The sequence below is a fragment of the Psychrobacter sp. JCM 18903 genome (assembly GCF_000586475.1).
Taxonomy (GTDB): domain Bacteria; phylum Pseudomonadota; class Gammaproteobacteria; order Pseudomonadales; family Moraxellaceae; genus Psychrobacter.
Map to the genome: position 1 here is coordinate 230,687 of NZ_BAWJ01000001.1, position 57,671 is coordinate 288,357.

38 protein-coding genes and 13 pseudogenes (1 of these 51 cut by a window edge) are annotated in these 57,671 nt (G+C 43.8%); 22 read left to right on the plus strand and 29 right to left on the minus strand.

Annotation, left to right across the window (positions count from 1 at the left end; genetic code table 11):
- Window positions 1–297 precede the first annotated feature (297 nt).
- The 4 genes from TT12_RS15065 to TT12_RS01045 are packed head-to-tail and all read right to left on the minus strand — an operon-like array spanning window position 298 to window position 2,595.
- Window positions 298–588: a hypothetical protein gene (locus tag TT12_RS15065; protein WP_207803942.1), complete on the minus strand. Its 291-nt coding sequence runs from the start codon at window positions 586–588 to the stop codon at window positions 298–300.
- 37 nt (window positions 589–625) lie between these two features.
- Complete coding sequence (locus TT12_RS15070; RefSeq protein WP_207803943.1) at window positions 626–871, minus strand: SMI1/KNR4 family protein; 246 nt, start codon at window positions 869–871, stop codon at window positions 626–628.
- A 26-nt stretch (window positions 872–897) separates the two neighbouring features.
- Window positions 898–1,344 carry a hypothetical protein gene (locus TT12_RS01040; protein WP_045451399.1) on the minus strand — a complete coding sequence of 149 codons (447 nt, stop codon included), beginning with the start codon at window positions 1,342–1,344 and terminating at the stop codon, window positions 898–900.
- A gap of 18 nt (window positions 1,345–1,362) precedes the next feature.
- Window positions 1,363–2,595, minus strand: coding sequence for an RtcB family protein (locus tag TT12_RS01045; RefSeq protein ID WP_045451402.1), 1,233 nt, complete (start codon window positions 2,593–2,595; stop codon window positions 1,363–1,365).
- Between the two features lie 254 nt (window positions 2,596–2,849).
- Between TT12_RS01045 and rtcR the strand changes: the two genes are divergently transcribed.
- Window positions 2,850–4,580 (plus strand): RNA repair transcriptional activator RtcR, encoded by a 1,731-nt coding sequence (gene rtcR, locus TT12_RS01050; RefSeq protein ID WP_045451404.1) that lies wholly within the window; start codon window positions 2,850–2,852, stop codon window positions 4,578–4,580.
- Between the two features lie 72 nt (window positions 4,581–4,652).
- Here rtcR and TT12_RS01055 read toward each other — a convergent pair whose 3' ends face one another.
- Window positions 4,653–5,216, minus strand: coding sequence for an IclR family transcriptional regulator (locus TT12_RS01055; RefSeq protein ID WP_243443200.1), 564 nt, complete (start codon window positions 5,214–5,216; stop codon window positions 4,653–4,655).
- Window positions 5,192–5,479, minus strand: a complete 288-nt coding sequence (locus tag TT12_RS15990; RefSeq protein WP_243443201.1) for a helix-turn-helix domain-containing protein — start codon at window positions 5,477–5,479, stop codon at window positions 5,192–5,194. Before TT12_RS15990 ends, TT12_RS01055 begins: the two co-directional genes overlap by 25 nt.
- Window positions 5,480–5,684: 205 nt before the next feature.
- On the opposite strand from TT12_RS15990, the pseudogene TT12_RS01060 reads away from it, so the two are divergent.
- The 3 genes and pseudogenes from TT12_RS01060 (at window position 5,685) to TT12_RS01070 (ending at window position 9,382) form a co-directional block, all read left to right on the plus strand.
- A pseudogene (locus TT12_RS01060) lies at window positions 5,685–6,838 on the plus strand (acyl-CoA dehydrogenase).
- Window positions 6,839–7,015: 177 nt separating this feature from the next.
- Window positions 7,016–8,215, plus strand: coding sequence for a CaiB/BaiF CoA transferase family protein (locus tag TT12_RS01065; protein ID WP_201604966.1), 1,200 nt, complete (start codon window positions 7,016–7,018; stop codon window positions 8,213–8,215).
- Between the two features lie 117 nt (window positions 8,216–8,332).
- Window positions 8,333–9,382: a histone deacetylase family protein gene (locus TT12_RS01070; protein ID WP_045451406.1), complete on the plus strand. Its 1,050-nt coding sequence runs from the start codon at window positions 8,333–8,335 to the stop codon at window positions 9,380–9,382.
- Window positions 9,383–9,444: 62 nt separating this feature from the next.
- On the opposite strand, the gene TT12_RS15995 is transcribed toward TT12_RS01070, so the two are convergent.
- Both TT12_RS15995 and TT12_RS16000 read right to left on the minus strand, forming a co-directional pair.
- Window positions 9,445–9,780 (minus strand): IclR family transcriptional regulator domain-containing protein, encoded by a 336-nt coding sequence (locus TT12_RS15995; RefSeq protein WP_243443202.1) that lies wholly within the window; start codon window positions 9,778–9,780, stop codon window positions 9,445–9,447.
- Complete coding sequence (locus tag TT12_RS16000) at window positions 9,750–10,208, minus strand: helix-turn-helix domain-containing protein (protein ID WP_045451410.1); 459 nt, start codon at window positions 10,206–10,208, stop codon at window positions 9,750–9,752. The genes TT12_RS15995 and TT12_RS16000 overlap by 31 nt, the downstream gene beginning before the upstream one ends.
- A gap of 262 nt (window positions 10,209–10,470) precedes the next feature.
- Between TT12_RS16000 and TT12_RS01085 the strand changes: the two are divergent.
- From TT12_RS01085 to TT12_RS01095, 3 genes and pseudogenes are all read left to right on the plus strand, one after another.
- Window positions 10,471–11,943 (plus strand): annotated as a pseudogene (locus TT12_RS01085) (NAD-dependent succinate-semialdehyde dehydrogenase).
- Between the two features lie 182 nt (window positions 11,944–12,125).
- Window positions 12,126–13,387: pseudogene (gabT, locus tag TT12_RS01090) on the plus strand (4-aminobutyrate--2-oxoglutarate transaminase).
- 310 nt (window positions 13,388–13,697) lie between these two features.
- Window positions 13,698–15,140 carry an APC family permease gene (locus tag TT12_RS01095; RefSeq protein ID WP_045445480.1) on the plus strand — a complete coding sequence of 481 codons (1,443 nt, stop codon included), beginning with the start codon at window positions 13,698–13,700 and terminating at the stop codon, window positions 15,138–15,140.
- A gap of 97 nt (window positions 15,141–15,237) precedes the next feature.
- On the opposite strand, the gene TT12_RS01100 is transcribed toward TT12_RS01095, so the two are convergent.
- From TT12_RS01100 to TT12_RS16010, 7 genes and pseudogenes are all read right to left on the minus strand, one after another.
- Window positions 15,238–16,611: an NAD-dependent succinate-semialdehyde dehydrogenase gene (locus tag TT12_RS01100; protein WP_045451412.1), complete on the minus strand. Its 1,374-nt coding sequence runs from the start codon at window positions 16,609–16,611 to the stop codon at window positions 15,238–15,240.
- Window positions 16,612–16,659: 48 nt separating this feature from the next.
- Window positions 16,660–17,795 (minus strand): annotated as a pseudogene (aguA, locus tag TT12_RS01105) (agmatine deiminase).
- 52 nt (window positions 17,796–17,847) lie between these two features.
- On the minus strand, window positions 17,848–18,717 hold the full coding sequence (aguB, locus tag TT12_RS01110; protein ID WP_045451413.1) for an N-carbamoylputrescine amidase: 870 nt from the start codon (window positions 18,715–18,717) through the stop codon (window positions 17,848–17,850).
- 94 nt (window positions 18,718–18,811) lie between these two features.
- A complete protein-coding gene (locus TT12_RS01115; RefSeq protein ID WP_045451414.1) occupies window positions 18,812–20,329 on the minus strand; it encodes a Na+/H+ antiporter NhaC family protein in 1,518 nt (505 codons plus the stop codon).
- Between the two features lie 203 nt (window positions 20,330–20,532).
- Window positions 20,533–21,918: pseudogene (locus TT12_RS01120) on the minus strand (NAD(P)/FAD-dependent oxidoreductase).
- Window positions 21,911–22,798 carry a glutamine synthetase family protein gene (locus tag TT12_RS16005; protein ID WP_306304312.1) on the minus strand — a complete coding sequence of 296 codons (888 nt, stop codon included), beginning with the start codon at window positions 22,796–22,798 and terminating at the stop codon, window positions 21,911–21,913. Before TT12_RS16005 ends, TT12_RS01120 begins: the two are co-directional and overlap by 8 nt.
- Window positions 22,777–23,253 carry a type I glutamate--ammonia ligase gene (locus TT12_RS16010; RefSeq protein WP_243443203.1) on the minus strand — a complete coding sequence of 159 codons (477 nt, stop codon included), beginning with the start codon at window positions 23,251–23,253 and terminating at the stop codon, window positions 22,777–22,779. Before TT12_RS16010 ends, TT12_RS16005 begins: the two co-directional genes overlap by 22 nt.
- Before the next feature lie 479 nt (window positions 23,254–23,732).
- Here TT12_RS16010 and TT12_RS01130 point away from each other — a divergent pair, with 479 nt between their 5' ends.
- Together TT12_RS01130 and TT12_RS01135 are read left to right on the plus strand one after the other, a co-directional pair.
- Window positions 23,733–24,473 carry a gamma-glutamyl-gamma-aminobutyrate hydrolase family protein gene (locus TT12_RS01130; RefSeq protein WP_045451415.1) on the plus strand — a complete coding sequence of 247 codons (741 nt, stop codon included), beginning with the start codon at window positions 23,733–23,735 and terminating at the stop codon, window positions 24,471–24,473.
- Window positions 24,448–25,206 carry a cupin domain-containing protein gene (locus TT12_RS01135; RefSeq protein WP_201604961.1) on the plus strand — a complete coding sequence of 253 codons (759 nt, stop codon included), beginning with the start codon at window positions 24,448–24,450 and terminating at the stop codon, window positions 25,204–25,206. The genes TT12_RS01130 and TT12_RS01135 overlap by 26 nt, the downstream gene beginning before the upstream one ends.
- Before the next feature lie 164 nt (window positions 25,207–25,370).
- On the opposite strand, the pseudogene TT12_RS01140 reads toward TT12_RS01135, so the two are convergent.
- The 8 genes and pseudogenes from TT12_RS01140 to carA form a co-directional block, all read right to left on the minus strand.
- Window positions 25,371–26,719: pseudogene (locus TT12_RS01140) on the minus strand (glycosyltransferase).
- Window positions 26,720–26,867: 148 nt separating this feature from the next.
- Window positions 26,868–27,739: pseudogene (locus TT12_RS01145) on the minus strand (TIGR03915 family putative DNA repair protein).
- Window positions 27,740–27,796: 57 nt separating this feature from the next.
- A pseudogene (locus TT12_RS01150) lies at window positions 27,797–29,063 on the minus strand (putative DNA modification/repair radical SAM protein).
- A 106-nt stretch (window positions 29,064–29,169) separates the two neighbouring features.
- A complete protein-coding gene (locus tag TT12_RS01155; protein WP_207803944.1) occupies window positions 29,170–29,661 on the minus strand; it encodes a hypothetical protein in 492 nt (163 codons plus the stop codon).
- Between the two features lie 318 nt (window positions 29,662–29,979).
- Complete coding sequence (locus TT12_RS01160) at window positions 29,980–30,948, minus strand: hypothetical protein (protein ID WP_227678857.1); 969 nt, start codon at window positions 30,946–30,948, stop codon at window positions 29,980–29,982.
- A gap of 470 nt (window positions 30,949–31,418) precedes the next feature.
- The gene (greA, locus tag TT12_RS01165; RefSeq protein WP_045445504.1) at window positions 31,419–31,895 is read right to left on the minus strand and encodes a transcription elongation factor GreA; all 477 of its coding nucleotides are present in this window, start codon (window positions 31,893–31,895) and stop codon (window positions 31,419–31,421) included.
- 395 nt (window positions 31,896–32,290) lie between these two features.
- A pseudogene (carB, locus tag TT12_RS01170) lies at window positions 32,291–35,539 on the minus strand (carbamoyl-phosphate synthase large subunit).
- Between the two features lie 206 nt (window positions 35,540–35,745).
- Window positions 35,746–36,978, minus strand: coding sequence for a glutamine-hydrolyzing carbamoyl-phosphate synthase small subunit (gene carA / locus TT12_RS01175; RefSeq protein ID WP_045451419.1), 1,233 nt, complete (start codon window positions 36,976–36,978; stop codon window positions 35,746–35,748).
- A gap of 437 nt (window positions 36,979–37,415) precedes the next feature.
- Between carA and TT12_RS01180 the strand changes: the two genes are divergently transcribed.
- Window positions 37,416–37,952, plus strand: a complete 537-nt coding sequence (locus TT12_RS01180; RefSeq protein WP_045451421.1) for a gamma carbonic anhydrase family protein — start codon at window positions 37,416–37,418, stop codon at window positions 37,950–37,952.
- 89 nt (window positions 37,953–38,041) lie between these two features.
- Here TT12_RS01180 and TT12_RS15080 read toward each other — a convergent pair whose 3' ends face one another.
- Complete coding sequence (locus tag TT12_RS15080) at window positions 38,042–38,263, minus strand: hypothetical protein (protein ID WP_207803945.1); 222 nt, start codon at window positions 38,261–38,263, stop codon at window positions 38,042–38,044.
- Between the two features lie 470 nt (window positions 38,264–38,733).
- Between TT12_RS15080 and TT12_RS01190 the strand changes: the two genes are divergently transcribed.
- The 3 genes and pseudogenes from TT12_RS01190 to ppnP all read left to right on the plus strand — a co-directional run bounded on the left by TT12_RS01190 (window position 38,734) and on the right by ppnP (window position 41,139).
- The gene (locus tag TT12_RS01190; protein WP_045451425.1) at window positions 38,734–39,435 is read left to right on the plus strand and encodes an HAD family hydrolase; all 702 of its coding nucleotides are present in this window, start codon (window positions 38,734–38,736) and stop codon (window positions 39,433–39,435) included.
- A 116-nt stretch (window positions 39,436–39,551) separates the two neighbouring features.
- Window positions 39,552–40,646, plus strand: a pseudogene (gene prfB / locus TT12_RS01195) (peptide chain release factor 2).
- A 208-nt stretch (window positions 40,647–40,854) separates the two neighbouring features.
- Window positions 40,855–41,139 (plus strand): pyrimidine/purine nucleoside phosphorylase, encoded by a 285-nt coding sequence (gene ppnP, locus TT12_RS01200; protein WP_045451427.1) that lies wholly within the window; start codon window positions 40,855–40,857, stop codon window positions 41,137–41,139.
- 149 nt (window positions 41,140–41,288) lie between these two features.
- Here ppnP and TT12_RS01205 read toward each other — a convergent pair whose 3' ends face one another.
- The gene (locus tag TT12_RS01205) at window positions 41,289–41,690 is read right to left on the minus strand and encodes a GNAT family N-acetyltransferase (protein WP_227678856.1); all 402 of its coding nucleotides are present in this window, start codon (window positions 41,688–41,690) and stop codon (window positions 41,289–41,291) included.
- A 181-nt stretch (window positions 41,691–41,871) separates the two neighbouring features.
- On the opposite strand from TT12_RS01205, the gene TT12_RS16015 reads away from it, so the two are divergent.
- The 9 genes and pseudogenes from TT12_RS16015 (at window position 41,872) to TT12_RS01245 (ending at window position 54,926) form a co-directional block, all read left to right on the plus strand.
- Entirely contained in the window at window positions 41,872–42,147 is a 276-nt protein-coding gene (locus TT12_RS16015; RefSeq protein WP_243443204.1) for a DNA topoisomerase IB-related protein, read from the plus strand.
- A 90-nt stretch (window positions 42,148–42,237) separates the two neighbouring features.
- A complete protein-coding gene (locus TT12_RS01210; protein WP_243443205.1) occupies window positions 42,238–43,017 on the plus strand; it encodes a DNA topoisomerase IB in 780 nt (259 codons plus the stop codon).
- A gap of 214 nt (window positions 43,018–43,231) precedes the next feature.
- A complete protein-coding gene (locus TT12_RS01215; protein ID WP_045451430.1) occupies window positions 43,232–44,956 on the plus strand; it encodes an AMP-binding protein in 1,725 nt (574 codons plus the stop codon).
- A gap of 89 nt (window positions 44,957–45,045) precedes the next feature.
- On the plus strand, window positions 45,046–45,837 hold the full coding sequence (locus TT12_RS01220; RefSeq protein WP_045451433.1) for an SDR family NAD(P)-dependent oxidoreductase: 792 nt from the start codon (window positions 45,046–45,048) through the stop codon (window positions 45,835–45,837).
- Window positions 45,838–46,152: 315 nt separating this feature from the next.
- Window positions 46,153–46,743 carry a L,D-transpeptidase family protein gene (locus TT12_RS01225; protein ID WP_045451436.1) on the plus strand — a complete coding sequence of 197 codons (591 nt, stop codon included), beginning with the start codon at window positions 46,153–46,155 and terminating at the stop codon, window positions 46,741–46,743.
- A gap of 436 nt (window positions 46,744–47,179) precedes the next feature.
- Window positions 47,180–49,777, plus strand: coding sequence for an ATP-dependent chaperone ClpB (gene clpB, locus TT12_RS01230; RefSeq protein WP_045451439.1), 2,598 nt, complete (start codon window positions 47,180–47,182; stop codon window positions 49,775–49,777).
- Between the two features lie 189 nt (window positions 49,778–49,966).
- Window positions 49,967–51,218, plus strand: a pseudogene (locus tag TT12_RS19225) (PQQ-dependent sugar dehydrogenase).
- Window positions 51,219–51,386: 168 nt separating this feature from the next.
- Window positions 51,387–53,035: pseudogene (locus tag TT12_RS01240) on the plus strand (BCCT family transporter).
- Window positions 53,036–53,271: 236 nt separating this feature from the next.
- Window positions 53,272–54,926: pseudogene (locus TT12_RS01245) on the plus strand (BCCT family transporter).
- Between the two features lie 136 nt (window positions 54,927–55,062).
- Here TT12_RS01245 and TT12_RS01250 read toward each other — a convergent pair.
- From TT12_RS01250 to TT12_RS01265, 4 genes are all read right to left on the minus strand, one after another.
- Window positions 55,063–55,395, minus strand: a complete 333-nt coding sequence (locus TT12_RS01250) for a hypothetical protein (protein ID WP_045451442.1) — start codon at window positions 55,393–55,395, stop codon at window positions 55,063–55,065.
- Between the two features lie 319 nt (window positions 55,396–55,714).
- Window positions 55,715–56,086 (minus strand): DUF3144 domain-containing protein, encoded by a 372-nt coding sequence (locus TT12_RS01255; RefSeq protein WP_198330843.1) that lies wholly within the window; start codon window positions 56,084–56,086, stop codon window positions 55,715–55,717.
- A 72-nt stretch (window positions 56,087–56,158) separates the two neighbouring features.
- Window positions 56,159–57,325, minus strand: coding sequence for a methionine adenosyltransferase (metK, locus tag TT12_RS01260; protein ID WP_045451444.1), 1,167 nt, complete (start codon window positions 57,323–57,325; stop codon window positions 56,159–56,161).
- A gap of 162 nt (window positions 57,326–57,487) precedes the next feature.
- On the minus strand, window positions 57,488–57,671 hold the 3' portion of the coding sequence (locus TT12_RS01265) for a DJ-1/PfpI family protein (RefSeq protein ID WP_045451447.1). 413 nt of this gene lie beyond the right edge of the window; the window shows 184 of its 597 coding nt (coding positions 414–597); its start codon lies off the right edge, out of view; the stop codon is at window positions 57,488–57,490.

Consider the following 57,671-nt stretch of genomic DNA (forward strand, 5'->3'; position numbering starts at 1 on the left):
TCGATCAAGCTGATAGGCCGTTTTCATCGTTATCACTACCAGTTACGGCGCCTAACATATCGTTCATATTTAACATGGGTATTTCCTCATATAAAAGTCATTATCAAGTTTTTCAATGTGAAAGTGCTTATAAATCTGCGCTGTGGTCACATGCCACGCACATCTTAGTCTACCGTATCTATATTCGTTTAGGGGTATTAAAGTCGCTCATGCAAATGATTTGCGCCAAATTTTTTGCATGTCGCTACGCATAAATAGGGCTTCTGCGAGTTTCATTTTGGTTCTCTCTTATTATAATCAGGATTCAATATCGCCCCAAAAATCAATATGATTTGGCGCATCGATTATTGGAAATTTATCTGACAATTCAAAACGAAATTCATGAGCAAAATAGTGTGCTAAATCGTATCCATAGTAAATGATGTCTGTCTGATAAATAGAAAAAACAGGGTTACCAGTTTTATGTGGTTCACTAGGAATGTATCGGTGCGAGTAAATGGGTATCATTTTAGGATAAGTCTCATAATAAATTTCAGCGACCATAATATTTTCATTAAGATCATTAGACTTTTCACCCCATTCTTCCATCCAGAATGCATTATGCTCTATATCAAACACTATGCCACTAAATGGCCAATCTATCTTTTACGAATATCCATGGCCTCAATTTTTGACTGTAACCTAGTCGCCAGTTAACAAAACCATTAGATATGGGCAGCTCTTTTTGTAAAAAATATTGTAAATCAGGTGGAAACCTTAAATTGAATTTATTTTCAATTTGTTGAACTTCTGCATCAGATAGTCCATGTTCAAATTTGACTTTTTTTGCTTTGAGTTTTCGTATGATTTCTATAGCTTGAGCATGTTTCATAAGTTTGTTCTCCTTTGCAAAAATTACTAAAACCATTCATGACCGATAACTTTCCAGATTTCATCACCGTAACCATCGAGGTTTTTAGGTATATTGGGATTACCTAAGTAGTCCATATTCTGCTCACGCATAAACTCTAAAATGCTTGATTTCAAAGCTTTGCAAAAAGCCAGTCTATCGAAGCAAAATTTTTCCATATTATTAATCACAGGTATTCCTAAAATTAACCAGTCCATTGGTGGGTTTGGTGAGACTTTAAAGTTAACCTCGCGACTGTAGTCATCGATTACGAAGTAGTACACATTTTTCAAAGGCTCTTGCTGTAATACAAAACCAATCTCAACTAAGTTTAGAATATTTTTGAAAATATCTAAAAACTCACACTTAAGTATAGCTGTTTGATTGATTTTAAATTCAACGTAGTAAAAGCCTTGAGAATAGCCAATTCCAAAAACTATGTTGTCTAAATTCATGCTTTACTCCTCAACAAACTAGCCTTTAACACACACCACCTGACGCAGTGTATGTACCACTTCTACCAAATCACTTTGTGCTTGCATCACGTCATCAATATTTTTATAAGCCGCTGGAATCTCATCAATCACATCCGCGTCCTTTCGGCATTCTACGCCCTCAGTCTGCGCGATTTGATCGGCGACCGTAAATACCTTTTTCGCTTCGGTACGTGACATGATACGACCTGCACCATGCGAGCAAGAGCAAAACGATTCTTCGTTCCCTTTACCGCGTACGATGAATGATTTGGCACCCATTGATCCCGGAATGATTCCGTATTCACCAACGCGGGCACGGACAGCGCCTTTGCGGGTCACAAATACTTCCTCGCCATAATGCTCTTCTTTAGCCACATAGTTATGATGACAGTTCACCGCTTTTACCGCAGCATCAAACGGCTTAGGTATGATGTGGCGTAGCGCTTTGATGGCTTTTTCCATCATGATTTCACGGTTTTTAAAGGCAAAACGCTGCGCCCAACCCACCGCAAACCAATAGTCATCGAAATGCTCTGTACCCTCGGCAAAGTAGGCCAAATCTTTATCAGGCAAGTTGATAAACCACTTGCGCATGTCCTCACGTGCCAGCTCAATAAAGTAGCGACCGATGGCATTACCCACACCGCGTGAGCCTGAGTGCAGCATGATCCAAACTTGATTGGTTTCATCAAGGCACACCTCGACGAAATGGTTACCCGTACCCAGCGTACCCAAATGATTAAGGTTATTGGTATTTTTAAGTTTAGGGTGCTTTTGGGTTATATAGTTAAAGTCATCAACCAGCGTACCCCAACCATTCATTACGGTGTCATCAGGGTTTGCCCATGCGCCGACATCACGGCGTGACCCGCGACCACGCGTTTTACTACGACCATGTGGAATGGCTTTTTCAAGCTTCGTACGCAGACCGAGCAAGCTATCTGGCAAATCGTTTGCGGTTAGGGTAGTTTGTACGGCCATCATTCCGCAACCGATATCGACACCAACGGCTGCTGGAATAATCGCTTCTTTGGTTGGCAGTACCGTACCGATAGTCGCGCCAATACCGACATGCACATCAGGCATCACCGCAAGCCATTTATAAACAAACGGCATTTTTGAGGCTTTGATCAACTGATCGTGCGCTTTTGGGTCGACATGGACGCCCTTAGTCCAAAGTCTAATCGGCGTTCCACCGTCTTGAATAATATTATGAGTAGTTGGTTGCATGGCATTTTCCTTAGCATTGCAAAGTCTGTTTATTATGAAAGATAATTCTTACTTTATATAATGCTAAGGGCGTGCCAAGTTTTATAACTGCTAGAAATTACTTTTTAAGTAACTGATAATAAAAGGTTTAATTTAAATATATTTTTCAAAAGGAAAAGATTATTTAATCATGAGTTAAAAATATATAGAAATATATCTAACTAGATAGAAAATAATATATTATTTGCTAATGATACTCAGTGATAAGTAATATTATGAATAGTGATCCAAATAACAAAACCGCCGTCATCGGCTTCCTTGGCACTACCTTAGACAATGGCTTTAATGATAAGCGTTGGCAACGTTGGCGTCCAACCGTCAGTTTGGGTTTGCATGACGAGCTACTGGTCGATGAGCTGCATATCTTGTATAGCAAGCGCGATAAGCGACTGTTTAAAATTATTAAAGATGACGTGGCACAAGTTAGTCCAAACACTACCGTGATTGGTCATCATGTGGCATTGATTAGTCCGTGGGATTTTGCCGATGTTTATGCTGAGCTATATGACTTTGCCGCAGGGTTTGATTTTCAGGACAGTACCGATTACTTACTGCATCTGACCACGGGTACACACGTGGCGCAGATTTGCTGGTTTTTGTTGGTAGAAGCAGGATTTATTCCAGCAGATTTGATTCAGACTTCTCCTTGCCCAAGACCTGACCAAGCTGATCCGAAAGGTCGCTATCAAGTAATCGATCTAGACGTCTCGCGCTATGATGGATTACGTGAACGCTTTGAAGCAGAAAAACAGCAACATTGGCAAACCTTGCAAGCCAATCTAGTCACCCAAAATGCCGCTTATCAAAAGCTCATCTCCGATATTGAAAAGGTGGCAACGCGATCAACCGCACCCATATTATTGATGGGCGCAACAGGGGCGGGCAAGTCTCAATTGGCAGGCCAAATCTACGCGCTCAAAAAAGCCAAAGCTAACAGCACGCAAGGCAAAAACACGCTTGAAAAATTTGTTGAGGTAAACTGCGCCACGCTGCGTGGTGACACCGCCATGAGTGTATTATTCGGTCATGTCAAAGGTGCCTTTACGGGCGCTGCGACGAGTCGAGATGGGCTGCTAAAATCAGCTGATGGTGGTTTGTTATTCTTAGATGAAATTGGTGAGCTTGGGCTTGATGAGCAAGCGATGCTATTGACCGCACTGGAGGAGCAGCGCTTTTATCCGCTTGGTAGTGATACACCGATTAGCGTGTCGTTTCAGCTAATGGCAGGCACTAATAAAGATTTGCGGCAAGCGGTCGCTAATGGTGAGTTTCGAGCGGATTTATTTGCGCGTCTTAATACATGGACGTTCTTTTTGCCATCACTCAAAGATAGGTTGGAAGATTTACCTGCCAATATCGATTACGAGCTGGCGCGCTTGGGTAGCGAGCAACAGCAGCAATATCGATTTACGCCAGAAGCAAGACAGCTGTATGAAGCTTTTGCGATGAGTGCGAATGCGACATGGCAGGGGAACTTTCGTGATTTGACTGCCAGTATGATTCGCCTAACCACGCTGGCTGAAAGTAAAGTGATTCGCAATGATGACGTACAAGCGGAGATTGAACGCTTAACACATCTTTGGGAATTGCCTGACAGCTTGAATGGCTCGAATAGATTGAGTAATGATAATAAAGGCAATAACGCAAATAAAAATAGCCTAAGTAATAACAGTCCAGATGCTACTTTAAATAGCGAAACTATCGAGCAGGGTAGCCATAACATCTTACGCCAATATCTCGATGAAGACATGCTAACAACTATTGATCCATTTGATGTAGTGCAACTGGCGTATGTGATTGAGGTTTGTATCAATCATAAAAACCAAGCGGCGGCGGGGCGCTATCTGTATGCCAACTCACGCGATAAGCTAAAAAGCCCTAATGATAGCGATAGATTGCGTAAGTATCTAATGAAGTTTGGGCTGAGGTTTGATGGGTTAAAATGAAGCATTTTTCATAAAATAAAACCCATCAATTAAGCAAGATGCTCGTACTATAGATTTATGGTCTATTGTCTTTTAAACGCCCGAACCAATCCGCTCCGCCAACGCCTGTAATTTCGGCACTATCATCGCAGCATACTCATCCGCTTCCCAATTAGCGCTTGGCACACTGGCATTGAGCGAATACGTATATTGCCCAGTCGCGACATCATATACCCCAACCGCGACTGCCAGTATGTCGTTAGAAAATTCACCATCTGATATCGTATAGCCGTATTTTTCATAATGCTCTGCCGCGCTGGCTAGGGCGGTTTGTGCATGGTCATAATCCTCGGTAGATAACTGTTCTTGTAGATTTTTAATGATGACAGCCTGTCTCGCTTGCGTACTTGTCGCATAAAAAGCACGTCCGATGGCAGTGCGTGCCACAGGGACGGCTGAGCCAACCTGTAAATTGACCGATAGGCGAGCAGGGCTACGACAACAAGCGTGATAGCGCATCTCTCCTTCGACTTCGGTTGCCACATTCACCGATACTTCGTTTTCGCTAGCGAACTGCCGCAGTAATGGCTCAGCCGCTGCGATCATATCGTGACGACTCCATGCGGTCGCACTCAGACGTACAGCACTACTGCCCAATTGATATTGTCCGTGCTCAGTGAGACGTAAAAACCAAGCGTGGTTAGGGTATGGATAAGGCGAGTGATGGTCGCTTTTGGCAGATCTGTCATCTGACACAATTGCTGATGGGTGAGCCTATTATCATGTTCAAATGCTGCGAGTAAAGACAGCCCGCGACCCAGTGCCGTAACGAACTGTCGATCATTCTCTTCCTTGCTTTGTTCAAGCATAGTCGTCATGCGATTCAATAGTGGTATGGCTACTGATACATTTTTTGTCATTTTATACTCATCTTTTTTGGATAAAGGTTTACAGCGCGGCAAAAGTTTGTTTAAATGGTTTTAAATTATGAAACTAAGTTTCGCATAGCGGAATAACGAAGTCAATGACTTGTTAGACCAAATGATGCATCACTCACTATTCATCAGTCAGGATGACTGATACCAAGGAGCTCCACATGGCAACATCTACTAGCCCACGCTTTGATTGGAAGATCCTTTTTTACTACGTGACCAGCTTACTGAAGAAGAGCGCATGGTCACCGACAGCGCCCATCAGTTTTTTCAAAAAGAGCTGATGCCGGGTATCGTTGAAGCCAATCGCAATGAGAATTTTGACCGTAATATCATGCGTCAAATGGGTGAAATGGGTCTGCTTGGTGTCACGATTGAGGGCTATGGTTGTGCAGGTCTATCAAGTGTCGCTTATGGTCTGATTGCTAAGGAAGTGGAAGCAGTTGATTCGGGCTACCGTTCAGCGATGAGTGTTCAGTCAAGCTTAGTGATGCATCCTATTTGGGCGTACGGTACTGAAGAGCAGAGAGAGCGTTATTTGCCTAAGCTGGCCTCGGGTGAGTATGTTGGCTGTTTCGGTCTGACTGAGCCAGACTCTGGGTCAGATCCTTCATCGATGTCTACTCGTGCGCGCGCTGTGGATGGCGGTTATGAGTTGACGGGCAATAAGATGTGGATCACCAACAGTCCTATCGCTGACGTGTTTGTCGTTTGGGCAAAAGATGATGCCGGCGAGATTCGTGGTTTTGTTTTAGACAAAGGCATGAAGGTTTATCAGCACCAAAAATCGAAGGCAAGTTCTCACTACGTGCATCAGTCACGGGTGAGATTGTGATGGATAAAGTATTCGTTCCTGAAGCCAATGCTTTTCCAGATATTCGAGGTCTAAAAGGACCGTTTGGCTGCTTAAATAAAGCCCGTTACGGTATCGCATGGGGCGCGATGGGGGCAGCTGAGTTCTGCTGGAAAGCAGCACGTCAATATACGCTAGACCGTAAGCAGTTTGGTCGTCCGCTCGCGGCAACGCAGCTGGTACAGTTGAAGCTTGCTAATATGCAGACTGAAATCACGCTAGGTCTACAAGCTGCGCTACGAGTGGGTCGTTTGATGGATGAAGACAACGCTGCGCCTGAAATGATTTCACTTATTAAGCGTAACAACTGCGGTAAAGCACTGGATGTTGCACGTATTTCGCGTGACATGCATGGCGGTAACGGTATCTCTGATGAATTCCACATTATCCGTCATGTGATGAACTTAGAGGCAGTTAACACTTATGAAGGGACTCATGATATTCATGCGCTCATCTTAGGTCGTGCGCAGACTGGGATTCAAGCGTTCTTTTAAGTACTTTTAGCTCATACAACTGTATTCTATGACGTACGTTGCTGCTTGGCTTCTTGTTAAAAGAGCATTAGCAATAGCGTACGTTCTTCATTTGTTCTTCATGATTTAACTACTGAAAAATTACATCCTGAAGAACAATTTTTTTGTCAAAAATACGCGACACAATAAGGGATTATTATGACGGATATGGCGAAAGGCGCATTGCATGGTATCAAGGTACTCGACTTATCGAGAGTATTGGCAGGTCCTTCTTGCACCCAAGTACTTGCAGATTTGGGCGCTGAAGTCATCAAGGTTGAGCGTCCGCATATTGGTGATGAAACGCGCCATTGGGCGCCGCCAACATTCAGCGATGATACCTCTGCTTACTACGCTACCATCAATCGTAATAAAAAATCCCTCACTGTCGATATCACCACTGATGCAGGGCAGACCATCATCAAGCAACTCATTGCTGATAGCGATATTGTCGTTGAGAACTTTAAGGTTGGTGGTCTTAAGAAGTACGGTTTAGATTACAACAGTCTAAAGCAAGATAATCCGCGCCTGATTTATGCCTCATTGACGGGTTTTGGTCAGACAGGACCCGATGCCGAGCGTCCCGGTTACGACTATATTATTCAAGGTCTATCAGGCTTGATGAGTATCACGGGTCCAAGTGATGGTGAACCGCATAAGGTTGGCGTCGCAGTGGTCGATTTGTTTGCAGGATTGCAGCTGACGATTGGTATTCAAGCGGCTTTGATTGCTCGTGAGACTACTGGGTTAGGGCAACAGGTAGACGTTGCACTTTTAGATAGTGCGCTTGCCATGCTGGCTAATGTTGGTATGAATCATTTGGCATCAGGTCAAATCCCGCCCAGACTGGGCAATCAGCATCCTAATATCGTGCCTTATCAAGTGTTTGCAGGTCAGGGTGAGCAGCACTTTATATTAGCCTGTGGGAATGACATTCAGTTTGCCAAACTTTGTGATGTGCTTGCAGTTGATTGGCATACCGATGAGCACTTTAGGACCAATCCACAACGCGTTGCCAATCGCGAGCTACTGTGCGCTGAGCTGAGTAAGAAATTTGTCGAGCAACCACGTACTTATTGGTTAGAGGTGTTGGATCAAGCAGGTATCCCATGCGGAGCGATTCATAACATCGCTGAAGCATTGGCGATGCCGCAAGCGTTAGCACGTGAGATGGTAATTGATTTTGCCAAACAAGGCAGTCTGGTAAGAGCACTTGGTAGTCCAATCAAACTATCTGCATCACCCGTCACTTATCGGTCACCGCCACCGAAGTTGAGCGAGCATACCGATAGTACGCTTGCTGATTTGGGCTACGACAGCGAGATGATCGCTAAGCTAAAAGCCGATGGGATTGTTTAAAATAGTGTCGGCAGCCTTATATTTACAGTGATAGAAACTAAACACAAAAGCTAGGAAATGGAATTTCTTTAATAAAATAATCTAAAGTTGAGTAGTGTCAAACAAGGAATGTTGAGCATGAAAATATATAGCCATGAAAACCTGAGACTGCATAGACCGCTGCCATATTTTTCTTATGGAAAAATGCATGAGCCGTTAGAGATACCAGAGCGTATGGTTGAGTTCTTAAAAGCACCAGCAGCGTTAGGGTTAGAGGTGACGACCGCTACTGATGTCGGCATTGGGCCTATATTAGCGGTTCACGATTTTGGTTACGTTGAGTTTCTCAAACATGGCTATGATGACTGGATAGCAGTCGAGGAAGACTTGGGCGCGCAGGTACAGACGGGGATTTTTTTGCCGTATGACAATCCCGGTATCGGTATCATGGCAAAAGCAGCAAAGTATCAAGCTGATGATAGCGCGCCTATCAGCGAGCATTCTTGGACATCTATCTATTGGTCGGCACAGACTGCACTCAACGCGGCTGAAGCATTGCTGAACGATGATTTATCAGATACCGAGCGTGCCGAAAGTCATATACAGCTTTGCTTCTCACGACCGCCTGGTCATCATGCTCGCAAAAGCGCCGCTGGCGGATTTTGCTATCTAAATAACGCCGCCATCATCGCTGAGCATCTGCGGCAAAAATACGAAAAAATCGCCATCATAGACACCGACATGCATCACGGACAGGGTATCCAAGAGATATTTTATGATCGCAGCGATGTGCTTTATACCTCGGTTCACGGTGACCCCGTTAACTTTTATCCCGCAGTGACAGGGCATGCGTTTGAAAGGGGCACAGGCGTGGGTGAAGGCTATAACGTTAACTTTCCAATGCCGCACGGTGCCGATGAAGCTGGGTTTTTTGAGTATGTTGATAAATCTATCGAAGCGATGACGCTATTTGACCCTGATGTCATCGTTCATGTCTTAGGATTCGATGTTTATGAAAATGACCCAGAAGCAAGATGTGCCGTGAGTACGCAAGGGTTTAATGTACTAGGACAAAAGATGAAAGCGCTAAATAAACCACTGATTGTTTTAGTCGAGGGCGGTTATTACTTGCAAAAGCTCAATGACAATTTGCAAGCATTTTTATCAGGGCTTATTTCAGAAGATTAACAGTTATCACCAAAATAACTGAAAGAGTTTGAAGTAAGCAAGAAACTAGCAGCGTTTTAACTTTATTTATTATCGATAAAACCCAAACGCTGCTCAATTTGCTGCGCCAATTTAATCAATACCGCGCTGACCTCAGCACGCTTGGACTCATATTCGCCTTGCAAAAAGCTAACCGCCATACCCGCAACGGCATTGCCTGATGCATTGCGAATATAAGTACCCAAACAATACATCCCTTCGCGCAGTTGCCCATCATCGAGTGAGATGCGACTGTTTTGAATGGCGGTCAACTCGGTGGACAAATCGCTAAAGTTATCAACACCGTGTTGGGTAATAGGTGCGGGGAAACCGGTAGCATAGATAGATTTTATACTGTCCATAGAAAAGGTTGAGAGCATGGCTTTGCCCGTGGCAGAGAATACCGCTGGTACGCGAACGCCAGCGCGAAAGGTAAAGCCAAGCGGGCAGGCGCTTCATGACAGGCTAAAAACACCACTTCACCTAAATCAAGCTTAGATAAAGTAACTGTATGTTGAAGAAGAATCGGATACTGGACAATGAGGTCTTTAAATAACTGGATGACGCCTTGCTGCTGCTCATACTTACCCGCCCAATACATCAAATAAGAGCCTAAATGAAAGCGGCTATCGCTGTCTTTATAGATGACATGCTTGGTCAAAAGACTTTGCAAAATATTGTGGGTTGAGCTACGTGGTAGATTGAGCTCTTTAGCAATATGAGCTGCGGTTAAAGGCTGTGAGCTATCAGTAATTAAATCTAAAATCTGAAAGGTTTTGTCCAAGGCAGGAACGGCAGTTGAGCTCATAAGGAACCTATAAAAGTCAGTAAAATTGGGAAAATATAAAAATAACGCGATAAATCATCATTAAAATGAGAATAGGGGTTGCAAATGGCTGGCTATCATTCTTATAATGATGTCTCATATATAGAATAGATGTTCAGTATATTGAACACTTAACAAGTTATCAATAATTATTTAAATCATAACCTTCTATTTATTGTCATTCACTTATCGCTATAAATCTGCGAATCCTATTTGCAAACCTCAATTGACAAGGAGCGTCACAATGTCACAACTGTCACAGTCTACGCTACAGCTATCGAACCCAGATCTACTTAAACAGCAGTGTTTCATCAAAGATGGCTGGCATGCCGCTAGTGATGACTCGACTATTGATGTGAGCAATCCTTTCAACGGCGATATTATCGGTACGGTACCAACTAACGACCGACGATGTGAACGACGCGGTTACCGCCTCTCATGAAGCCCAAATCCTTTGGGCAGCCAAAACCCCAAAAGAGCGTGCTGAGCTACTACAAAAGTGGCAGATCTCATCGATGCCAATAAAGAAGACTTGGCTATCATTATGACCGCTGAGCAAGGCAAACCTCTAAACGAGTCGCGCGGTGAAGTGGGCTATGCCAATAGCTTTATCCGCTGGTTTGCCGAAGAAGGCAAGCGTGTTTATGGCGATGTTATCCCTGCCAATAGCGCGCAGCTACGTCATGTGGTACTCAAGCAGCCCGTTGGCGTTTGCGCAGCGATCACGCCTTGGAATTTCCCAGCAGCGATGATTACCCGTAAAGCCGCGCCAGCATTGGCAGCAGGCTGCACGATGATTATTAAGCCTGCGACTGAAACGCCATTTTCTGCATTAGCACTCGCTGCATTGGCTGAACAAGCAGGTATTCCAGCAGGCGTTATCCAAGTAGTGACGGGCAAATCCTCAACCATCGGCGATATCCTAACGGGCGATGCACGTATTCATAAGCTTTCATTCACAGGCTCTACCGAAGTCGGTCGTACCTTGATGGCTCAATGTGCGACAACCATCAAAAAACTGTCATTAGAGCTGGGCGGTAATGCGCCATTTATCGTCTTTGATGACGCTGATCTGGAAAAAGCAGCTGAAGGCTTAATTGCTTCTAAATATCGTAACGCTGGTCAAACTTGTGTTTGTGCCAACCGTGTCTATGTGCAAGACAGCATTAAAGATGAATTCTTAGATGTGTTTGTGAAAAAAGTCGCTGAGCTAAATGTCGGTAACGGCATGGATGAAGGTGTGGATATTGGTCCTTTGATTAATCAAAAGGCGCTAGAAAAAGTGCAAGCGCTACTTAAAGATGCTTTAGACAAAGGCGCGACGCTTATCGCTGGCGGCAGCACCAATGACGCCTCAGAGCTTACTTACAATCCAACAGTCATTACCGATATCAGTGCTGAGATGGATATCGCGCACGAAGAAATCTTTGGCCCTATTGCCACTATCTTTACGTTTAAAGATGAAGCAGACGTTATTCGTCAAGCCAACGACACGATTTATGGCTTGGCTGCCTATTTCTACAGTGGCAATTATGCACGTTCATGGCGTGTCACTGAAGGTCTTGAATACGGCATTATTGGTCATAATACGGGTCTGATTTCTACTGAAGTCGCCCCATTTGGCGGTGTCAAGCAGTCTGGATTCGGCCGCGAAGGCTCAAAATACGGCATCGAAGAGTATGTCGTGACCAAATACTGGTGTTCTGACGTCAGCTAACCGTTTAGCGACATACGCTCTCTTTTAAGGTTTTAATTGTCACACCGTATCGAACGGATTCAGCACCATGAATCCCATCTATAGCTAGCAACTAATAACTGTTAACTATTAGATAAACCATTCCTCAAAACCGCCATTCAATCATTGGCACTTATGTTAAAAATAAAGAAAAGGATATTCCCATGACGACTACCAATAAATCACTACTTGAGCGCCGTAAAGCTGTGTTACCAACAGGACTTGGCGTTGCCTATCCCATCTTTGCAGAAAAAGCAAAAAACTCAGAAGTTTGGGATGTTGAAGGCAATCGTTATATTGACTTCGTTGGTGGTATCTCAGTACTGAATACGGGACACAGCCATCCAAAAATCACCCAGCGCGTGCATGAGCAACTTGACAAGTTTACCCATACTGCGGCGCAAATGATCAACTACGAATGCTATGTCGATCTTGCTGAAAAACTTTGTGAAAAAGCCCCTATCAGCGGTGAGAAAAAAGCCTTCTTTTTAACGACTGGTGCAGAAGCCGTCGAAAACTGTATCAAGATTGCTCGTGCGAAAACTGGTCGCCCAGGTATCATCTCTTTCGTTGGTGGTTGGCACGGTCGTACTTTAATGTGCATGAGTTTGACAGGTAAAGTGCTGCCGTACAAAAAGAATTTTGGTCCAATGCCAGGCCCTGTATTCCATGCGCTATTCCCAGCTGAAGAGTTGAATGTCACAGAAGCACAAGCGCTGCATAGCCTTGAGATGATTTTTCAAGCGGATATTGATCCTAGCGAAGTGGCGGCGATGATTATCGAGCAGTACAAGGCGAGGGTGGTTTTCATCAAGTCACCCCATCATTTGCCAAATCTCTACGCGATATCTGTGACGAGCATGGCATTGTCTTAATTTTTGATGAAGTGCAGTGTGGTTTTGCCCGTACGGGTACGTTGTTTGCCACCGAGCAGTTGGGCGTTGAGCCTGACTTAATGACCAGTGCCAAGAGCTTGGCGGGTGGTTATCCTATCTCTGCCGTTATCGGTCGCGCTGATATCATGGATGCGCCGCAAGTCGGCGGTTTGGGCGGTACATACTCTGGTAATCCACTGGCTTGTGTGGCTGCACTCGCTGTCATGGAAGTCATCGAAGAGGAAAACCTACTTGAGCGCAGTATTGAGATTGGCGACAAAATCGAAGCTTTCTTAAAGGGCTTAAACTTAAGCAGTATCGGTCATATTCGCCATAAAGGCGCGATGCTCGCGTTTGAATTAATCGATAGTGATGGCAAGCCTGATGTGGAAGCGACGACTAACCTAAAAGCAAAATCATTTGAGAAAGGTTTATTATTAGCGTCTTGCGGTATGTATGGCAATGCCATTCGCGTGATGGTGCCATTGACGGTTGAAGATGAAGTGCTCCAAGAAGGTCTAGATATTATCAAAGGTATCCTAACTGCTTAATAAGTATTCAGTATTTATTTATAGTGAAATACATCACTTTTAATCAAGCCTCGATCTTGGTTAGAAGGCTATTTTTAATAGCACAGCAAGATTGCCCATATGGCACTCGCTTTGAGTACATTTTTTACAACGGCGCCTTGCAAGTCAAGACGCCGTTGCTGTTTGTACTATTTGAATATGAAACAAGTAGTGCCGAACAGCTTCGATCAAAAGGTATATATGATAATTATGATGGGTACTATCCCACTAAACAAAAGATAGTGTGACCGTCAAGGGTTAACACGGATGATACACAGACAAGGAGCAGGTTATGTCTGAATTAAAGAAATCGTTAGGGACGCTAGATATTATCGCCTTAGCATTCGGTGCTATGGTTGGTTGGGGCTGGGTAGTCTTGGCTGGTGGTTGGATTTTATCTGCGGGGACGTGGGGCGCAATGCTGGCGTTCTTGATAGGCGGTTTGGCAGTGATACTGATTGGTGTGACGTATGCCGAGCTTGCCGCATCGATGCCGATTACGGGCGGTGAGCATACCTATACGCATAGAGCACTGGGGGTAAATGTCTCCTTTATCTGCTCATGGAGTATTCTATTTGGGTATTTTTCGGTGGTCGCGTTTGAGGCGGTTGCCTTGCCGACAGTCGTAGAGTATTTCATCCCCAATTATAATCAAGGATATCTCTGGACCATCGCTGGTTGGGATGTTTACGCCACTTGGGTGGGCGTTGGGATGCTGGGCTCAGTCATCGTCACTTGGCTAAATATCCGCGGTATGGAAGTCAGTGCGTGGTTCCAAAAGACGGCCGTATTGGGCATCTTATTTGTGGGTACGTTGCTGTTCATTGGCGCAGTCATGTTCAATCCTGAAGGCTCGAACTCAGTACAAGCGCCTGCATTTATCGGTGGTATTGGCGGTATGATGGCCGTTATTGTCATGGTGCCGTTTATGTTTGTCGGCTTTGACGTTATTCCGCAAGCGGCAGAAGAAATTGATCTGACTCGTCCTAATATTGGTAAGTTTTTGATTTTATCGATTGTCGTTGCGGTAATGTGGTACGTGGGTATCGCTTGGAGTGTTGGCACGACCTTGCCACTCTTACAAGCCGAAAACTCAACGCTCGCCACTGCGGATGCGATGACCAATGCTTGGCATGGCAAGTGGGCAGGTATTTTATTAGTCATTGGCGGTGTACTGGGTATTTTATCAAGTTGGAATGCCTTCTTGATTGGTGGTAGCCGCCTACTTTATGCCATGTCAAAAGCACGTATGTTGCCCGCATTTTTAAGCAAGCTACATCCAAAGTATAAGACGCCGTCGAATGCCATTTTATTAATCGGTGGCTTGGCGACACTAGCACCCTTGTTTGGTCGTAAAATGCTAGTGTGGATCGTCGATGCTGGTGGCTTTGGTATCGTTATTGCTTATACCTGTGTCGCTATCTCATTCTTAGTACTTCGCTACCGCGAGCCTGATATGGTACGCCCATTTAGAATACCAGCAGGTAAGCTCGTTGGTATGGTCACGATTGCGCTAAGTTTTGGCATACTCATGCTGTATATGCCAGGTATGCCATCCGCACTAACCCCTATCGAGTGGTGGATTTTCTTTGGTTGGACGGTCTTAGGCATTGCGTTATATGGCTATGCAAGGGTGAAGTATCCAGGTATTAGCGAGTCAATTATGGCAGAAGAACTACGTGAATTAAAAATCGTCAATCAGTTGTGGTTAAAAGACAACCCGCCTAAGCAATAGTTTTTCCGATGGGTTATTTTTTAATAACATCAACTTTCAATAAAAAGCCTAACAGTCCATGTTAGGCTTTTTATTGTTCTAAAAATGACTCTGTCGATTACGACTTATCACGAATCAACTTATAGTTTAAAAACTCAGTAATACCAAGAGTGCCAAGCTCGCGACCAAATCCTGAGCGTTTGACGCCGCCAAACGGGGTATTGGCTTCGCTACCAGAAGGCGCATTGATAGTGACCATACCGACTTCTAATTTGTCAGCAATCTCAGCGGCTAGCGCAGCATCTTGCGTTTGGATAGAAGCGCCAAGTCCGAAAGGCACATCATTAGCTATCTTGATGGCATGATCGATATCACAAGCTTTGTAGACGACCGCCACAGGACCAAATAACTCCTCTCGATAAACATTCATGGACTCAGTTACATCTGTCAATACCGCAGGCTTAAACCACGCACCCGGCTTGTCTTTGACCATGCCACCTTCGACCAATACGGTCGCGCCTGCTTGAATGGCGCTATCGAGCTGTTCTTGCAAGTTAACTGCGGCTGCCTTTGAAGACATTGGACCAATGAAAGTACCTTCATCAAGTGGATCAGCGAGTGCCATATTGCTTACGGCATTAGTAAACCCTTCAACGAATTTATCATAAACAGATTCGACGACGATAAGGCGTTTGGCAGCATTACATGCTTGTCCTGTATTGCCAAAACGACCAGAAATAGCCCCTTTTATAGCTTGTTCGATATCAGCATCAGCTGCAACGATAAAGGCATCTGAACCGCCAAGCTCTAGCACGACTTTTTTCAGCGCGCCGCCTGCTATTTTAGCAACTGCTTGCCCAGCTCGCTCAGAGCCTGTTAGCGAAACGCCTTGTACGCGGTTGTCTTCGATGATAGTCGCTGCTTGCTCATTGGTGGCAAACACATTGTTATAAACACCCTCTGGTAAGCCAGCATCTTTTAGGATATCAGCGATGGCTTCTGCAGTCTTAGGACATTGCGGTGCATGCTTTAGAATAACGGTATTGCCCGCCATAAAGTTTGGCGCGACAAAACGTGCCACTTGATAGTGCGGGTAGTTCCACGGCATGATACCTAATAGAGCGCCCACAGGACGTTTTTCTACCGAAGCTGACCCTGAATCAACATCAATGGTACTAGGTGCTAGTAGCTGCTCAGCGTTGTCTGCATAGTAGCGATAGATATCGGCAACTAGACCGATTTCACCTTTTGCTTGTGCAACGGGCTTGCCCATCTCATTGGCAACGATGCGAGCCAGCTCATCTTGACGTTCAAGATAGATATCGGCAATTTTATGAAGTATGGCACTGCGCTCATCCAATGAAACCTGACGCCAATCTTGATAAGCGGTATCGGCTTGTGCAATAGCGTTCTGGATGTCCTGCTCAGTTGCCGTAGGGTAGGTGGCTTCTACTTCGCCAGTGGCTGGGTTATTAACTTGATAATCGCTCATAGCTATGTCCTTTTTTAAAATATTATTGGGTTCAAAATCCATTTGGGTCTATATTTTTATGCGCGTGCTTTTAATTGATGATTTTGGCTGCTGCTGAGTAATACAGTGAATATTACCACCGCCAAAGACAATCTCCTTTGTGCGTACTCCCACTACCTGATGCTGAGGAAATACTTTTTCAAGCTGCTCGATGGCTAATGAATCATTTTCATCATCATATTGCGGTACGATGATAGCCTCATTACAAATTAAAAAATTGGCATATGAAGCGATACAAACATCGCCAGTATGACGCGCCTTGGCATCATCAGACTGCTCAATATCATAGTTCTCAGGTAAAGTAACAGTTTGCTTGGTACAGCAAAGCTTATGGACTTTTAAACGTCTGCCTTTTGCATCAGTCATATTTGAGAGCTGCTCATAGGCCTTTTGCGTTGCCTCATAAAACGGATGCTTAGGGTCGTCAGTAAACAAGCAAACCACTTCACCAGGGCGCGCAAAGCAGGCGATATCATCAATATGACCAGTGGTTTCGTCAGGATCGATACCGTCATCAATCCACAGCACTTTTTGTACATTGAGATAGGCTTTTAACTTGTCTTCAATTTGATCTTCGGTTAAGTGCGGGTTACGCCCTGGGCTTAGTAGACACATGCGCGTGGTCAGAACGGTGCCTTCACCATCGACATGAAACGCGCCGCCTTCCATGACAAAGTCATCCGTTCGATAACGTTTGATATCTAGATGGTCACATAAGCGTTCAGCCAGCTTATCATCGTCATCCCACGGCGAGTATAGTCCGTCATAGTCGCCGCCCCATGCATTGAATGTCCAATCACAAGCGCGTAGCTCGCCTTTATCATTGATTAAAAATGTCGGGACAGTATCACGTGCCAAGCATCATTGCTGGGCATGGATATGACGTCGATATCAGCAGGTAGACTATTACGGCATGATTGATAATCATCAGGATTGACCAGTATGCCAACTTCACAAAATCTGTTAATTGCCAGTGCAACATCAGCATAAGATTTCTGAGCAGGAGCGGCTTGCTGTCGCCAGTTATCAGCACGGTAAGGCCACACCATCCATATTTTTTGTATCGGCTCAAATTCTGCTGGCATGTAAAAGCCGTCTTGTTGTGGTGTTGAGCCCGTGATTAATCGGTTCGGTAATAATGACATATAGAGCACCTTATTTGACGATAGCGCGAGTGAGCTTGCTTGTTAACAAACTTTATCCATGAGTCAGCAACGTGCCATACATCGATGGACGACGATCACGGAAAACGCCCCATTGCTGACGTTCGATAGCCAGTTGATCTAAGTCAAAAGTCGTACTAAGTATCTCTTCTTTATCTTTAGATGCTTCTTGGATGATCTCACCGCGACCATCCGTGATAAACGAGCCACCATAGAACTGCATGGTGCTATCGTTTCCGTTTTGAGTAATTGTTTCAGTGCCAATACGATTGGCTGCTACGACTGGCATGAGATTAGCGGCAGCATGACCCTGCATACAGCGTTGCCAATGACCTTTTGAGTCGATGTCCAATGCTGGCTCATCACCAATAGCAGTCGGATAAAACAGTATTTCTGCGCCCATCAATGCCATGCTACGAGCGCATTCAGGGAACCATTGATCCCAGCAAATACCGACACCGATTTTGGCATACTTGGTTTGCCAAACCTTGAATCCAGTATCGCCGGGGGTAAAGTAGAATTTTTCGGCATAAGGAATGCCATCTGGTATATGCGTTTTACGATAAGTGCCAAGTATCTCGCCATCGGCATCAATCACGGTCACGCTATTAAAAAAGGTATTGCCTGATTTTTCATAAAAGCTAATCGGCAATACTACCTCTAAGTCTTTAGCCAACTGTTTGAAGTGATTGATGGCCGCATTATCCTCAACTGTGGTCGCAAGGGTAAAGTAATCAAAGTCATGAACTTGGCAGAAGTAAGGCGTTTCAAACAACTCTTGTAGCAAAATGATATTGGCACCAGCGTTGGCGGCTTTGGTGACCAACTCAGTCGCAGTGGCAATATTTTGTTGTATATCCCAACCACATGCCATTTGAGTCGTAGCAACGGTAACATTTCGCATGATTAAATCCTTATCGTATTTATTAGTGAGTACCATATAAAAGGCTTGTTTTTATTGACTAACGAATAATCTCTCATTGCCCGTTAGTCAATGATTACAATAATAGCGTTAAGGTTGGCTTAAGCATCATATAACCCAATCCTAAGAAGGTGACGACGGATAAACCCGCACCGAGCATGGCATAGGGGAACTGGGTAAAGGCATGCTGCATAGGGGAGCAGCCAGCACCTTGCGCGGCAAGTAGCGATGAATCACTAAAGAAGCAAGCATGGCTACCAAATGATGATGCTGATAACAATGCGCCAATCATAAGGGGAGTGCTAACGCCTAGTGCAATAGAGATTGGAAAGACAATCGGCATGGCAAGGACATACAGCCCCCAGCTTGATGATGTGGCAAAAGTTAAGAAAGCCATGACGGCAAAAATTACGGCAGGGAAAATAATAATGGTCATGTAAGGCGTGATAGCCTCAATCACATATGAGGTCATACCAAGCTCATCGTTGATGGCTTTTAAGAAAAAACCGCCGATGACGGTTGAGAGCGGATAAAGCATGACTTTAAAGCCTTTAAAGATGGCTTCAACTTGCGTCTCAAAACTTAAAATGCCTTGCATCCAATAGACAACGACGGTCACAAAACAGGTCAATAATGCACCGCGTAAGAGATCGATTTCGAAGTAGACCGTCGAGACAATTAACAAAATCATTGGGAAAGCAAAGTTTGCGATATTGGCTTTGAACGACAGCTTACGTTTGGCTTGGACGTTTGAGATCAGTTGCTCTTCTACAAAGGCTTCCGGAACAGGATTACCCGCTTTGGCGCGTGCCTCGGCTTTTTTCATCGGACCCCAGTCACCCAAAATGCCATACGCGACCAAGAATACAATCAAAAGTGCAAACCAAGCATACGCCATATAAGGAATCGCGCTGATATAAAGCCCAATACCTTCACCATCGCCAGCCACGCCGTTTTCTTCTAAAAGACCGGCAAAATAGACCGCCCAAGTAGAAATAGGCACGATAATACACATCGGTGCGGCGGTTGAATCGACGATATAAGCAAGCTTCTCACGAGAAACGTTATAGACGTCAGTGAGTTTTTTGACGGAGGTTGATACGGCTAGACAGTTTAAATAATCATCAATGAAAACCACCACGCCCAAAGCAAAAGTGGCCAATAATGACTGACGGCGCGACTTAATGATTTTTTGTAGCCATTCACTAAAGCCATCTAGACACCCACTGATCTCAAGAAGCTGAATGAGACCGCCCATCAGACCGCAGACGAGAACAATCCAAATAATGGTCTCATTCCCTAGCACCATCGACATGTTGTCTGCAAAAGGGGAGACCAAATCAAAAGGATTGAGCATCACGAGGCCAGCGACACAGCCTGCGATCATGGATTCGAATGGTCGCCTAGAGACAATAGCAGTGACTAATACCAATAAGGTTGGTAGTAAAGATAAGGCGCCCCAAGATTGGTCTGGGGCACGGCTGGTAGATAGCCAAGCAAAAGCCAGATAGATGACGACGGCTACTATGACGGTGAGAAATACTCGCTTATTATGATACTGTCCTTCGACAGCATCATTGAGCTTCATGTTCATATTTACGCTCCCTGTAAAACCTCATTGTTTTTTTAAACAAGCTCTATTCTATGGTTGACGCGCGACAGACAGTAGGACAGTAGCGAATCAACTGTCTATCGCGCCCTATCACAACAATCCGTTGCTATGAGAGGTCACTGTAACGACCGCTTTTAAAATAAAAACACCTTATTCAATGTTTATTATTCAAGGCTTTCATGTGTTTACATGCCAGTGGTATCTTTTAGCGCGTACCACCATGAGCCCATGACAGAGTAAGGGACTCGCAGCGCTCGACCACCTGGGAACGGAATCCAAGGAATTTGTGCAAAAGCATCGAACTCTTTGGTTTTACCATTGATGGCATCGGCTAATATTTGTCCAAATAGATGCGAGCCTGTCACGCCATGACCACTATAGCCATGGGCGAAGTATACTCGCTCATGTAGTTTGCCCATTTGTGGTACGCGGGAAAAAGACAACGCAAAGTTACCACTCCACGCATAGTCGATTTTGACGTCACGTAGCTCTGGGAATATCCTATTCATATTTGGTCGGATTTTAGCTGTGATATCAGCGGGGTCTTGACCACCGTAGACCGTACCGCCACCAAATAACATGCGCTTATCTGCTGACAGGCGATAGTAATCCAAAATGTAGCGGACATCTTCGACACAAACATCGGTTGGCAGTAACTGGTCTGCTAAATCACCCAGCGGCTCGGTGGCGATAATTTGCGTCGATACGGGCATGACACGGTCAGTCAGTTTAGGGATGACTTTATTGAGATAGGCATTGCCGCACAGCACCGCCTGCTTACAAGTGACGGTGCCAAACTCGGTGATGACTTTGATAGCATCGTCAGCATACTCAATATCAACCACTAAGGTGTTTTCATAAATGGTGCCGCCGCCTTGCTGAATGGCAGATGCTTCACCCAATGCAAGATTTAGTGGATGAAAGTGTCCACCGGAGTGATCGATGACTCCGCCCACATAGGCATCTGATTTTATATGCTCTTGGATACCGCGCTTATCGAGCATTTCTCGATCATGCATACCATGGCTCTCCCACAGTGCATGCGTTTCTTGCAAGTCTTTTAGCTGCCCATTATTTAATGCCGCAAAGATATTTTTTTCTTTAAGATCACAGCTGATATCGTAGTCTCTAACAAAGCGCCGAATGATTTTGCCACCACGGGTCACAAGCTGACCAACGAAGTTTGCATTTTCTTGACCATAAGACTTTTTTGATTTTTTGTAGGCTGGCATTTAGACCATTGACGATTTGACCACCATTACGCCTGATGCGCCCCAACCAATTTGCGCGCCTTCCAGTACCACGACTTCATGATCCGTTTCAATGAGATGCAGGGCAGTGGATAAACCGCTATAGCCGCCACCAACCACACATATTTCCACTTGGATATCATTTTTTAGCGTTGGTCTATCCGGCTTAGGATTACGGCTGGCTGCATAATAGCTATCAGGATATTGCCCTTTGTCTGAATAATGCGGGATATTGCGCGTATTATTCGAGGATAGGTTTTGGTTGGTTGGTGTGTTGCCGTTTAAATTGCTACTTGAGTTGCTATTTGACATATCAAACATCCTGTAAATAGGTGAGGTATTCAAGGTTGGTTACTTGCTGAGCAAAGCGTTTGGCTTCTTGCTTTTTGACCGCGATCAACAGCTCAATCATCTCGCTTGGGAACAGCGAATCAATCACATCACTGCTTTCAAATTTGCGAATGGCGGACAGCCAGTCAAGTGGCAAGGTCTTAAGCTCTGCTTCGTCGTAAGTAATGCTATTAATGGGTTCTGGCGCTTCCAGCTTGTTTTCGATGCCATACAGCATACCTGCCAGTACCGCACTACAGACCAGATAAGGATTGGCATCTGCCCCAGAGACACGGTGCTCGATACGGCGTGCTTTTGAGTCACCACCAGGGATACGTACTGCCGCCGTGCGGTTTTCATAACCCCATGACACATTGTTTGGTGCTAGCGTACCGGGTGTAAAGCGGCGATAAGAATTCACATGTGGGGCAAATAACAACGTGCAATCTGACATGGTCTTTAACAATCCGGCGACTGCATGGCGCAAGATATCTGAGCCTTCATCTGACCCATCATCAAAGACATTATTGCCGTCTTTATCTAATAAGCTGCAATGCACATGAAAACCATTCCCCGACTGTAGACCAAAAGGTTTTGCCATGAATGTCGCAGTGAGTTTACGGCGAGCAGCGACGGCCTTGACGACCTGTTTGAACAAAATAGCATCGTCAGCGGCTTTTAGTGGATCGTCTACGTGTAATAAATTAATCTCAAACTGACCACAGCCATTCTCTGCCAACGCGGCATCTGCTGGGATATCGAGCTTTTTGCACTGTGCATAAACTTCGTCTAAAAATTCATCGAATTGTAATAGATCATTGATGCTTAAAATTGAGGTTTTATTCAGTCTTAGCCCGCTTTTGGGACGGATAGGCGGTTTTGGCGTTTCGCTTCAGTATAGTCAACCAAATAAAATTCCAGCTCAGTGGCCATCACTGGAGTCAAACCAAGCGCTTTGAATTTTTTGCTAATGTAATCCAAAACGTGTCTGGCATCACCGTAATAAGGTTCGTTATTTTCTGTATAAAGCCAAACGGGCAATAGCGATGAAGGCGCACTGGTATTGAGAAGTGGATAGGCGGCACGACCAGTAGGACGGGCAATGGCATCTATATCGCCATTACATTGAGAAGACTCGATGACATCAGCACCCCAAATATCAACGCCTAAGATAGATAAAGGCAATCGTATCGCACCGTTTTCTGCTTTTTCCATTTGATTGAAAGGGATGCGCTTACCACGAAGTAAGCCATTAATATCACCTGCCGCAACATAAACGTATTCTGTGTTGTTTGCAGATTCGACCATTCCATTGGTTGTCGTCATGTCTATTCTTCCTATGAATTTTTAGAATTACTGGGATTATTGTCAATACGGATACTGCTGGCGCATCGTCTTTTAGTGATATTTATAACCAATGCTTGGTAAAACAGCGATTGATTACCTCTTATTTAAGCAGTTTCTATGTGTCTCTTTAGGTTTCTCTTTATATTTCTCAAAACCGATTTTATTAATAATATGAATTCTTTAGATTTCGCTGTTCTTAGCCCTTAACATCGAGATATAAACGTCAACCCTTGTCTAATGTCTCGCTGATGACTTCCAATATAGGTGTGAAAAATATAGTTGTCAATTTTTATTTAAAATTATCTTAAATTAATGCATTTTTCCAATTTTATTATTAATATCGGTAATATTGAAATTTATAGTTTACATTTTATGAGGTGCTGTGTTAAATTTCAGCTAAATAAAGGATTGAGCAATATAGACGATGAGGTCTATTTGTTATAACTAGGGAAGACGGTATGAAAAATTCTAGACCTATTATTGCTATTGTTTCTTGTCATAAGATGGTTGATGGGCAGCCAGCACAAGCGGTGTATCAAAAATATATCGATGCCGTGAATTTTTATGGTGGCAATCCCATACTGCTGCCAAACACTGCTGCCGATAGCGAAAACTTTGAGGCGCTACTGGATATCGCAGATGGGATTTTGTTAACGGGCAGTTATAGTAACGTGGCACCAACGCGTTATGGCGCGACGCATATCGAAGCGAAACAAGACTTGGGTCGTGATGAGCTGAGCTTTAAGTTATTGGATTATGCAGACAAGACTGGCACTCCATTACTGGCGGTTTGCCGAGGATTGCAAGAGATGAATGTGCATTTTGGTGGCACGCTACATCCTGATTGGAGGGAAGTAGAGGGGTTTTATGAGCCACATTTAGAGGACAATACTCAGCCACTTGAAGTGCAGTATCAGCCAGTTCATGACGTGATTATTCAACCAAATGGCAGGCTTGCCGCCTTTGGTGAAAAATGGCACGTTAACTCGCTACATAAACAAGCAATCAATGAAGTAGGCGCGCGTTTATCAGTTGAGGCTCTAGCGCCTGATGGTTTGGTCGAAGCCATCAGCTTGTTGCAACATCCATTTATGATTGGTGTACAATGGCATCCTGAGTTAAATTATGCACAAGACGACTTGTCCAAATTTCTATTCACGGAATTCATTCACTATGCCAGCAAACCCCAAACTGAATAGCACTACTGAAGGCAATGTAGACAATGCCAGCACTGACATTGATATTAATAACGGCATTGACGCTGATGTTGCCAGCGATAAAGCGGCTGATATCGATACAGATGACGACATCAGTGGTGATGATGAAGATGAGCTGACAGACTCTGAGAAAGCGATGTCAGCCGAAAATGACGAGTCGCCAGAAGAGGATATCGGTAAAAAGATCAATCAGCTGCGCCTCGCAAAAGGCTACTCGCAACGTAAGCTTGCGAAATTGTCGGGATTAACCAATACTTCTATCAGCTCCATTGAGCGCAATAAAGTCAGTCCAGCAGTGAATACGCTAAAGGCAATTTTGGCGGTATTGGGTTCTGATTTGACCACGTTTTTTAGTGATGAATGGAAGGAACCAAAGGCGAGAGTCGTGGTAACGCCGAAGGATTTGTTGGAGCTGAGCGAACCGAGTAGTAGAGTGTCACTAAGACAGGTATACAACTGTAGCACTACCAAGAATTTGGGTTTTTTGATTGAGGTGTATCAACCGAACAGCTCAACGGAAGAAAAAATTGCCCACGAAGGTGAAGAGATTGGCACCGTTATTGAAGGCAAGATTCTTATCCGTATCGATGAGACGACGTATTTATTAAACCAAGGGGATAGCTACGTGATTGATACCATTCGCCCGCATACTTTTATCAATCCTACTGATGGCGTGACTCGCATTGTTAGTGCGCACACCCCGACGACCTACTAAATTAACGTTTTAATAACCACTTAAGTTGATGTTTAAATAATCATAGTGATTTCCCGCGCTGCTTCTACAAATAGAAGCCGCGTTTTTTTGGCACGAAAGGAGTCATTGTGAAAGCACGCCCCAGCAAGCTGTTAGATATTAGCCTACGTAATAAAGTGGTAGGCTTACAGGTCTTTATGATCTTGAAGCGTTTCTGAGTCAGTAAGCGGATTTGAGGGACTTATCGCTTTAGGTTTTTCTTTGATAAGCTTTACTTTAGTTTGTTTATCGGCTGGTACAAGCGCGACATAAGCAGACTCAGGCTTCTTACTAGTGGGTTTAGAGGATTTTTTTAGCGTCTTCTTAATTCTTTTAACAGCAGCGGCATCGCTCGCAGCTTGTTCCTCTGCGAGCGAGTCGTCGTATAAACCTTGATAGACAGCGAGGGTTTCTTCAATCATCTCACGCATGGTGAATTTATTGGTCATTTCAGGGCGTGTGATGCTTTCTAATTGATTTCTCACGGCTTTACATAGCGCATTGGCATTGTATTTTTTGACCAGCCCTTGAGGATATAGCGGTTGTAAAATCTCACTAAATGCGGCCTGATCCCACCCAATAACGGGCGTACCTAAATGAATCGCTTGTAAGGCATTGATGCCGATTGATTCAGGCTCATTCGCAAGCGCCATCACGATATTGGCGGCTGAGAGCCATTCACGCATGTCATTACGTTTGCTACCTACATAAGTAATTCGATCAGCCAACCCTAATGTATTAGTGCGTTGGCGGAAATCTTCATGCGCGACGTCACCATCTCTATAATCATCATCCATGATAATGACATGGATGTTAGGGAACTGCTCTTGCAAGTTGCCCAAAATATCAATCAGCCATTCCTGACCATATTCGTTGCCAATAATAGTTGGAAATACCAGCCACTTTTTATGCTCAAGCTCAGGATATTCAGCAAAAGTATGCCGTAACCAGTAAACAGACGGATTATGACGATAAGGATAGCGGCGCGTATCGATACCACGGTAGATGCGTTTGATGACTTTAGGGTCTGCATCTTCTCGCGCAGGCCTTTTTTTAGATAATTGGTCACACTATCGGAGACGGTAATGATGGTATCGACATCGAGTAGGGCTTGAGAGTACTTATTGATCGGATAAAAACCATACATGGTTGACACTAGCTTTGGTATCCGCTTGACACGGGCGCGGCGCAATGCCAAATGCAGTATCCATGCAGGTGTGCGTGAGTGCACATGGATCACGTCAGGATCGTACTCTTCAATTAAACGCCGCAGCGCCGTGACTTGTAGTAACGACAGCCAAGACTTTTTATTCATGTGTAGCTGATGATAATTATTGCCATCACGCTTTAGGCGTTTGACCAGATCATTATCTTCATCGGCGCTAGAGACGATGATAGATGTATGGCCATTTTTGACCAATGCGCGCCCAAGATGAAAAATACCGCGCTCGGATTCATCATGCTTTAAAGACGACAATAAGCGCATAACTTTCATAATGGCATTGGTGACCAGTTCATAATAACAAGTGGCTATTGTCAGTTAAAAGCCGCCAAAACTCAACCATCAAGATAAAAAGATAAGGTTATATGGTCGAGTTTCTAAGAGAGAGACGCATAAAGCTTGAATCGAAGGATAAAAGCCGTTAACGACGTTTCTGTAAATGCTCAGCATTTGGCAGTACTTGTTTTTCGCTTAAGTATTTCCAATAGCGCTGCGGCAAGTATTGCTTATGCAAACGTGGGTTTTTACGCTCTTTGATATTGACGTTGGTAAAGTAACCTTGCCAAAATTTTTGATAGCGCTGCTCATCCTCGCTATGAATACTGGCAGGATTGCGCAGCACGGTATCATCTAAATCAGTGATGGTTTGCAGGGCAGCGGGGCATTTAGGCGTACTTTGGCTTTTATCATAATAAATGCCATAGCACGGGATAAATCATAAATAGCCCAGTGTTGGTCTTGGTAGCGCTGACGAAAATGCTCGCCAATCAGAGGCAATACATTAAAATCAGGCTCCACTCGCGCAAAATAGATATCGTCAGTAGTATGCTCAAAACGTACAAAGGCTTCCATACGATGTTTCTCACGACCGACCGATTTGACAGTTTGCACCAGCTCTAAGACATTGAGATTACCCAAATCCTCCATAATATGGCGGCTAGGGTAGTCAATGGCATATTTGACCACTTGAAATAAAATCGTACCGATATTATGCTTTTCTGATAAAAATCCCCAAAGAATATTACGCATGCCTGAACGACCTAAGAGCTTATTCAGCTTTATCAGTACGCGTTCGGCATTGTCTTCATCGGTAGTAACGCTAGTCGCTTGTGCGATTAATGAAGGTACATAGCAGTCTTGAGCGATTAACTGTAGAGAATCATCGTTTTGCAATTTATTGCCATAGACATAAAATACCGCACTCAGCCAACCCTCAAAACTTGGCTCATAAAGCACAATGCTGGGTGTTAAGTGATCGACAGTATAGTCGTGGCTTTGCAGCAGTTTTGACATCTACACTCCTATTTATAATAGTAATTATTGAAACAATGCTAATTACAACAGTGCTATTTAAAACAAAGCCATTTGCCCATTACGCTGGTCTTTATACTTGGTCTGCGTCTGTGCCAATACATATTGCCGGAAGTTATCACGCGTTAAATGCGCTAAATGTTCGTTTTTTCCGGTAGTTGCGATAAAGTATTTGGCGCGATTGACCGCCGCGCCCATTTTTTGAGATGATAAAGCGTCAACTGATTAAACTTGCGCGCCTTTACTATCTTTTTAGCCGTCTTAGTACCAATGCCCGGGATACGCACAATCATCTCATAGCTTGCAGTTTGAATATTAACTGGGAAGTGCTCACGGTGTCGGATTGCCCAAGCAAGCTTTGGGTCGCAGTCTAAGTCTAAAAATGGCGAGTCAGGTTCAACGATTTCATGCGCGCCAAAACCATAAAAACGCATCAGCCAGTCCGCTTGATACAGACGGTTTTCACGTATCATTGGCACTGGCGTTCCAATGGCTGGCAGGCGACTGTCGGACAACATCGGCACATAGCCAGAGTAGTAGACACGCTTAAGATCGTACTGTTTATAAAAATGACTCGATAGCTGAATCACTTGCAAGTCAGTCTCGTTACTCGCGCCAACAATCATCTGACTGGTTTGACCTGCTGGCACAAATTTTGGTGCTTTCTTATGGGTTTTCCGGCTCTCTTTGATCGTAATAATTTCAGTTTTAACCGTTTCCATCGGTGCTTTTAATTCATCATGTGATTTTTCTGGGGCGAGCAGTGCTAGACTGATTTGGTCGGAATCTCGATATTAACGCTTAAGCGGTCAGCATATAATCCCGCTTCTAATAGCAGTTCTTTTGATGCACCCGGAATGGTCTTTAAATGGATATAGCCATTAAAGCGTTCACGTGTCCGCAATATCTTAGCGACCTCAACCAGTCGCTCCATCGTATAATCGCCACTTTTAAAGATACCTGAGCTCAGAAACAGCCCTTCGATATAGTTACGACGATAAAACTGCATGGTTAAATCAACGACTTCCTCGACGCTAAAAGCAGCGCGTGGGGTGTCATTGCTTTTGCGCGACGTACAATAAGCACAGTCGTAAATACAGTGATTGGTTAAGAGGATTTTTAACAAGCTGACGCAGCGACCATCTTCAGTGTAGCTGTGACAAATACCAGTTGCAGAAGCATCGCCCAGACCACCGCCTTGGTTTTTGCGCGTACCAGCGGAGGATGAGCAAGAAACATCATATTTAGCAGCATCCGCTAAAATATTGAGCTTGCCTTGTAGTCGTTCATAATTGATGGTGGCCATAAGATTACCAATTCATTTATTGGCTATTATTTTAGCAAATTGACTTGTAAGTCACTGTAATTATTGAAGAAATATTTATTTCATGCGACAACTATTGTCGTGCTATTTATGAAATTTTTTTAATTATGAGAGCAGGGATTAGGCAAGGTTTGAACCACTTCTTCTGAGAAGTATTCTTTGACAATGAGACCTCCTTTTTTATCAAACTCGACGTTGTACTTGGGGTAAGCTGCAAAAGCGTCAGGGTCATAGGTTGAAGGAAAATCGATTTCTTTATCTGAAAAAATCGGCTAGCCGTCCATAATTGTTTATCATTATTATATCCAACGCTACACCGACTGTTTAGGTCAAAGGTGAAATAACGGCCAAAGTATTGCTCCTTGCCGCCACGACCAAATAGTATATTAGTGCCGCACGGACTACCACAGCCGATATAGACATGATAAGTATCTTTATCGATTTTTTTGAGCGAAGTATGGTTCCAGCCGTAGCTACCCATGTCATCCATAAGCACAGTTTCTATTACTTCGCCATTATTTAACGTTTTGCTTTTAAGGATATAACCATCATCGCAATATTCATGACCGTCTTTACTCATATAGGCAGTACAAATTTTTGACATATAAAAGCTAGCGTCAAATTCTGGTTCGCAGCTTCAGCCCAAGATATAGAACTCAAAATACAGCCATAAGTGATAAAAGCCAATGAATAGAGAGGAGTAAATTTATACATGGAAATAATGACCGGATATTTGTTTTGAGTTAATAGCACTATAGCAAAAGGTTGGTTGTTAAGGAATAAGGTACACTCATCAAAAAGGTCTTGCTGACTAGGAAATTAGCCGGCAAGACCTTTTATTAATTTTAAGATTAATTAAATAACAATACTTTCAAATCTAAACTTTAAAATCTAATTTTCACTGAACTTTCGCACGTATAACAACCGTTTGCGGTGCATTAGCAGGAAGGTCAACCAAGTTCCATTTGAGTCCAGAGTAATTTTCCGTGATGACTACAGTATTGCCCACTTGTTGGATAGTCTGATAACTGTCGCCGCCTGTTGTCGCAAGCGTTGGTAGTGGGCTATTCAATGATACCAATTGCACGCCATTTGGCAGTGACACCATGGCATTGATGTCAGTGATGGGTTGTGCCGTGGTATTGGTATAAGTGGTGTGGTATTCGATGATGTCGCCAGGTGCGATATGGTTCGCAGGTACAGCCACTTCGCGACCATCTTTGTTTTTTAATATTTTCATCACTTTGGTTTGTGCATTCACCACGTCAGGCGTACTAAAGGTCGGGGTCAGTTGCAGAGCATCTAAAGACGTAGATACTATTTGCGTCGTTGCAGGTTGGTTCGTCACTACGGTTGTCGTTGGTGTATTGATGACTGGCAATTGGGTAGCCGTCGTCACAGGCAATACTTGTGTCACGCTAGTCGTCGGCACGGCTATGACATCAACTTTGCTTGTTTGATTGGTGACTTGGTTGGTCACGGGTACGCTCGTAACCGTGGTGCTGCGTTGGGTGACGACCGTATTGTTCGCACTATTACTGGCGACTTGGCGAACCGTATAGCGTGGAACGTTAGTTACTTGAGTCACAGCATAAGGCATGCCGTCTTGCATAGTGATGCCGTGTGGTGTCGCTGTAATGGTCGCGGTTTTACCGTCAGAATACTGCTCAATGACGGTAGTGCTACTACCAGCAGAAGAAGTGATGGCAATCTCAGGCGCAGCATGTGCGGTAGATACCGTCAATAAAGCGCCTGCTAAGATTGTTGGAACAGCAGTGCTTATCACGCTTTTTTTGACGAGGCTGTGCTGGGTAAACGCCTTCTTATTTATAGTCAGTAACGCTAGCATATCGATGTGTATGGTCATAATAGATTCCTTTAAAATAACAGTAAATAAAGCCGCTAATGTAGTAGCAGAAAGCAAAGCGTAAAAAATAACGCTTAGAAAAGAAAAACCCCCGTCAAATGAGCATGTAAACCATGTCAAATAACGAGGGTAAAGATACTAATGATAGCCAACGTTCGCTATCTCTCCATCATTATTTTAGTCAGTTGTTAAGCACTGATGTCTAATGCTTATCATGAAACACTTGTAATCAGCACAAGGCTCAGCATCTATACTCGAGCAATTATGCGCTAAAACAAACAGACTAAAAAAGCAGCGTTGTGTAACTTCTGCTCTATTCATAATGAGGTTATGTACTACTTTCTACGCTCATTGGCTAAGTAAATTTCCAGCTGATTCGCGCTAAAGTACTGCTGTCATCAAAAGCTTTTTATTTATCAAAGAATTGCTATCAAAGGCTTTCTATTCAGATATTTCTCAAATAAGAAAAATTAATCGTAAATCACTTTCATGATTTCGTATTCGACCACGCCTTTTGGCGTTTCAATACGCGCTTCATCGCCTTCAGACTTACCAATCAAACCACGTGCGATCGGTGAATTGACTGAGATTTTACCCGCTTTAAAGTCTGCTTCGTCATCACCAACGATTTTGTATTGTTTTTCTTCTCCGGTGTCCATGTTTTCGATAACGACGCTCACGCCGAATATCACACGACCATCTTTTGGCAATGTTGCAGGATCAATCACTTGCGCGCCGCCAAGTTTGGCTTCGATATCGCGGATACGCGCTTCACAAAAACCTTGCTGTTCGCGAGCAGCATGATATTCAGCATTTTCTTTCAAATCGCCATGTTCACGGGCTTCAGCGATAGAAGCAGTGATGCGTGGACGGTCGATACTTTTTAACTGTTTTAATTCGGCTTCTAGAGCCGCATGTCCTTGCGGAGTCATGGGATAACGTTGCATGTTTTTTCCTTAAACCAATAACACCACACCATCTCCTACTCTTAGTGAATAGTGAGATGGTGTCAGTGTTGTTGCAATGAGTATGTGAAGATATAAAAAGAATGAGGTTTAGACTGCGTAACAACTAAACACGCGCTTATCTGTGAGCATGGATACACTGACAAACAAGGCACTTTAACCTTACGTAATAAAAAGCATAGTCGCAGTTTAGCCACTATGCTTTTTAGGTCTATCTTTTTAAAACTTTATTTTTTTAAAGTACTGCTTTTTTAAGCCGTACGTTTTTTTAAAGCCCTATTGTTATATGAAAATCGATAACAAGTTTTGCATTCGCTGTTAAACAAGCGTTGCCGTTATGCTTAATCTACTGAAATTATGCTGCTAAGTCAATAGAGCTAAGCAATAGTCTTTGCTTGTTCGTGCAAATCTTGTAGCTTATAGACCTCAAACGGTAGGTCAATGGCATAAGATTTACAAACCGCGTCTGCCGCCCCTAAAGTCGTCACATAAAACACTTTACCTTGCAGGGCGCTACGGCGGATAGAGAATGAATCCTCTTGTGCTTGTTTGCCTTCAGTGGTATTGATAATAAGGTCGATTTTACCATTTTTCAAGGCATCGACGATGTGCGGGCGACCTTCGGTAACTTTATTGATTTGCTTGCACTCAATACCGGCATCGCTCAATATTTTTTGCGTACCAGTGGTTGATACAATGTTAAAACCAAAGTCAACAAGCTGGCGAGCGATAGGGGCGATTTGTGCTTTGTCACTATCACGTACTGAGATAAAGACAGTTTTGGTTTCGCCTTCGGTCGGTAGACTGGCAGACGCTCATTACTACCGATAATGGCTTTATAAAATGCTTCGCCAAAGGTTTTACCAACGCCCATCACTTCGCCCGTTGATTTCATCTCAGCTCAAGATTGGGTCAACGCCAGGGAACTTCGCAAACGGGAATACCGCTTCTTTGACCGCGAAAAATGCTGGAACGATTTCAGTGGTAAAGCCTTGGTCTTTCAATGAGGTGCCAGCCATACAGCGCGCCGCGATTTGCGCTAAAGAAGTACCGATACATTTAGAGACAAACGGCACGGTACGGGCAGCACGAGGTTCACTTCTAAGATATAAATCGTTTCACCTTTTACGGCAAACTGTACGTTCATTAAGCCGACAACACCAAGCTCTTTTGCCATGGCGACCGTTTGCGCGCGCATCACATCGCACAGCTCATCAGACAATGAGTAAGGTGGCAATGAACAGGCTGAGTCACCAGAGTGCACGCCAGCTTGTTCGATATGCTGCATGATACCGCCAATCACGACGTCTGTACCGTCGCTAACACAATCGACATCGACTTCGATTGCATCGTCTAAGAAGCGATCTAGTAGGACGGGCGCTTCGTTCGATGCTTGAACCGCCGTACGCAAGTAGTGTCTTAGCTCATCTTCGTTATAGACGATTTCCATCGCGCGGCCACCAAGGACATATGATGGGCGTACGACTAGTGGATAACCAACGTCTTTTGCTTTAACCAAGCCATCTTCTAAGCTGGTCGCTAAGGCATTGGTTGGTTGGACAAGGTTCAATTGCTGAATCATATGCTGGAAGCGTTCGCGGTCTTCAGCACGGTCAATCGCATCAGGCTAGTACCAATGATTTTTACACCAGCGGCTTCAAGAGAGCGAGCCAGTTTCAATGGCGTTTGACCACCAAACTGTACAATCACACCATCAGGTTTTCGATACGGACGATTTCTAGTACGTCCTCTAACGTGATTGGCTCAAAGTATAGACGATCAGAGGTGTCATAATCGGTTGAAACCGTTTCAGGGTTACAGTTGACCATGATGGTCTCGTAGCCGTCTTCGCGCATCGCAAGGGCGGCGTGTACACAGCAATAGTCAAACTCGATACCTTGACCGATACGGTTAGGACCGCCACCGATAACCATGATTTTCTTGTTATTCGTTGGGTTGGCTTCACATTCGCTATCGTAGGTTGAGTACATATAGGCGGTACTGGTGGCAAATTCTGCGGCACAGGTATCGACGCGCTTATAGACTGGATAGACGTTTAAGTCCCAACGTTTTTTACGTAGTTGCTTTTGTGAGACACCAAGGAGTTTTGCTAAACGCAAATCTGATAAACCTTTACGTTTAAAGCTGCGTAAGTTCTTCTCAGTTAAACCACCAAAACCCAATGCTTTCACCGTTGCTTCAGTTTTCACGATATCTTCGATTTGTACCAAGAACCATGGGTCGATTTTGGTTAGGTTAAATACTTCATCGACGCTCATACCGATACGGAAAGCATCCGCAATATAATAAATACGTTCAGGCGTTGGAATGGTTAAGCGATTGGTGATTTCGCTACGTGCCTTTTCAATGCTAACTTTCGATAAGTCAATTTGCTCATCAAAACCATCATTGCCAGTTTCCATACCACGTAATGCTTTTTGCATCGACTCTTGGAAGTTACGACCAATCGCCATGACTTCGCCAACCGATTTCATTTGGGTTGATAACACACTATCGGCTTGCGGGAATTTTTCAAAGTTAAAACGTGGAATTTTCGTCACAACATAATCAAGCGCCGGCTCAAAGCTGGCTGGCGTTTTGCCACCTGTAATGTCATTTTGCAATTCATCTAGCGTGTAACCAATTGCCAGTTTTGCCGCGATTTTAGCAATCGGGAAACCAGTGGCTTTTGACGCCAATGCTGATGAGCGTGACACACGTGGATTCATCTCGATGACGACCATACGACCAGTATCAGGGTTAATACCGAACTGCACGTTTGAGCCGCCTGTTTCAACGCCGATTTCACGCAGTACTGCCAATGAGGCATTACGCATGATTTGGTATTCTTTGTCGGTCAAAGTCTGTGCTGGTGCGACTGTGATTGAATCGCCAGTGTGCACACCCATTGGGTCAAAGTTCTCAATCGCACAGATGATGATACAGTTGTCGTTTTTGTCACGAACCACTTCCATCTCATATTCTTTCCAACCGATTAAAGATTCATCGATAAGCAATTGATGGTTTGGTGATAAATCAAAACCGCGCTCGCAAATCTCGATAAATTCATCGCGATTGTATGCGATACCGCCGCCTGAGCCGCCCATGGTGAACGAGGGACGAATGATACACGGATAGCCCATTTTTTCTTGGGTCGCAAATGCTTCTTCCATGGTCTCAGCGGTTTCAGCGCGCGGGCATTCAAGGCCGATACGCTTCATGGCTTTATCAAATAAGTTGCGATCTTCTGCCATCTCGATTGAGTCTTTGGTCGCGCCAATCAATTCGCAGTTATACTTGGTCAAGACGCCATGCTTGTCTAATTCTAATGCACAGTTTAGCGCCGTCTGACCACCCATGGTTGGCAAGATTGCGTCAGGGCGTTCTTTGGCAATGATTTGTTCAACCGTCTGCCATGTGATCGGCTCAATATAAGTCGCGTCCGCCATGGTAGGGTCAGTCATGATAGTTGCAGGGTTTGAGTTGACCAAGATGACGCGGTAGCCTTCTTCTTTTAGCGCTTTACAGGCCTGTGCACCCGAATAATCAAACTCACATGCTTGACCGATGACGATAGGACCTGCGCCTATGATAAGAATGCTTTTTATGTCGATACGTTTTGGCATAGTTAGGGCTACCTTCGTTAGTATGATATTTTAATTGATTTATATTCGGCTAAAATCGTATTTGAACAGTGCTATATTTTAATAAAGCAACACTTTAATAAAACGATATTTTGCGTGGCTCAGCTTAAACCATCATGCGTGATCTAAGCTGTATAACGAATACTTACTGTGTGCTAATGACTGATACTTAAAAGCTGATTAACTGCTTAAGCTTTAGCCTTTGCCATCATATCTGCAAACTTATCAAACAGTGGCGCGCAGTCATGCGGACCTGGGCTGGCTTCTGGATGACCTTGGAAGCTAAAGACTGGCTTGTTGGTCAGCTCGATACCTTGGTTGGTGCCGTCAAATAATGAGCGATGGGTAGATTTAACGTTATCAGGCAGCGTGTCTTCATCAACCGCAAAACCATGGTTCTGACTGGTAATCATAACTGTGCCAGCTGCTAAGTCTTGAACTGGATGGTTGGCGCCGTGATGACCGGTTTTCATTTTAATGGTGTTTGCGCCGCTAGCTAGACCAATCAGCTGATGACCTAAGCAGATACCAAAGGTTGGCACATCAGTTTTTTCAATGATATGACGCACGGCATCGATAGCATAGTCGCAGGCTGCAGGGTCGCCAGGACCGTTTGATAAAAAGATACCATCTGGGTTCATCGCCAGCACATCTGCGATAGGCGTTTGTGCAGGAACGACGGTTACATGACAGCCGCGGTCAACCAGCATACGCAGGATATTGGTTTTGCTACCGAAGTCGTAGGCGACGACATTGTATTTAGAATCGATGTGAGTGCCGAGTTGCTTAAAGAAGCCGCCAGTACCGCTATCATGGCTGCCAATGGCATCACGGTTAAGTAAGGTATCTGATAAATCCCACGTACCTGCTGTCCATTCGAACGTCTCTTTAGTACAGCATTCTTTTGCCAAGTCCATGCCTTCGATACCAGCAAACTCTTGTGCCAATTTGATGGCTTGTTGCTCGTCATCATGGCTAATTGTGTCGCCGTTGGATGCGGTCATAATACAGCCATTTTGTGCGCCTTTATCACGTAGTAGACGAGTCAATTGACGGGTATCAATCTCAGCGATTGCAACGGTATCGTTACGTGATAAATAGTCGCTTAATGATTCTGAGTTACGGAAGTTTGAGGTAACCATCGTTGCATCACGGATGATAAGACCGTCGGCCCATACTTGATGACCATTGCCAGACTCAGTGTCCTCGCTATTGGTACCAGTATTGCCGATGTGCGGATAGGTTAGGGTGACCAGCTGGCGCGCATAACTTGGGTCGGTTAGGATTTCTTGGTACCCTGTCATGGCTGTATTAAACACCACCTCACCGACACGATGACCGAGACTGCCGATACTCACACCGCGAAAAATCGTACCGTCTGCTAATGCCAAAATTGCTTGTATTTCTGCCGATGAATTCAAGGGTTGCCTCCGCTGTTATTAGTGAGTGCCATGATTTTCATGATGAAATTTTGGATTGAACGCGGCTTTTTGTATCGCAAAAATTGCTATTAATGGATACTAAAAAACACCTAAACCCAAAATTTTTCCACAAAAAAGCGAGAAGACATTATTGATGGAAACTACAAAACCCACTAGATAGTGAATAGGTAACTTGCATCATGTCCGCTCGCTTAGGCACAGATTTTGCGCATTATATACAATCTGCCCGCAGATAGCCAGCCGATTTTTAGATTGAAAAGTATGGCTTTAACTATTAGCCGTTAATAGCGCTGGATTTTCCCTTTTGGCTTTGCCACAATGGACAGCAAATCGAGATATCTGGTCTTTATGATTCGCTTTCATGACTAATTTTCATGACTGACCTATTTCATTACTATATATAACAAGGAGCCGTTATGATTTATCAATATTTAAACAAGGTGCCCGAATTCGCGGTACCTTTTAATGGTTGGGTCGCAGACTCAGCACGAGTAATAGGTGATGTCTATTTGGGTCATCAAGCTAACGTGTGGTTTGGTGCAGTGATTCGCGGTGATAATGAGCGCATTCATATCGGCGATTATAGTAATGTACAAGAAAACAGTGTCATTCATACTGATGCAGGCATTGAGGTCAAAATCGGCAACTATGTCACCATTGGTCATTTAGCGATGCTGCACGGCTGCGAAGTCGGTGACAATAGCTTAATTGGTATTGGGGCAGTGGTATTGAACAATGCCAAAATTGGCAAAAACTGTATCATTGGTGCCAAAGCTTTGGTCACCGAAGGCAAAGTTATTCCGGACAATTCTTTAGTGATGGGCGCACCAGCCAAAGTGGTGAAAACATTGACAGATGAGCAAGCAGCGATGTTGAAATTATCAGCAATGCATTATGCGGAGCGTTGTCAAAAATTTAAAACGGGCTTAACAGAAGTGGCCATGCCTGATTAAGCAGAAATTTATAAAGAATCCTTGAATTGTCTGATATTGATCTATTGTTTTTAAATAAATCAGGCAAACGTTTTTTACATAGAGAGGCTTTATACCATCAGCATCATGACCAGCCAAATGATGGCAAAAATGATAATACCAATAATCAGTCCGCGAAAAATATCGTGGCGTATAGAGTAGTCATTAAGGTAAGCGTTATGATTGGTTGTTTCGTTGATGTTGAGCGCATTGACGCTCTCAGCGCCAGCATTTTTACCAACGATAAAACCATGATTGCGCCCACGACCAACATAAATGGGGTGAATAACCAAAAAACGTCGCCATTACCTATACCAGCTATTGAGCGAATAACCACAATAGTAAGATCGATAAGTAAACCGCCAACGCCGTACATCACACCATTTAAGATCGCATACAGTATACGGTCGAAAGGTGATTGATAGCTTTTACCCAGCTGACGTTGTCTGATTTCTTTGATCGAACGGGCAGGGCGACGCGTTTTACTTGGCAAAACATTTTTGACATCAGGCGCTTCCATGCGATTCTCTATTTTTATGATGAAGTAAGCAAAACAGATACTAGGGCGTGTCACCATTTTTAGCCATTTAGGCGCTTTCGTTCAGAGTGAGGACACAGCCTAACCACAAGTTATATAAATAAAGTTACCATAATTTTATTTGGTAAACAGTAGTATTCAAGAAAAATTATTTATCTCCAAAGCGATGGTTATGAAAAACCAGTTGTATTTCTGTCCTTCAACAAACAATAATAAGGTCTCATTATGCAGGCAACACAAGCACAATTTTCTCCAAAAGAGCTGGCACTTTTTGATTTAGATCATACTTTGCTCGACGTCGATAGCGACTATTTATGGGGCGAGTATATCGTCAAACACGACCTCGTCGATGAAGCGCAATACCGCACGGCCAATCAAAAGTTTTACCAAGACTATATCGAAGGTACGCTTGATGCGACGGAATATAATGAATTTGTGGCGCAGTTTTTGAGTAGCTTACCGATGGATAGATTGCATGAGCTACGAGAAGACTATATTAAAAGTGAAATTGAGCCACACATACGCCCAAAAGCGATGGAAGTGCTTTGTCAGCATGTTGAAAAAGGTCATGAGGTGGTGATTATTTCTGCGACCAATGATTTTGTGGTTTCGGCTATCGCCAAGCGTTTTGGTATCGAAGGTGCCAATGTGTTATCAACGCCGCTTGAGATAAAAAATGAGCGCTATACGGGCAAATTGACAGACAAGCCAAACTTTAAAGAGGGTAAGATTTACCATTTGAATAAATGGTTAGAGAAGCAGCAATCAGCAGGCACGACTTTTGATAAAACTTATGCTTATTCAGATTCCAAAAATGACATTCCATTGCTTGAGTGGGCGGATGTGGCTATTTGTGTGTCACCCGACGATGCGCTACATGCTCATGCGTTGTCGCATCGCTGGGCGGTTGAGGATTGGTCGATTTAGGCTATTTAACGTTATTTAATATAAAGCCAGTCATAATTAGCCAACTATTTATTGTCAATCTCATTTAAAATAGCGCCATATCAGCGTGATATTTATTTAAAAAGACAGGAAACTTTATGGAAATCAATCCGTATCAAGAACGAATCAAAGATTTATCAGAGCGTGGGCAGGACTTGCGGAGGTATCTTTGACTTCGATGGTAAGCAAGAACGCTTAGAAGAAGTCAATTTAGAGTTAGAAAACCCCGAGCTATGGAATGATCCAGAGCGTGCGACTAAGATTAATAAAGAAAAAAGCCAGCTTGATGGCGTCATCGATGTTGTGGTGTCGCTTGAGAGCACATTGGAAGATGCGTCTGCCATGCTGGAGCTGGCGGTAGAAGCAGAGGATGAATCCTTGCTGGCGGATGTGCAAGCAGAGCTCGACAATGCGGAGAAACGCGTCGCGGATTTAGAGTTCCGCCGGATGTTTAGCGGTGAGATGGATCCTAATAACTGCTACTTGGATATCCAGTCGGGTAGTGGTGGCACCGAAGCGCAAGATTGGGCAGAGATGCTGTTGCGTATGTATACCCGCTGGGCGGAATCGCATGGCTTCAAAGTTGAAGTTATTGAAGTGTCTTCTGGTAGCGTGGCCGGTATTAAATCAGCAACGATTGAGATTAAAGGGGATTACGCTTTTGGTTGGTTACGTACCGAAATCGGCGTGCATCGCTTAGTCCGTAAATCACCATTTGATAGCAATAACGGTCGTCATACCTCGTTTGCTGCCGTTTTTGTGTCGCCTGAAATTGATGATAATATCGAGATTGATATCAATCCAGCAGATTTGCGTATCGATACTTATCGCTCATCGGGTGCGGGTGGTCAGCATGTGAACACGACCGATTCTGCGGTACGTATCACCCACGAGCCAAGTGGCGTGGTGGTCACTTGTCAGAACGAGCGTAGCCAGCATGGGAACAAAGCGACGGCGATGAAGTTGCTGCGTGCTAAGCTTTATGAGCTTGAAATGCAAAAACGCATGGAATCTCAGCAAGCGGTCGAGGATGGCAAGTCAGACGTCGGTTGGGGCAGTCAAATTCGCTCTTATGTACTCGATGATTCACGTATCAAAGACTTGCGTACTGGCGTTGAAACCTTTAATACTGGTGCGGTACTCGATGGCGACCTCGATCAGTTTATCGAAGCGAGCTAAAAGCAGGGTTGTAAAATAAAATAGTAACCAGGGCGTGTCTTCAATTCAATCGATGGTAATCTAAATAGGTTAAAAATGGCTAAGTCTTGCCAAACATCGTCAAATAGCTTGTTAATATCCCGATATTATCTGCACTATTTTTCTTGTTTGACGGCAACTTATCTCATTTTTATCACTATTTTTAAAATGAAGACACGCCCTAATATTTAATTAAGGAAAATTATGCCAAGCGTTAATAGTTATTTTGATAATAAAGTCACTTCTATTGCCTTTCAAACGGCAACTAAGCCTGCAACAGTTGGGGTGATGGAGATTGGTGAATACGAGTTTGGCACCAGCGAATTTGAAACCATGAGCGTGGTCAGTGGTGCATTGACGGTCAAATTGCCAGAAAGTGATGAGTGGCAAACCTTTAATGCGGGTGAGCAATTTATCGTTGAAGCCAATCAGAAGTTTCAAGTAAAAGTGGCAGTAGAAACGGCTTATTTATGTGTTTATGGTAAATAAGTATTTTTAGAGTAGTAGTCAACAGATTAACGCCAAGTGTTTAACGCTTGGCGTTTTTTATTTGCTCATTCATTGTAAGTCATAAGACAGGTAGTACAAATCATAGGTTTTTACGATACTGCACCATGTCTGTTTGAGTGGCGATGGCGTCATAGAGTTTGCGCCGTGGTGTTGCCCTCTTGTGTCGTCCAATACACACGGTTGCAGTTTTTACTATGAGCGAACTCATACACCTTTTCAGTCAGTACTCGTCCTACGCCTTGTCCGCGTACCTGTTCATTGACATATAAATCTTCTAAATAACAACACTCAGTGGTATTCCAAGTATTGGGGTGTAGCACCACATGGGTGATACCTACTAACTTGTCGTACTGCCAAGCACCAAAACCATAAATCGGCACGTTACTATCGAGCAAACTGTGCCACGTGTTTTGGATGGTACTTGATGGCAAACTGGTCTCATAAAATTGTAGATAGTTTTGCCACAAAGGTAACCAAAATTCGTAATCGTCTTTAGATAATGCTGCTATCTTTATAGAAGTATTTTTCATTGTGTTTTATTCAAATTAAATTGTTATTGTTATCAAATTATGGCTTAAAAGCTCATTATTTAGAACCTTTTTTAGCGTGTTTTTTTACACATTGATTACACTTTGCTCTTGGCAAATAAACAGCAAAAATAATCGTAATTCATTATGCTAAAACGACTATTTTATCAATCGAGTATGTATTATGGCGACGCTAAATGACCAAACAACCACGCATGACATACGCCATGATTATGAAAAACTCGCTCGCCTTGCTAATCTGCGCTATGTCAGTGATGATGAGCTTGGGTTTACGCGTAGGCGTTGGGGGCGCGGGTTTACTTATAAAGACGCCACAGGCAAAACGGTCAAAGACAAAGCCTTGCGGCAGCGTTTTAATGCGCTAGTGATACCGCCGATGTGGTCAGAGGTTTGGATATGCCAAGATGATAAAGCACTTGCAATCGACGGGGCGCGATGACAAAGCACGAAAACAGTATCTGTATCACCCTGAGTGGGATCGCGTACGTGACCAAGCCAAGTTCGATGCCATGATAGCTTCGCTAGAGCATTGCCGAATCTACGTGCACAAGTCGAAAAGGACTTGAAAGCCAAATCATTATCCCGTGAAAATGTCTTATCAGCAGTGGTCAAACTATTAGAAACGACATTGATTCGTATCGGTAACAGCCGCTATGCCAAGCTCAATAAAAGCTATGGTTTGAGTACTTTACGAAGTAAGCATGTGAGCGAAACTGATAACGGACTGGCGTTTGATTTTGTCGGTAAAAGTGCCAAAGAGCATCATATTGAATTGCAAGACGAGCGTTTGATTGAGATTGTACAGGCATGTTCTGATTTACCTGGTTATCAGATTTTTAAATATTTGGATGACGATGGTCACAAGCAAGTCGTCGACAGTAGCGATATCAATGACTATCTACGCATGCATACTAGCGGTCATAGTCATAGTCATAGTCATAGTCATGACAGTGAGATGTATAGCGGTAATTTATATAGCGCAAAGGACTTTCGTACTTGGATGGCCAGTGTCCTTGCTGCCAGTTACCTGCATGATGAGCTACAAAGCGCTCAGGGCAAAGCAATATTAGCCAGTGAACCTGATAGCAAAGAACGTCAGCAACTGGTGACTGATATGGTAAAAAGTGTCGCTGATGAGCTGGGCAATACCCCTGCTGTCTGCCGAACATCTTATATTAATCCCATTATTATAGAGCGCTTTTTAGCAGGGCAGTTCTTTGAACCTTATAAACAAGCGTGCCGTGGACGTACTAAACAGCATCAAAGTTATGAAGAAAAGGCGCTGCTGGGATTTTTAAGTGGCTGCTGAGTGCTTTGAAATAAATCTCCATCAAGAGTTTGTGATTGAATTATAAAAATGATACGTTATGTATTGAAATAAATATTAAAATGCGTTACTAATAGAGTCTATGCACATTGATATGTGCGAACAAGCAGAAAAAACAGTTGCTAGGATATGCCTGTTTTTCTGCTGACAATGCTCTTATTTCGCCCGTTACCTGCTATTGCTAAAGGATTAGCTTATGAACACCTCTTCTTCCGACCTATCATTCGTAAATACCGCTTCAAATCATACTGCACACCCGCCAATGAGCTACAGCGATTACTATCATAACTTTGATATGAACGCGCTATTAACAGAGATATTTGGCGAGCATTTAGAGGATCGCTTGAATGCTTATATGGCGTGCTGTGGTCGTCATGTGCGTGATGGTCGCGGTGATAATATTGCACTGGTGCATGAAGATACGTCGGGCAATGTAACGCGCATGAGCTTTGCTGAGCTTGATAAGGCAAGCGCACAAGTCGCCAATTTATTGTTGTCTTATGGCGTGCAAATTGGTGACCAAGTGGCGACCATGCTACCTCGCACTCCTGAGCTGCTCACCATTGTACTCGCGACTTGGCGGATCGGTGCAGTTTATCAGCCGTTATTTACCGCTTTTGGCTATGATTCGATTAAGTATCGGATGGACAAAGCCAATACCAAAGTGGTTTTTACCAATCAAGAAAATCGTGGCAAGTTTGACGACTTGGCCAAGCAAACCAAAATGGTGTTGGTTGGTAGCAAGGTAGATGCGCAAAGCTGGGGTGATGATAGCTACGCTGAAAAGGTTGCAACGCAGTCGCAAACGGTAGACGCGGTTTCATTAGATACTGATGCGCCATTTTTACAGATGTTTACCTCGGGTACGGTTGGCAAATCAAAAGGCGTTAGTGTGCCGCTAAGTGCGCTCTCAGCGTTTTATCTCTACATGCGCTATGCGATTGACTTGCGAGCGGATGATAATTACTGGAACATGGCTGATCCCGGCTGGGCATACGGTCTTTATTATGCGATTACAGGACCTTTGTTATTAGGGGTAACAACGTATTTTAATGAAGCTGGCTTTGATGCACAAAATACCCGCGACTTTATGGTACGTCATAAGATTAGTAATTTGGCGTCCTCACCGACAGCGTTTCGGATGATGAAATCGAGTGGCGTCTTTGAAGCTGCTCACAATGACAATAGTAATGACAATGAGGCTAAACTATCACTGCGCTGTGCCAATTCAGCAGGCGAGACCTTAAATACCGAAGTGGTCAATTGGGTTGAAACCTATTTAAACTGTAAAGTCTGCGATCAGTATGGGCAGACCGAGACGGGAATGACTTGCTGTGAGCATCATGCGTTAGCACATGAATGTCCGGTTGGCTCGATGGGCATGGCGCTACCGGGGCATACACTCGTTGTATTAGATGATGATATGAATATATTAGCTGATGGCGAACAAGGACAGCTTGCCGTAGTGGTCAGTCAATCGCCCGCGTTTTATTTCCGCGGCTATAGCTGGAACGAAAAAGACGCTTTCGCTGATGATTACTATTTAACAGGCGACGTGGTTGAGCGTCACAGTGATGGCAGCTATTGGTTTTCAGGGCGTGATGACGACATTATCATTACCGCAGGTTACCGCGTTGGACCAACCGATGTCGAAAACACCGTGCTGGAGCATGAGGCAGTCGCAGAGTCAGCGGCAGTTGGCGTGCCAGACGAAGTGCGTGGTCATACCATTAAGTCGTATGTGGTGCTAAAAGACGGTATCGAAGGCACAGACGAGATTGCCAAAGAAATTCAAGACTTAGTCCGCAGACGTCTATCAACTCACGCTTATCCGCGCGAAGTTGAGTTTGTGAAAGAGTTGCCCAAAACCCCAAGTGGTAAAATTCAGCGCTTTTTGCTGCGCAGTTTATCTGCGGCTTAATAAAGCGCAATGCATTCATATTGTCAGGTTAAGATAGAAATCGATGACTGATAAAAATAACAGTAAAAACATTAATGAAAGGAATAATTATGCACATTGAACAACGGAGCTTTTTGGTCACAGGCGGTGCATCAGGTTTGGGAGAGGCAGTGGTTCGTGCTATTGTCAATCAAGGCGGTAACGTCGTCATCGCAGATCTTAATGAATCAGCAGGGCAAGCACTGGTAGACGAGCTAGGTGACAATGCGCGTTTTACACGCTGTGATGTGACCAGTAGTGATGAGGTACAAGCGGCTGTGGATACGGCTGAAAAAGAATTTGGCGGCTTACAGGGGTCTATCAACTGTGCGGGCATCGCTGTGGTACAAAAGCTGCTGGACCGTGATAATAACCCAGCAGATCTCGATGCTTTTAGTCGCGGCGTCAATATTAATCTTGTCGGTTCCTTTAATGTCGCGCGTTTGGTCGCAGCCAGTATTGCAAAGCGTGTAGCAAATGCCAATAACGCAGACAGCTCCATAGAGAAGAACGCTGATAATGGCGTCATTATTAATACGGCTTCTATTGCCGCTTTCGATGGGCAAGTAGGACAAGCAAGCTATTCATCGTCTAAAGCGGGGGTCGTCGGTCTGACCTTGCCGCTAGCACGTGAGCTGGCACGTCATGGTATTCGCGTCATGACTATCGCGCCGGGCGTCTTTGCCACACCGATGATGGAGACCATTCCTGAAAAAGCACGCGAACAACTAGAGGCGGGCGTACCTTATCCTAAGCGTCTGGGCACCCCCAATGAGTTTGCCAAGTTGGTCATGCATATCATTGATAATGCCTATCTCAATGGAGAAGTCATTCGCTTAGATGGCGCGATTCGTATGGTGTAATGGTATTAACGAAGTTTTTATGTTCAAAAGATCCTAGGGTGTGTCCTCATTTTAAAAAGGGTGATAAAAATGAGATAAATTGCTGTCAAACAAGGAAAGTAGCGCAAATAATATCGAGATATTAATAAGCTATTTGACGATGTTTGGCAAAATTTAGCTATTTTTAGGCCATTTAGAAAGTAAACGATTGAATTGAGGACACGCCCTAATGTTATCCATGAAATTTTCACAAAAACTGGCATAGTGCTTTGGTAAGTTAATAGCGTGGTATGTTGCCATTTCACTTTCTAACGCTAAACGGAGTTATTAAAGCCTATGTCATTTCTTTCTCTACATTTTAGTAAAAAGCCGCGTCGATTGTTTGTTGTGATAGGACTGGGACTGACCACCATTATGAGCACCAGTGCGATAGGGTATGTCAAAACAACCTCCTCGGATGCAAAAATTACAGGCAATAATGGTCAGCCTATTTCTAGTACGGTGGTTATCGATAAAGTTTTTGTCGATAAATCCGATCGTATTTTGCAGCTATTGAGTGGTGATAAAGTCATTAAGTCTTATCGTATTGCGCTAGGGGATAGTCCGGTTGGTCATAAACAGCAGCAAGGCGATGAGCGCACACCCGTGGGGGTGTACATCTTAGATTATAAGAATGAGAACTCTATTGCCCATCGCTCCATCCATATAAGCTACCCCAATGCTGCGGACAAAGCTCGGGCACGATCACGCAGCGTCCATCCTGGTGGCGATATTATGATTCATGGGCAGATGAACGGCTTCGGTCATCTAGCGTGGATTAACCAACAACGTGATTGGACCGATGGTTGCATTGCGGTTACTGATAATGAGATGGATGAGATTATGGCGGCAGTTAAGGTTGGTACATCGATAGAAATTGTAGAATGAGCGTTATGTTAATGCTGGCTATCGTGTAGTAAATTTCTAGCAGCTACAGCGCATTAGAATCTCTGCTATAACTGTCTCTTGCTTGCCTTTCATTGTTGAGTAAGCTTCTCTTTTAGTTGTTTTTTTATTTATTCTCTTGAAATATTCTCTTAGTGTGCCTATTGATCGTTTGTGATAATATCATTGCTATGGGTAAGGTTTTTACCTATATAAAATCTTACTATTTTTCAGTATTTACTAATAAGTCATAGATATTGATTGACAACTTGCACAAGTAGGTTGAAATCTTGTATGTTATACCCTATATATATAACAACTAACGGTGATTGAAACACGATAAAATTGACGATAAGCGCTATGTTTTAAATGCGGCGCGTTCGGTATTTTATGTTGCATCCACTGACTGATAATACTAATTATAATTAAGGACACAATTATGAGGTTCGAAAAATTTACCCAGAAACTACAATCAGCCATTCAAGAAGCACAGAGCCTAGCATTAGGACGTGACCATACAGGTATTGATCCTGTGCATCTGCTTGCAGTATTGCTACAGGATGAGTCTAATTTATCTATCTGCCAACAAGCAGGCGCGTCTATCCCTGCGCTAAAGAATGGTGTGGCAAAGGCGCTCGACAATCAAGCAACGATTAGTGAGCCAACAGGTGATGTGAATTTAAACCCAAATTCGGTTAAAATTTTGAACTTGGCAGACCGTCAAGCGCAGAAAGAAGGCGATGATTTTATCGCCACTGAATGGGTGATGTTGGCGCTCGCTGAGCAAGGTGAAACCAAAAAGATATTTGAGAGTGCGGGCGTAACAGCGAGTAAATTAAAAGCTGTCATTGAGCAATTGCGAGGTGATGATACCGTGAATAATCAAAATGCTGAAGATCAGCGTGATGCGCTGAATAAATATACGATTAACTTAACTGAGCAGGCGGAACTTGGTAAGCTTGACCCTGTGATTGGTCGCGATGAAGAGATTCGTCGTACCATTCAAGTACTGTCACGTCGTACCAAAAATAATCCAGTACTGATTGGTGAACCAGGTGTTGGTAAAACGGCTATCATTGAAGGTTTGGCACAAAAAATCATCAATGGTGACGTACCAGAAGGACTACGCCGCAAAGAAGTGTTGTCGTTAGATTTGGGCTCATTGATTGCGGGTGCAAAATTCCGTGGTGAGTTTGAAGAGCGACTCAAAGCGGTACTCAGCGACTTATCAAAGCAAGAAGGCAATGTCATCTTATTTATCGATGAGTTGCATACTTTAGTAGGTGCTGGTAAAGCCGATGGCGCGATGGATGCTGGTAATATGCTAAAACCTGCGCTTGCGCGTGGTGAGCTACACTGTGTCGGTGCGACAACTCTCGATGAGTATCGCCAGTATATCGAAAAAGATGCGGCTCTTGAGCGTCGTTTTCAAAAGGTACTGGTCGATGAGCCAACGGTCGAAGACACCATTGCGATTTTGCGTGGTCTAAAAGAGCGTTATGAGCTGCATCACGGTGTTGATATCCAAGACAGCGCGATTATTGCTGCTGCGCGGATGAGCCATCGTTATATTACCGATCGCAAGCTGCCAGATAAAGCGATTGACTTGATTGATGAAGCGGCGAGTCGTTTACGTATGGAGATGGACAGCAAGCCTGAAGCCTTAGGTAAGCTTGACAGTCGCTTGATTCAGTTGAAAATGCAGCGCGAAGTGCTCAAAAATGAAGAAGACGCTGGTGCACAAGCCGAGCGTAAAGTGCTTGATGCACAAATTGAAGAGCTAGAAAAAGAGTACGCTGACCTTAATGAGATTTGGCAAGCAGAAAAAGCCTTGGTCAAAGGCAGTCAGCAGCTAAAAGACGAGCTTGATAAAGCGCGTATCGCCTATGACAAAGCCAGTCGTGAAGGTGATTACGAGACTATGAGTAAGCTGCAGTATGAAACGATTCCGCAGCTTGAGCGCCGCATTACTGAGTCTGACTTGGCAGAACAAAAAGAGCAGACAGGCGAAGGTAGTGGTGTAAAACTACTACGTAATAAAGTCACGGATAATGAAATTGCCGAAGTCGTAGCGGCAGCGACAGGTATTCCTGTGAGTAAAATGATGCAAGGCGAGCGTGACAAGATGATAGCGATGGAAGAAAAGCTTCATGAACGCGTCATCGGTCAAGATGAAGCAGTCGAAGCGGTAGCCAATGCGGTACGCCGTAGCCGTGCTGGTCTGTCTGATCCGAATCGCCCTTCAGGTTCGTTCTTATTCTTAGGACCAACGGGTGTCGGTAAGACTGAATTGACCAAGTCACTAGCGAACTTCTTATTCGATAGTGAGGATGCGATTGTTCGTATCGACATGAGTGAGTATATGGAGAAGCACAGTGTCAGTCGTTTGGTGGGTGCGCCTCCAGGTTATGTGGGCTACGAAGAAGGTGGCGCATTAACGGAAGCTGTACGCCGTAAGCCTTATAGTGTGATTTTGTTTGATGAAGTTGAAAAAGCGCACCCTGATGTGTTCAATATCTTGCTACAAGTATTGGACGATGGTCGCTTAACGGACTCACAGGGTCGCGTGGTGGACTTCAAAAACACGGTCATCATTATGACCAGTAACTTGGGTTCGCACAAAATCCAAGAGATGGTCGGTGAAAGTTACGAAGATATCAAAGCTGAGGTGATGGAATCAGTTGGGCAGCATTTCCGCCCAGAGTTTGTCAACCGTATCGACGAGATTGTGGTATTCCATCCGCTCGGTATGTCACAGATGTCAGGTATTGCTGCGATTCAGTTGGATCGCTTACGTCAGCGCTTGCATGAGCGTGAGATGGATATTGAGTTATCAGCTGATGCGATGAACAAACTGGTTGCGATTGGTTATGATCCTGTCTATGGCGCACGCCCGCTAAAACGTGCGATCCAACAGGAGATTGAAAACCCATTGTCATTGAAGCTATTGGCTGGTGATTTTGGCGCAGGAGATATCATCAAAGTCGATGTCGGCGCAGATGATAAGTTGGTGTTTGAGAAACGTAGCATGAATTAATATCTAACCCTAACTGACCGTGGTTTAAAACAAACCTCTTACTTGCCTATTTTTTCTACAGGCGGGTAAGGGGTTTTTTTGTGCGCTATTATTATTTACGGTTTGAGTGCTTTGACTATGTTATAAATAAACTAAGCACTGAAAACTAAACACTAGGAATAAGACATCAACAGTTACGGAGACGACAAAATGACGATCATCAGTATGCAGCACCTAAGCACGCCATTAATGTTACCGATAATGATCAGCGCACTGCTGTTTAGTGCTCCTGCTTGCTCCAATCAAACTGCCGTCAATACTCATGAAGACCTAACAGACTATAAAGAAGGGCAAGCTTCTGCTAGTGAATCGCTAGCAAGTACCGAAAAACCCGCCTTTATCACTAAAAAAATAGCCACGTTTGATGAGCCTTGGGCAATGACAGCATTACCTGCCGTTAATAATGAGCCCCCTAAATTACTTGTCACCCAAAAGACAGGCGAGTTATTCATTGTTGAGACGGCAACAGGTGCCAAGACAACCATCAGTGGTATACCGAAGGTGGCTTATGGTGGGCAAGGTGGTCTTGGCGATATCGTTCTTGCACCAGATTTTGCTACTGCTAATCATGTCTATATGAGCTACGTTGAAGCAGGGAATGACACTGATAATAATAAATTTGGCGCTAAAGTCATCAAAGCGACATTGATAGGATTGGATACAGCCAAGCCTCGTTTGCAGGATCTTACGCCCATTTGGGAGCAAATACCGAAAGTAAAAGGGCAGGGGCATTATAGTCATCGCTTGCTTTTCTCGCCTGACGGAAAATATTTATATATCAGTCAGGCGAGCGCCAAGAAAAAACACCAGCACAGGATATGAGCGTCAATTTGGGCAAAATTATTAGGTCAAATCTTGATGCTCAGTGCCAGCAGACAATCCTTTTGTAGATAATAGCAATGACATTGCCGCACAGTTTTGGAGTATAGGACATCGTAATGTATTGGGTATGGCGTTCGATGAAAAAGGTAGGCTTTGGGCGCATGAGATGGGACCACGGGGCGGTGATGAATTTAATCTCATTGAAAAAGGTCATAACTACGGCTGGCCAATCGTATCAAATGGGCGTAACTATACAGGCACGGATATTCCTGACCATGAGACGCGTCCTGAGTTTACGCCGCCCAAAATTAGTTGGACGCCAGTGATATCACCCTCATCGATGAGTATTTATAACGCTGGAAAATATAATGATTTCCCAGCGTGGCAAGGTAATGCGCTCATTAGTGGTTTATCCTCTAAAGCGCTGATAGTCGTCGATTTTGATGAAAATAGCCGCGCGACTGAGCGCTATCGCTATGATATGGGCGAGCGTATTCGTAGTGTGTTAAATGTAGATGGACAAGTTTGGGTATTAGAGGACGGCAATGCTAGCAGATTATTACAATTAATACCGCAGTAACCATCAATAGCAGTTGCTTTTCAAGCGTTTTCACTATTGTAGGGTAGACTACTAAATGGTTTTGGTCTATTTCTGTCAATAAGAAAAACGTAAATAGTTAATTAGATTTGATAGTTAAGAGGTATCTTGTTAAGGTATTCTTCCTAAAAAACTAAGGCTAACAAACAAATGGATCATGTAAAAGTTGGCAGGTTAGGCCCTTTTCCACGGGTAAGTAAACCTGTGTTTATTACTTCAGCGCTACTTATCGTTGGATTTATTATCTTTGGTGCTTTCTTTACTGAAACCGCTGGTGCACTATTTAGCTTTTTGCAGAATTTTATTACGGATAAGTTCGGCTGGATGTTTGTTATATTAATGAACGTTGCGCTGGTATTCTGTATTTATCTAGCAGCGAGCCGTTATGGTGACATCCGTTTAGGTCAACAAACAGAAAAACCGCAGTACAGTTTGTTTTCTTGGATAGGGATGTTGTTCTCTGCTGGTATCGGTATTGGACTGGTATATTGGGGGACGGCTGAGCCCTTGTATCACTTTATGGCACCACCACTCGGTGAGGCGGAAACAATAGAAGCGGCCAAGCAAGCCATGAGTATCTCATTTTTACATTGGGGACTACATGCTTGGGCGATTTATACCATTGTGGCATTGGCGCTGGCTTACTTCCACTTTCGCCGTGGACTGCCATTGTCGATTCGCTCGACGCTATACCCGTTATTAGGCGAGAAAATATATGGTCGCTGGGTCATACGGTGGATATTCTAGCCGTGTTCGGCACGATGTTTGGTGTGGTAACTTCCTTAGGTCTAGGGGTTATGCAGATCAATTCAGGTCTTGAAAATTTATTCGGTATACCAAATTCTTTAACCGTACAGTTTATTATTATTGCCTTTGTGACCGCATTGGCATGTGGCTCATTGATGCTTGGTCTTGATAAAGGTATCAAGCGCCTAAGTGACATTAATATGGGTTTTACAGGTGTGCTCTTGGCCTTTATGGTCATCTTAGGACCAACCTTATTTATTTTTGATAGTTTTATAGAAAATATTGGTAATTATGTCGTTGCCATGATTCCGTTATCAACATGGGGCGAGGCTTATAGTAATACGGATTGGCAGAGTGGTTGGACGATATTCTATTGGGCGTGGTGGGTAAGTTGGGCACCGTTTGTCGGCGTATTTATCGCTCGTATCAGTCGCGGTCGTACCATTCGTGAGTTTGTATTGGGTGTATTATTGATTCCAATGCTGATTTTGTTTTTCTGGTTCACCACTTTCGGTGGTGTCGCTATCCATATGGAGCTTTTAGCGGCGCTTGATCCGGCTATGGCCAGTCCAGGATTGGTGGAAGCGGTGCAAGCAGATACGGGTAGCGCTATTTTCAAGCTGGTTGAGTATTATCCATTCGCGAAACCAATTACCTTGCTCATCGTTGTTATGATTGTTTTATGGTTCGTGACTTCATCGGATTCAGCAAGTTTCGTCATTGATATGTTGACGGCGGGCGGCGATACCAACCCACCTAAGATTCAACGTTTATTTTGGGCGATTATGGAAGGTTTGATTGCCGCTATATTGTTAGCAGCAGGCGGATTAGGCGCATTGCAAGCCGCCGCTATTGTGGCTGGACTGCCATTTGCTTTAGTGATATTTGTCATGATGTATGCCTTACTTCGTGGCTTAAGCCGAGATCGATTGATACTGTATCGCGCTCAGCAGCACTTTATCACCGAAGAATCTGCAGATCATAATTCAGCCAATGAGTTTGCTGATGAGCACTTGTTAAAAGGACCGCCTAAAATCGTGAAAGGTGATTAGCAGATTATATATATCAGCTTTAATACTGTTTTTATTAAATGAATCAGGCAGTTAGCTTCTTCTTTTTTTACGTAAAAATACAATATAACAATTGTGATTTGAAATCCTAAGATGCATCGTTATCTTAGGATTTTTTTATTTGTTGACCAATAGCAAGGTTATAAAGTGTCTGATTCGATTTGATAGTTGTGCAGTATCTTGTTAAGGTGAGCCCCTTCAAAAATTGAGATGACTAAATGGATCATGTAAAAGTTGGCCGCTTAGGCCTTTTCCGCGGGTAAGTAAACCTGTGTTTTTAACTTCAGCGTTATTAATTCTTGTGTTCATTATTTTTGGTGCTCTTTTTAATGAGCAAGCAGAATTGTTGTTTGGTCATGCCAAAGCATTCGTGTCTTTGCGTTTTGGCTGGTTCTTTATTGTGGTGGTCAACTTAACGTTGGTGATGAGTATTTACATGATATTTAGTCGTTATGGCGATATCAGGCTTGGTCATCAAAATGAAAAACCAGAATACAATCTAGTCTCTTGGATCGGCATGCTATTTTCCGCGGGTATCGGTATTGGCCTGCTTTACTGGGGTACGGCTGAACCCTTGTATCATTTTATGGCGCCGCCGCTAGGAGAAGCTGAAACAGTGGCTGCCGCCAAGCAAGCGATGAATATCTCGTTCTTGCATTATGGTTTACATGTGTGGGCGCTCTATGGCATGGTCGCGTTGTCATTGGCTTATTTCCATTACCGAGTGGGCTTACCGCTGGCCATCCGTTCGACACTATATCCTATATTGGGCAAAAAGATTTATGGTGGCTGGGGTCATACGGTCGATACACTAGCGGTATTTGGTACGATGTTTGGAGTAGTGACCACTTTAGGTCTTGGGGTATTGCAAATTAACTCAGGTCTTGAGACCTTATTTGGCATACCCAATAATATTACAGTGCAAATTATTTTGATTGCCTTAATCACTATGTTGGCAGGTCTGTCTCTATTTATGGGGCTAGATAAAGGGATTAAGCGCTTAAGTGATACCAATATATTATTTACTGTGATATTGCTCAGCTTTGTGATTATTTTAGGCCCGACCCAGTTTATCTTTAATAGCTTTGTAGAAAATATTGGCAATTATTTGCATCAAATTGTGCCATTAGGTCTTTGGACAGAATCGTATGATGGTCAAGAAAATTGGCAAGCATCATGGACGATTTTCTATTGGGCATGGTGGATAAGCTGGTCGCCTTTCGTCGGTGTGTTCGTGGCTCGTATCTCTCGTGGTAGAACCATTCGTGAGTTCATCTTAGGGGTGTTATTAATTCCTATCACCATCTTATTCTTATGGTTCACGGCTTTCGGTGGTTCAGCCGTTAATATGGAATTAATGGCAGCCGCTGATCCCAACCTCATCAGTCCTGGCTTGATTGAGGCTGTCCAAGCAGATACTGGCAGTGCCATTTTTAAGCTGATGGAATCTTATCCATTTACGTCAGCTTTGAACTTGCTTATCGTAGTGATGATTGTGCTTTGGTTTGTCACGTCATCGGATTCTGCCAGTTTTGTGATTGATATGTTGACCTCAGGTGGCGATGCCAATCCACCAAAAATTCAGCGCCTATTTTGGGCGGGTACAGAGGGTGTCATCGCTGCCGTACTATTAGCAGCAGGTGGCTTGAGTGCGCTACAAGCGGCTTCCATTGTGTCAGGTTTCCCTTTTGCGATTGTGATAGTCGTTATGATGTACTCCTTATTACGCGGCTTGAGTCGAGATCGTTTGATACTGTATCGCAACCAGCAATGGTTTGTCACCGAAGAGTCAGCAGAGCATAATTCGGCCAATGAGTTTCGTGATGAAGATTTGCTGACAGGTCCACCTGATATTGAAAAACCTGAAGGTTAGATTTTATCGATCTAAAAGATCATAAAAAGCACCCGCCTATGATTAAGCGGGTGCTTTTTTATATGATTTAATTGTCTTTTTTAGTTTGATATAAAGTATTTACACAAAGTTATGAAGCCAAAGTTATAAAGCAAGGTTATGAGCACTGTCCTTTGACATAACCTACTGCCGCCGTTGTGCCACATGCCGAGCATGAGTTGCCCGCAGTGCGATAACTAAATCCTGAGCTGGTTTTTACTTTGACACACACAGGATCATATTGCGCGGTACACATCGTTTGCTCAGGGTTGTAAGGTGGGCATTTGATGAAAGGGTTGTCGCTGTTCTGTTGGCTGTGCCCAGTGCTATGAATAGGGGCGGTGTCAGGCGTATCGATGCTTTGGATGTTATTACAGCCAGCTAAAGCCATAGTAACTAATAACCCTAATAATGACAGGCATGATCGCCATGATTTGAATAAGTGGTTCATAATCATATGTCCTTATAAATAGTGTTCGGTAAGTCCCTGTTATCGATAGCTGGTTGCAACCATGTGATGAACAAGGTAGTTTTAATTGATAGTAGCCTATTTATCAGCAGTCATCTACCAAATCATGATTAATAAAAAACCCAAGCCTATGATTAAGCTTGGGTTTGAGCATCACTATAGTCATTCCACTATAAAAATATTACTGCGTTAATCTCGCTTGAAGTATTAAATATACGTCTACACTCGGTTGCCTTGTACTACTTTTAAATTGAAATGACTATACCAGCCGTTTTATAAATATCAGCTAAAGGCGATAGAACTATTTGGCTGCTTTGTCATCTTGATTAAGCTGAACATATTTATCAAAATTCTGCGCATAATCAGTCAGGTTGTCGCTCAGCATTTGGCGATACTGTTTGACATAAAATTCAACGATATCATCTTTTTCTTTGGCAAAGTCATCGCCTTTGACAAAGCCGATAGAAGCGACAGATGCGCTATAACGTGCGGCTGCATAAAGTAGTGATGCACCTACTTGTCCTGAATGCGCTTCAGAACCCAACTGACTGTTTGCGATACCAATAATGGCATCAGCACGTTGGTAAAATGCTTGCATTTCAGGGGTAATCTCAATGTTAGCGTCAACATTGCTTTCTTGAATGCTGTTGTCTTGCATATTGTCTTTAGACATAAGCGACTCCTAATAAGTGTCGGTAATTTTAAATTTATAAAGAAGGTTTGTAAGGGGTGCAACGTTATATTTTTACAAACCAGCGTCTGCTTTTAAGATCTCAGCTTTGTCTGTTTTTTCCCACGTAAAAGCAGTTTCAGAGCCAGGACGACCAAAATGACCAAAAGTCGCCGTTTGCTGATACATTGGTTGTAATAAGTTTAGCATACGGGTAATGCCATAAGGGCGCAGATCAAAATGGGTGCGAATCAGACGGATGATTTCATCATTGCTGATTTTATTCGTGCCAAAAGTATTGACCGAGATAGAGGTTGGTTCAGCGACACCAATGGCATAGCTGACCTGTATTTCACAGCGCTCAGCAAGTCCTGCCGCAACGATGTTCTTAGCCACATAACGCACGGCGTACGCAGCACTGCGATCGACTTTCGATGGATCTTTACCACTGAATGCACCGCCGCCATGACGCGCCATACCGCCATAAGTATCAACAATAATTTTACGACCTGTCAATCCAGCATCACCTACAGGCCCGCCGATCACAAACTTACCCGTTGGGTTGATATGATAGCGTGTGCCAGCATGTAATAATTCAGCAGGCAATACTTGTTTGATGATAGATTCCATGATCGCTTCTTGCAGGTCTTTTTGCGAGATACTTGGATCGTGTTGCGTTGATAGCACCACAGCATCAATGGCAACAGGCTTGCTACCATCATATCTTAAGGTCACTTGTGCTTTGGCATCTGGACGCAACCACGGCAACTCGCCTGCGCGGCGCAGCTCAGATTGGCGTTCCATCAAGCGATGAGCAAATTCTATAGGGGCTGGCATTAATACGTCAGTTTCATTGCTGGCATAGCCAAACATAAGACCTTGGTCACCTGCGCCTTGCTCTTCAGGATCGCTACGATCGACACCTTGAGCGATTTCAGGAGATTGTTTGCCGAGCATATTGATGACCGCGCATGTTTCGCCATCAAAGCCTAAGTCAGAGTGGTGGTAACCAATACCGTTTACGGTATCACGCACGATACGCTCAACGTCGATATTTGCCGTCGTGGTGACTTCACCTGCTAGTATCACAGCACCTGTTTTAACCAAGGTTTCGCATGCCACGCGTGCATGCAAATCTTCACGTAAGATGGCGTCAAGGATGGCATCTGATATTTGGTCAGCCATTTTATCAGGATGACCTTCGCTCACAGATTCTGAGGTAAATAAGTTGTATTCACGCATAATGGGATCGCTTAATTGCAGGGACTGTATTCTACGAACTCAGTCATTATTAAATGTATATAAAAATAAAAGGCGAAAACGAATAAAAAAATTAGCACATTTTACCGTGTATCGAGGTAAAACTCTAGCGATGGATAATACTAAGAAGTAACTAGGCATGGATTAACCATGGTAAAAGTCATCAATCTTGCTATTTTCTTGCCAGCGATATTCAGTATAGTGAGCGATCTGGCGCGCCGTATCGATGTCATGTCTATCGGCGATAAAACCAAGCGCCATGTCCATACCTGCACTGACACCTGAGGACGTATAAAATTTGCCATCAACAACCCAGCGTGCTTGCTCG

What these genes read in the sequence shown, in the direction of transcription:
- TT12_RS01190 (WP_045451425.1), top strand. Translation starts at nt 38,734, where the DNA reads ATGCAGGCAACACAAGCACAATTTTCTCCAAAAGAGCTGGCACTTTTT.
- TT12_RS01215 (WP_045451430.1), top strand. Translation starts at nt 43,232, where the DNA reads ATGAACACCTCTTCTTCCGACCTATCATTCGTAAATACCGCTTCAAAT.
- TT12_RS01160 (WP_227678857.1), bottom strand. Translation starts at nt 30,948, where the DNA reads ATGACCATACACATCGATATGCTAGCGTTACTGACTATAAATAAGAAG.
- TT12_RS15995 (WP_243443202.1), bottom strand. Translation starts at nt 9,780, where the DNA reads ATGCTCTCAACCTTTTCTATGGACAGTATAAAATCTATCTATGCTACC.
- clpB (WP_045451439.1), top strand. Translation starts at nt 47,180, where the DNA reads ATGAGGTTCGAAAAATTTACCCAGAAACTACAATCAGCCATTCAAGAA.
- TT12_RS01100 (WP_045451412.1), bottom strand. Translation starts at nt 16,611, where the DNA reads ATGAGCGATTATCAAGTTAATAACCCAGCCACTGGCGAAGTAGAAGCC.
- TT12_RS01065 (WP_201604966.1), top strand. Translation starts at nt 7,016, where the DNA reads ATGACGGATATGGCGAAAGGCGCATTGCATGGTATCAAGGTACTCGAC.
- TT12_RS01040 (WP_045451399.1), bottom strand. Translation starts at nt 1,344, where the DNA reads ATGAATTTAGACAACATAGTTTTTGGAATTGGCTATTCTCAAGGCTTT.
- TT12_RS01155 (WP_207803944.1), bottom strand. Translation starts at nt 29,661, where the DNA reads ATGAGTAAAGACGGTCATGAATATTGCGATGATGGTTATATCCTTAAA.
- TT12_RS01220 (WP_045451433.1), top strand. Translation starts at nt 45,046, where the DNA reads ATGCACATTGAACAACGGAGCTTTTTGGTCACAGGCGGTGCATCAGGT.
- greA (WP_045445504.1), bottom strand. Translation starts at nt 31,895, where the DNA reads ATGCAACGTTATCCCATGACTCCGCAAGGACATGCGGCTCTAGAAGCC.
- TT12_RS01045 (WP_045451402.1), bottom strand. Translation starts at nt 2,595, where the DNA reads ATGCAACCAACTACTCATAATATTATTCAAGACGGTGGAACGCCGATT.
- ppnP (WP_045451427.1), top strand. Translation starts at nt 40,855, where the DNA reads ATGCCAAGCGTTAATAGTTATTTTGATAATAAAGTCACTTCTATTGCC.
- TT12_RS01255 (WP_198330843.1), bottom strand. Translation starts at nt 56,086, where the DNA reads ATGTCTAAAGACAATATGCAAGACAACAGCATTCAAGAAAGCAATGTT.
- TT12_RS15070 (WP_207803943.1), bottom strand. Translation starts at nt 871, where the DNA reads ATGAAACATGCTCAAGCTATAGAAATCATACGAAAACTCAAAGCAAAA.
- TT12_RS16015 (WP_243443204.1), top strand. Translation starts at nt 41,872, where the DNA reads ATGGCGACGCTAAATGACCAAACAACCACGCATGACATACGCCATGAT.
- aguB (WP_045451413.1), bottom strand. Translation starts at nt 18,717, where the DNA reads ATGCGAAATGTTACCGTTGCTACGACTCAAATGGCATGTGGTTGGGAT.
- metK (WP_045451444.1), bottom strand. Translation starts at nt 57,325, where the DNA reads ATGCGTGAATACAACTTATTTACCTCAGAATCTGTGAGCGAAGGTCAT.
- TT12_RS01250 (WP_045451442.1), bottom strand. Translation starts at nt 55,395, where the DNA reads ATGAACCACTTATTCAAATCATGGCGATCATGCCTGTCATTATTAGGG.
- TT12_RS01225 (WP_045451436.1), top strand. Translation starts at nt 46,153, where the DNA reads ATGTCATTTCTTTCTCTACATTTTAGTAAAAAGCCGCGTCGATTGTTT.
- TT12_RS01095 (WP_045445480.1), top strand. Translation starts at nt 13,698, where the DNA reads ATGTCTGAATTAAAGAAATCGTTAGGGACGCTAGATATTATCGCCTTA.
- TT12_RS01135 (WP_201604961.1), top strand. Translation starts at nt 24,448, where the DNA reads ATGCCAGCAAACCCCAAACTGAATAGCACTACTGAAGGCAATGTAGAC.
- TT12_RS16010 (WP_243443203.1), bottom strand. Translation starts at nt 23,253, where the DNA reads ATGACGACAACCAATGGAATGGTCGAATCTGCAAACAACACAGAATAC.
- TT12_RS15990 (WP_243443201.1), bottom strand. Translation starts at nt 5,479, where the DNA reads ATGACAAAAAATGTATCAGTAGCCATACCACTATTGAATCGCATGACG.
- rtcR (WP_045451404.1), top strand. Translation starts at nt 2,850, where the DNA reads ATGAATAGTGATCCAAATAACAAAACCGCCGTCATCGGCTTCCTTGGC.
- TT12_RS01070 (WP_045451406.1), top strand. Translation starts at nt 8,333, where the DNA reads ATGAAAATATATAGCCATGAAAACCTGAGACTGCATAGACCGCTGCCA.
- TT12_RS01180 (WP_045451421.1), top strand. Translation starts at nt 37,416, where the DNA reads ATGATTTATCAATATTTAAACAAGGTGCCCGAATTCGCGGTACCTTTT.
- TT12_RS01130 (WP_045451415.1), top strand. Translation starts at nt 23,733, where the DNA reads ATGAAAAATTCTAGACCTATTATTGCTATTGTTTCTTGTCATAAGATG.
- TT12_RS01205 (WP_227678856.1), bottom strand. Translation starts at nt 41,690, where the DNA reads ATGAAAAATACTTCTATAAAGATAGCAGCATTATCTAAAGACGATTAC.
- TT12_RS01115 (WP_045451414.1), bottom strand. Translation starts at nt 20,329, where the DNA reads ATGAACATGAAGCTCAATGATGCTGTCGAAGGACAGTATCATAATAAG.
- TT12_RS15065 (WP_207803942.1), bottom strand. Translation starts at nt 588, where the DNA reads ATGGAAGAATGGGGTGAAAAGTCTAATGATCTTAATGAAAATATTATG.
- TT12_RS16000 (WP_045451410.1), bottom strand. Translation starts at nt 10,208, where the DNA reads ATGAGCTCAACTGCCGTTCCTGCCTTGGACAAAACCTTTCAGATTTTA.